Consider the following 57671-nt stretch of genomic DNA (forward strand, 5'->3'; position numbering starts at 1 on the left):
CCGCTCCCACGATACGTGGGAGCGGGCTTGCCCCGCGATGGCATTACTGCGAATAGGTGCGCAGGAAGTTGCCGATGCGGCCAATGGCCTGCTCCAGGTCATCCACCCGTGGCAGGGTGACGACGCGGAAGTGGTCCGGCCACGGCCAGTTGAACGCCGTGCCCTGGACGATCAGCAGCTTCTCCGAGAGCAGCAGGTCGAGGGCGAACTTCTCGTCGTTGAAGATCGGGCACACCTTGGGGTCGATGCGCGGGAACGCATACAGCGCGCCCATGGGCTTGACGCAGCTCACGCCGGGGATCTCGTTGAGCAGTTCATAGGTGCGGTTGCGCTGCTCCAGCAGGCGGCCAGGCGGCAGTACCAGGTCGTTGATGCTCTGGTAGCCGCCCAGGGCGGTCTGGATGGCGTGCTGGGCCGGCACGTTGGCGCACAGGCGCATGTTGGCCAGCATGTCGATGCCTTCGATATAGCTCTGGGCATGTTGCTTGGGGCCCGAGATGATCAGCCAGCCGGAACGGAAGCCTGCCACGCGGTACGACTTGGACAGGCCGTTGAAGGTCAGGCACAGCAGGTCCGGGGCCAGCGATGCGGTGCTGATGTGCACGGCCTCGTCGTAGAGGATCTTGTCGTAGATCTCGTCGGAGAACACCACCAGGTTGTGCTGGCGCGCCAGCTCCAGCATGCCCAGCAGCAGCTCCTTGGAGTACACGGCGCCGGTGGGGTTGTTCGGGTTGATGATCACCAGGGCCTTGGTGTTCGGGGTGATCTTGGCCTTGATGTCTTCGAGGTCAGGGAACCAGTCGGCCTGCTCGTCGCACAGGTAATGCACCGGCTTGCCGCCGGCCAGGCTCACCGCGGCAGTCCACAGCGGGTAGTCGGGGGCCGGGATCAGCACTTCGTCGCCGTTGTTGAGCAGTGCCTGCATCGACATCACGATCAGCTCGGATACGCCGTTGCCGAGGTAGATGTCCTCGATGCCGACGCCTTCGATCTGCTTCTGCTGGCAGTACTGCATCACCGCCTTGCGCGCGCTGAACAGGCCTTTGGAGTCGCTGTAGCCCTGGGCGGTGGGCAAATTGCGGATCACGTCCTGGAGGATTTCGTCCGGCGCCTCGAAGCCAAACGGCGCCGGGTTGCCGATGTTCAGCTTGAGGATGCGGTGGCCTTCCTCTTCCAGGCGTTTGGCGTGCTTGAGCACCGGGCCGCGAATGTCGTAGCAGACATTGGCGAGCTTGTTCGATTTGCTGAACTGCATGATGGGATCCTGATTGGACAAGGCGCGGCGCGCCGCCGGTGAAAGGTTTGAAAAGGGCGAGGCGCATGCCAGACTGGCTGGCTTGGAAAGCCAACTAATATACGTTCCACCCGCGCCATAAATAAAGACGGTGCGAGGTGAAATTCAGCCTGCCGAGGTCCCTTCATGCAAAAGATCGACAAGACACTGGACGAGTGGCGCGCCATGCTCGACCCCGCCCAGTACCAGGTGTGCCGCCTCAAAGGCACCGAGCGGCCGTTCAGCGGCAAGTACAACAGCGAGCGGCGCGACGGCATCTACCACTGCATCTGCTGCGACCTGGCGCTGTTCGACGCCAAGGCCAAGTTCGACTCCGGCTGCGGCTGGCCGAGCTTTTACCAGCCAATCGAAGAGGCCGCGATGATCGAGATCCGCGACACCTCCCACGGCATGATCCGCACCGAAGTCACCTGTGCGCAATGCGACGCCCACTTGGGCCACGTGTTCCCCGACGGCCCGCCACCGACTGGCCTGCGTTACTGCATCAACTCGGTGTGCCTGGACCTCAAACCCCGCGATTGAAGGAGCAAACGCATGGCCGATGCACTGCTGGACATCCCCTGCGTCACCCTCGGTGGCGAGCAGAAAGTGCTGGGCGATTTCGCCGGCAAAGCGCTGCTGGTGGTCAACACCGCCAGCCAGTGCGGTTTCACCCCGCAATACAAGGGCCTGGAGCGCCTGTGGCAGGACTACCGCGAGCAAGGCCTGGTGGTGCTGGGCTTCCCCTGCAACCAGTTCGGCAAGCAGGAACCGGGTGATGCCCGCGAGATCGCGCAGTTCTGCGAGGTCAATTTCGGTGTGAGCTTCCCGCTGTTTCGCAAGGTCGAGGTCAACGGCCCCGGCGCCCACCCGCTGTTCGCCGCGCTCAAGCAGCGTGCCCCGGGCCTGTTGGGCTCGCAGAAGATCAAGTGGAATTTCACCAAGTTTCTGCTCGACCCGGCCACCGGCAAGGTCACTCGCTACGCGCCGACCACCAAGCCCCAGGCCCTGGAGGCCGACATCGAGCGTTTGCTCAAGCGCTGATCGGCACCCAGTGATCGATCAGCGCCAGTAACTCTTCGCGGCGGAACGGCTTGGCCAGGTAGTCGTTCATGCCGGCGGCGCGGCAGCGCTCGCGCTCCTCGGGCATGGCATTGGCGGTCAGGGCGACGATGGGCAGTTCCGGCCAGCGTCCGCTCTGGCGTATGCGCCGGCTGGCTTCGTAGCCGTCCATCACCGGCATGTTGCAGTCCATCAGCACCAGGTCGAAGGTTTCCTGCTCGAGGAACTCCAGGGCTTCGGCGCCCTGGGCGGCGACTTGCACCTGGCAGCCGAGCTTGCCCAGCATGCCTTTGGCCACCAGCTGGTTCACCGGGTTGTCCTCGACCAGCAGGATGCGCGCCCGCCGCTCCTGTGCCATCGACACCTCATGGGGCAAGGGCGCGTTGGCCTCGCCCTGCAGGGTGCGGCGCAGGGTGTGGTAGAGGGCGTTGCGCGCCAGGGGACGGGCCAGTTGTTGCAGGGGTGCCAGTTGCGTGGCCTGCTCGCTGGGCAGGAAGCTGCCGTAGGCGGTCACCAGCAGGATCGGCGCCTGGATGCTTGGACGCAGCGCCAGTACCGGGTCCAGGTCATCGGTGATCAGCAGGTCGACGGCCCCGCTCAGCTCACTGGCCGCGTCGATCCGCGCATAGTCCAGCCCCCAGCCCGGCAGCAGCCCCTGCAGCAGCTCGGCCAGACCGCTGCCGGCATGGGTCAGGGCCACCACACGCCCGGCCAGTGGCAGCGGCGGGATCGCCTCGGTGTGGGCGGGTAGCGGCAGGTCGGCGCTGAAGCGGCTGCCAAAGCCGGTTTCGGACTGGATGTGCAGGCGGCCTTGCATGGCCTTGCACAGGTTGTGGGTCAGGGTCAGGCCCAGGCCGGTGCCGCCGTACTGGCGGGTGATGCCCGCGCCAGCCTGGGTGAAGGGCTGGAAGATACGTGCCTGGGCCTCCTCGGGGATGCCGATGCCGGTGTCGCTGACCTCCAGGCGCACGCCGCCGACGATGCTCGACAGGCGCAGGTCGACGCGCCCGAAGCGGGTGAACTTGAGCGCGTTGGACAGCAGGTTGCTGACGATCTGCCTGACCCGGGTGGGGTCGCCGAGCACGCTGCTGGGGAAGTTTGCGCTGATCAGGCACGTCAGCTCGACGCTGGCCGCGGCGTTCTGCGACAGCAGGTTGGCGGTGTCTTCGAGCATGGCCCCAAGGTCGAAGGGGATGCGTTCGAGCTCAAGCTGGCCGGCGTCGAACTTGGACAGATCGAGTATGTCGTTGAGCAGTTCCACCAGCACCTTGCCCGAGTCGTGGGCGATCGACAGCTGCTGGCGTTGCTCGCCGGCCAGCGGGCTGTCCAGGGCCAGGGCGATCATGCCGAGCATGCCGTTGAGCGGTGTGCGGATCTCGTGGCTCATGTTGGCCAGGAAGGCCGCGCGCGCCTGGGCCATGCCCAGGGCACGCTGACGTGCTTCGTCGAGCTCCTGGTTGGACTGGCTCAGGCGGTTGTTGCTGGCCTTGAGCTCGTTGGTGCGGGCCGAGACGATGTCTTCCAGTTCGTTGAGGTACTGCGTCAGGCGGTTCTCGGCGTTGCGCCGCTGCTGGATCTCTGTGGCCATGCTGACGAACTGCTGGTTGGCGACCTTGACCAGCACGCCGATCTCGTCGTTTTCATGGCCCTTGGGGCAGTCCACCCGGGTTTGCCGCGGCGTGCGCGCATCGCCGCCGCTCAGGGCGCTGATCACCGTGACCAGCGGTTTGGTCAGCATCAGGTAGAACAGCGCCAGGAGGATGCCGGTGAGCACCAGACTGCGGGCGAAACCGTTGAGCAGGGTAACCCCGGCGCGGTCGAGGAAGCGCCCGCCGAAGGCAAAGGTGTCGACGTCCAGGTACAGGGTACCCAGGTACTCGCCGGGCATGTGGGCCAGGTACAGGCGGTCCTGGAACTGGCGCTGCTCGCCGAACAGGAAGTCCGACAGCGGTCGGTAGCGGCTTTCCAGCCTGGGGCGCTCGGTATCGGCCAGTACCGTGTCGTTGTTGTCGATCAGGCGGGCGCGTAGCAGCGCCGGGGATTTGAGCAGGCCGCCAGTGAGTTCCTGGGCCAGTTCGGTGTCGATGTTGTAGGCAATCCGTGAGGCGGTGTCGTGGCTGATCTTCAGCAGCGCCTGAATTTCACGGTTGATGGACGCGTCTTCGCTGGCATAATCGATGCCGATCTGGATGAGACTGAGCAATGTTCCCAGGATGAAGCCGACCAGGACTGTCAACCGGGCTTGCTTGTATGACAGGCGATTGGTGAACTTGATATCCATGGGTCCCAAGCCGGTGATGTGCTCCGTGCGCTGCGCAAGCATAGCCGATCAGCCCTGGCTGCTGGCGGGTCTGTCAAACATTCAGCCTTGACCGCCATCGCGGGGCAAGCCCGCTCCCACGTGCTCGAGAGCGCCTGCTCAATCACGGCGTGGGAGCGGGGTTGCCCCGCGATGGCGGTCCGACGCTCTCATTGCCTGCTTTCAGGAGCCATCATGGACGCCCGCCTTACCGCTTTTCTCGACCGCGCCGAATCCGTCCTCGCGCGCCTCGAACCCTTGCTGCCCGCCCCACGCCCGGACATCGACTGGTCGCAAACCCTCGCCGCCCGCTGGCAGCGCGATGGCCGCAGCGGCTACCTGATGCCGCTTGAGGTCAGCCTCGACATCCGCCTGTCCGACCTGATCGGCGTCGATCAGCAGCGCGACCAGTTGGGCCGCAACACCCACCAGTTCATCAACGGCATGCCGGCCAACCACGCCTTGCTGTGGGGCTCGCGCGGCACCGGCAAGTCGTCGCTGGTGCGTGCGCTTTTGGCCGAACACGCAGGCCATGGCCTGCGCCTGATCGAAATCGAGCGCGACCACCTGGCCGACCTGCCGCGGGTGGTGGAGCAACTGCAAAAGCTCGAACAGCGCTTCATCCTGTTCTGCGACGACCTCTCGTTCGAAGCCGGGGAGGGCGACTACCGGGTGCTCAAGAGCGTGCTCGACGGCTCGCTGGAGCAGGCCCCGGACAACGTGCTGCTGTACGCCACCTCCAACCGCCGCCACCTGGTGCCGGAAAAACAGAGCGACAACGAAAACTGGAAGATGGTCGACGGCGAGTTGCACCCCAACGAAGCGGTGGAAGACAAGATTGCCTTGTCCGACCGTTTCGGCCTGTGGCTGTCGTTCTACCCGTTCAGCCAGGAGCACTTCCTCGATGTGGTCGAACACTGGATCGGCCAGTTGGCGCGCCCGGCCGGGCTGCGCTGGGAACGTACCGAAGCACTGGATATTCTCGCCGTGCGCTGGGCCACCGGCCGCGGCAATCGTAATGGCCGTTGTGCCTATCAGTTCGCCCGCTACTGGGTCGGGCTGCAATTGCTGGAGCAGAAATAAATGATCGACCTCAACGCCAGTGGCCAAGGCCTCGACGGCTACGCCCTGCTGGCCGCGCAAGTGCAGGCGCTGTTCGCCGACGAGCGTGACTTCATCGCCAACGCCGCGCAGTTCTCGGCCTTCCTGTACAACCAGGTGGATGACCTGAACTGGGCCGGTTTTTACCTCAACCGCAACGAGCAGTTGGTGCTCGGGCCGTTCCAGGGCCAGGTGGCGTGCGTGCGTATTGCGTTCGGCAAGGGCGTGTGTGGCGCGGCGGCGGCCACCCGGCAGACCCAGCGGGTCGAGGATGTGCATGCCTTCCCCGGGCATATCGCCTGCGACAGCGCGTCGAACAGCGAGCTGGTGATCCCGTTGCTCAAGGACGGGCGATTGATCGGGGTGCTTGACCTGGACAGCCCTAAGCTTGGGCGTTTCAGCGAGGCCGACCAGGCCGGGCTGGAGCGCCTGGCGGCGATCTTCCTGGAATTGACCGATTGCTGAAATGAACAAAGGGGCCTGCGAGGGCCCCTTTGTCTTTGTGCTGTCCCCCTTGCAGGGTTGGATCAGTCGTAGATGACCCGCTTCTTCCAGGTCTCGTCCTCGTCGGTCTTCAGGCCTTCGGTCAGTGCGTTCTGGTCGTCCGCTGCCGGCTCCATCTGGTCCAGTACCTGGGCGTTCGCCCGGTTCAGCAGCTTCTCCATATAGGTGAGCTGCTCTTCATACTGTTTAGGTTCGGGCTGCTTGCGCAGGTACTGCACGCCACGCTCGAAGGCCAGCCGCGCCTGGCCCGGCTGGTTCTGCTGCAGCGCCTGCTGGCCCAGGTTGTTGAAGAACTCGATATGCAGCAGCACCAGGATGTGGCGGATCTCCTTGACCCAGTACTTGCCTTCGTTGGTGGCCAGGAAGCCTTCCTGGGTAGCGCGCACGATCTGGTTGTGCAGCAGCTCCAGCAAAAAGCGCACGTCCTTGGCCTTGACCTCGGTGTGGATAGGCGAGGGCGGGTTGCCGACCGGGATCTTGTCGCCCTGGGCGATCAGGCCTTCAAGTTCGGCGATGCGCGCCTTGAGCTCGGCGCTGTGCTTGTCCAGGGCCAGTTGGCGCTGGTTGAGGTTGAGTTCCAGGCGGGTCAGAAGCAGCTTGAGCGCCGGGGTCATGAACTGGCCGGGGAAAGTTTCGGTGATTTCACCGCAGCGGCGCAGGCGGTCGGCCAGTTCCACCTTGAGCCGAGCACGTTCGAGCTTGTTGTTCTCGACCACGTTGTTGAGGTAGCCGATCACGATCAGCAATGCGATACCCGCAACGATAAGCAGGGTGATCAGAAGTGGTGTCACCGTAAACGCCTCATGAAGAAGTTTTGCATCTGTCGAGAGTGTAGTGAGTTCGCTGAAAAGCGAACAGTGCAGCCTGGCGGACAGCGTTGGGTCGTGCCGTTCGCCGTCGACCGCAGCTACTGCTATATGTCGGCCGCAGTCTGGATTTCTCCAGATGCTGGCGCATTGCCATGAGCTTGCCGGGCTACCGTCAGAAAATCAACGCCAATCCCTGGGCGCACCTGTCAGCACCTTATAGGAAAGCGGGAAGTCATTGATTTAAATAAATTTCTACAAAGGGGTTGACGGCTTTCCATGGCATCCATAGAATGCGCGCCACTTGCAGCGTAAAGCACGCAGCGGAACGCGGCAGGGAGTGAAGATGTAGCTGTGTCCCCTTCGTCTAGTGGCCTAGGACACCGCCCTTTCACGGCGGTAACAGGGGTTCGAGTCCCCTAGGGGACGCCAATGCGGGAATAGCTCAGTTGGTAGAGCACGACCTTGCCAAGGTCGGGGTCGCGAGTTCGAGTCTCGTTTCCCGCTCCAGTTTCTCCGGCACTGTTTAGGCAGGGCAGGAAAAGAAAATCCAGGCGCAGTCGCGAGGTTGCTGTTCTGGTGCGCTGCAAAGCGTCGGCTTAGTCCCCTTCGTCTAGTGGCCTAGGACACCGCCCTTTCACGGCGGTAACAGGGGTTCGAGTCCCCTAGGGGACGCCATATTGCGGGAATAGCTCAGTTGGTAGAGCACGACCTTGCCAAGGTCGGGGTCGCGAGTTCGAGTCTCGTTTCCCGCTCCAGTTTCAACGGCGTCGTCTTGTACGGTGCAGGTGGTGAAGGTCTTCATAGCGCTTCACGCCAAATGCGGTATAGCTTCACTTTGCGGGAATAGCTCAGTTGGTAGAGCACGACCTTGCCAAGGTCGGGGTCGCGAGTTCGAGTCTCGTTTCCCGCTCCAAACATGAAAAACGCCACTCTTCGGAGTGGCGTTTTTTTTTGCTTGTATCAAGGCGCACGGTCCACCAGCACGGCCTCGATGCTCGGGAACTTCAACCAACTGGCCTTGTTGTCGAACGACACTTCCACCGACACTCGGAACTGATAGTTGAGCGCCAGTTTCTGCAGCTCTGCGGGGGTGACAGAACCCAGCTGCATCCTGCCTGCTTCAGTGGTCACCGGCACCTGGTCGGCGATGCTCAAGCGTATCGAATTGGACACATCGGCCCTCTCGATACCGTCGATCCAGGCGTTGACGTACTGCGAGGTGTCACGAAACGGCCAGTCGTCGAGGGTGAACATGGCGTTCCCTGTCAGGTTTCGCAGGTTCAACTCGGCGGATTGGATATTGACGCATTGCACGTACGGAAGGCCTTCGATCACCCTCACTGTCACGTAGTGCTTGCCTGACTCGTCCACTTTTTGCCCGTTTCTGATGATCTCGTAATACACCGGAACTTGCTGGCGCATGTAGGGCGCGATGCTCCTTTTGGGAATCGGGTATTCGCGTGAGCCGGGCTCCACCGGGGTGCTGGTGTCGAACGCGCCTGGGGTTGCGGGTGTACCCCAGTAGACATGAAAGTGCTCGTCCGGCCGGATGACTGCGCTGTCGGGAATCACCAGTGTCACCCCGCCGGTCGCATCGCGTGGCAGCAACGTACTGAAGTGCTCGCTGCCCTGTGCCTGCTTGATGCGTGGAGGGGCGAACGCACGTGCCTCTGGCGACGGGTCCGACATCAGTGTGCGTGCCAGCGAGCGTTGCACGGTCGTGCCTGCCCGGTCTTGCACTTCATAACGGGAGAAGCGGCTGCCCTTGCCCAATCGGCGTATGGCGCTACCCGGAAACTCAAGCTCAATGGGTTTGCTGATGCTGTGAAACTGCATGTCCTTGACCTTGACGTGTCGGCGTGCGATCTGTCGCATGCGCTTTGCATCCAGCAGTTCGACATCATCTTTGCCCAGCACCTTGATCCCGACGATGTCCTGCCCGGCCGGGTCATCGCTCCAGAACCACTTGAGGGTATCGCCCGGCTCGGCGCCGAGATAGGGCGGGACGGTGCCCATGAGTTTGTCGTTGTTGTACTCCAGGTACATTTCGGTGACACCGTCACGAATGACTTCGTCGGGGAATTGCAGTCGATCGTCATCCAGGTTGAGCAAAGGAGGCGTCTTGTCGACATACAAGGTCAGCGGGAGTGAAGGTGCCTCGGTATCGTTGAATGCCCTGACTACGTAGTGCAACTCGTGATACCCCTCGTACAGGTAATGAGGGGGGATCAGGACGAACAGTTCGTCGGGCTTGACGGGTTGGGTCCAGACCTTCTGCGCAAGCAGTTCCTGCTTGCGGTAGAGGAAGACATATTCGGGGGTGTCCTCGCTGGGCATAGAGAATGGCCACATCGCAAACTCGACGCGTAGCGGCAGGAAAGTTGCTCGGAACGACACCACATTAGGTATCTGGCCCTCTATGTCTGGCACCAGGTCCGGGATGCTGGGGGGGACCAGGCCTATCGGGCTGTCCATATGCCTGTTCGGGCGTTCGCGCTGTGTTCGGGTTGTACGTTGTTTGCTCGCCATGAGCGTTCTCCGGGGGCTGAACTGACAAAAAAAAGGAAGGCCGCTCGGCCTTCCTTTGGTTGAAATCACCAGTTGTAACGCACCCCGAAGTTGACGCCCCAGGGCTGTTCTATCTTGCGGCCGTTGCTGTAGTCGAAATCGGCATGGGCCTGCCACTTCTCGGCCCAGGCAACCGCCACGCCGACCCCGACTTCGCCGCGCGAGCCTGACAAGTCATTGTTGAAGCGGTTCGAGTTGACCTTGACCTGATTGTCATTGACGAATTCATGCACGGCCGCCACTCGCAGGTAGGGTTGAATGCTGTGGTTTTCACCGGCCTTGATGGTGCGCCCGACGGTGGCGCCAGCCTTGGCAAGCAGCGAGCGGGTGGCCTCGCTTTCGGCGCGCATGCCGTTGTCCAGCGTGTAGGCCTTGCCCTCGACCACAAGGCCCGAGAGCTGAGCGAAGGGTTCGAGGAACCAGTCGTCGGCCAGTGCCAATTGCCGGCCGATTTCCACGGATACCCCGGCACCCAGGTTGGCGTAGTCGCCCTTGGCCTTGCGGCCGTCACTCAGGTGTACGTCGGCCTTGTGCCGGAAGCGATTGAACCGTGCGACTGCATCGAGGTAGTAGCCGCTGTCGGGGTCGAGCCAGGTGGCGTAGGCGCCGGCGTGATAGCTGTCGACCGTGGCCGACGAGCCGCGTACCAGGCTCAGGTCGGAGGTGCTGTATCCCGCCGTGACGCCCATCAGCCAGTTGCCATCGCCGATGGCCAAGGGCGTATCGGCACCGATCGACAGGCCATGCTGCTGTTGCTGGTACGCAGCGCCGGTGGTGGCCGAGATATCGTGGCGGTTGGCGTAGGTGCGTACCCAGCCGCCGCTCTGCTGGGGGTTGCGGCGTACTTCGCCCATGCGGCTGCGCAGGGTGGCCAGCTCGCCGTACCAGATGGTAGGTGTCACGTTGCCGAGCGCCATCACTGTCTGCGTGCCGGAACTGAGGGTGCGGGTGCTGGCGTCCAGGAACCAGTCGTTGGGCCCGCGTTGTACCAGGTCATAGGCGTAGGCGCCCAGGTCCACCGGGCCGCCGACCAGCGAGAACTGCGCATCGCCTGCGGCGGCATGAACCACATGCAGGCTGGTGTCATTCAGTGGATCGCTGCCGCTGCTGCTGATCAGCAGGCCGTGGCTACCGGTGGCCGTGCCGGTGATTTCGAGGTGGTCCGCCTGCCCGGCAGCGAAATTGGCCTCCATGATGAAGGTGCCGTTGCCTGCGAGGTTGTCCACCGACAGGGTGAAGAACTCACCAGGCCCGCCGAAGCGCACCGCACCGTCGTTCAGGGTCAGGTCGCCGACCTGGCTGTCTTCGACCATGGTCCATTCGGCGCCGCTGTCGAGCCCGAGGCTGGCAACGTTCTTCAGGCGCCCTTTGAGCGTGGCGCCATTTTCCAGCAGCACGTTGGCCGTACCGCCGGCTGCGGCGACGATATCGCCCACCAGTTGGCTGTCGTTGACCCGCAGGTCGGCCGAGCTGTTGCCGCTGACCTCCAGCAATACGCCATTGCCCCCGCTCAGGGTTGAGCCATTGAGCACTTCGATACTGGCTGACGCCGGCGTACCCAGCCCACCCACCAGGATGGCCGAACCGCTGCGCCCCTCTACCAGGCTGTTGTCGATGACCAGCCGGGAGCCGTCGGGGCCTTGGTTTTCACGAACGCGTACACCGTTGGCGCCACCACTGATGACGCTTCCCTGGGTGGCGACCAGGGTGCCGCTGAACAGCTGCGCTCCTGCGCTGTTGGCCTTGGTGCCACGCAATTCGCTGCCTTGCAGCGTGGCTTGGCTTGCGTTGATCAGGGCACCCTGATCGCCGCCCTCGATGGTGCTGTCGATGATCAGGGCGCTGGCGCCCGAGTTCAGGCCCAGGCCGCGTGCATCACTGGTGACGCTGGTGCGCTGCAGGATGGCGCTGGCGCCGATCAAGGACAAGCCGGTGGCATTGGGTTGTGCGTTGACCTGGCTGTCGGACAGGACCACGCTCGAGCCTGCTTCCGCCGAAATCTGCAGGGTGGCGGCGCCGTTGCCGGTCAGGGTGGCGGGGCCGACGACACGGTAGCTGTCCAGTGCCGTGCTGGCGTCAATCAGGGTGTCGACGATGATGTTGGTCTGGGCCCAGGCCGAGGTGGCGAACAGCAGGGGGCTGAGCAGGGCGAGCCGGTTCAGGCGGGGTAGGGCGAGGGAGTGGCGCACGTTGCTTGGCATGGTGTTTCTCATCGAAATTACTGTGTCTGTAGGACCCTTCTCTTCTTTGCGAGCTACGGATCAGTGAGCGCCGTAGGGTAAATATCGAAATGAGCTTTTGGTGTAGGAATTACCTTATTCGTGCTAGTGCTAAGTCTTACGTTGCGCAGTAGGCAGCGACGGCCCTCGAGCTGACCGCCGCTGCATTGCGTTCATTTTCTGATGAGCGCCAGGCAATGGCCGCCCGTTTCATTGTTGGAAAGGCTGAGCCTGTTGCGTGCCCAGGGCGACGGGTCCTGGAGCAAGGCTATCGAGTAGCGCACCTCGCCCCGCGCAGCCAGGGGGGCAACGTCGAAGATCGGCTTGATGCGGGTCGCATAGGGCTCAATGCGCCAGGTGAACCCCTCGTTGATCATGGTTTCGTCCAGGGTGATGGTTTCCGGGTCTCCCAGATTGGGAATCGGATTGCCAGCCACGATGGCATCGAAGGCTACCCATTCCAGCGTGATCTGCGCGCCAGGCTGCACTTTGAGGTGGCTGCAAGCAGGGATCTTGACCCTGAACGCCGGCTGGTCGTTGTCGGGCTCCCACAGTGAGTTGCAGTTCAGCCACCCGTTCTCGCTGAGCCCCTCGAATGTCGGGATGCCAGGGGTCATGTCGATGGCTTCGACGATGACCAGGCGCGGGTTCGATTGCTGCTCGTTGAGTGCATCCTCGGCGGCGCGTACGGTGTAATAGACCTCCAGGCCAGGGGCTGCGTGGTTGCCTGCGGCTTCGATATCTGCCCACGGGATGGACACCGTCCTGCTCGCACCTGGAGTACCCATGTCGATGGTGTGCCGAGCGCTCTCCACCAGCCTGCGGCCCCAGTAGAAATCCACTACTTGCCCAGTCTGCGCACCTGTGTAGAGTTCGAACGTCAGTTGCGCAGGTTGGCCGTTGTCGGCTCTGACCAGATGGTTGTCCAGCCCCGAAGCGCTGCGCACGCTGGGGCTCAACAAAGCCGGGTTGATCGGATTTGGCCAGTCCGGGTCCGGGTCGGGGCGAGGTGGGCCGGCAATGGTGAAGTCAACGTCGATAATGATCTCCTGCGGTCCGTAGGCCGTCTGGCCGCGCATCACGCTGTATTCGACTTTGGTAGATACAGGTACGGGGGAGTTGCCGAACGCTGCATGCAGAACGTCCTTGTCCACCTTCATGACAAGCGGAAATGGCTGCGTGCCCACCGGTACATTAGGCAGGGTCTGGCTGCCCCATTTGGCCCGTATCAAATCCGTGCTCTTGTGGTGCTGGTACTCGGGGATCTCCAGGTAAACCCCCTGTTGCGCATCCTTGAAGTCGATGATGTTGTCGTCCCTTGCCAGGGGGACTTCTGGAGGCAGCAGGGCTGCGGGCTCTTCGCCAAGTACCACGTCAAGGTAGGCCGGCAGGGAGATTCGGCTACGGTTGCCGGCCTTGTCGTACAACAGATAGACCACCAGGTGATGGCCATCGCCGAGGCGGCGGATCAGTTCTGTCGGGATGCTGGTCTTGCGGTCGGGAGCGATGGCTCCGGAGGCGGCGGACTGGCCGAAATCACCCAGGTCTTCGGGCAGTTTCTCCAGGTAGTAGAGCTGGAAGAAATCGCCCCCTTGCGGGGCCGGGTAGATGGGCAGGGTCACTTCGACGCCATCGGGATGCTGCCCCAGGTAGGTTTCGTTGATGGGGTCAGGTGGCAATTCGGCCAGAGGGGGTTCGCTGCTGCCCCAAGGGGGCGTGCTGTCGCAGATCAGCGCGATGCTGCTGGAGGTGCTCGGCTGGTCGGCGTAGTTCACGTGGCGGTAGCGGATCCACAGCCTGCCGTCGCGAGGCAGTTGTGCCTGAGGGAATGCCATATAGTGAGGAAACTGCTCGGGCAGTATCGGGGCATCCAGGCGTTCCAGCGGGCCGATATCCACGAAACTCGGCTCAACACCGGTCAATGAATATTGCAGCTGCAGTGTTTCGAAACCGTAGGCCGGATTATCGGGCAGGAATGTCCAGGGCGGAATCATGATCAGCAGGTCGTTGTCCAGGGCCTGGTGAGGCAAGGTGCCGTCGCTCTGGTCGATGATGACGGGTACTTCGGGGGCGCCGACGGACATGCGGATGCCGAGTTGTCGGATGAACTTCAGTTTGTTGATTTGTTGGCGGACTTGTTCGGCGCGGTTGCGTTTCTTGGAAGTAGCACTTGATTTGCTCATGGGTTTCTCCAGGTGAACAGTTAACTACATCGTGTTGAACAAGTTGCTCCGGTAATGATGTGGTTGGTTATCGATCTCTTGGCGGTGTTAAATTTCCGATGGTATCTGTAATTGGTTGTTTCAGGTTGGTGATGAACTGGCTTGGGTGTTTAGGTTGTGAATTTCAATATTTCACGATCGTAGATCTATTGCTGCGCCAGTCCGCACTCTGGTGGCTTGACGTGATAAAGCTTTAGGCATGCGGAAGCTGCTATTCATGGAAATGTCATTCTGTATGGCATAGGCTTTGTCGAGCAGTGATGCAGATGATCCAGATCTAGTGACGAGCGGGGTGAATGCTTTTGCAGAAGTTGCAGGGGTAATTGCTTTTACTGAAGTTAAGGGGGATATGACCATTGCGGGCAGGGCTAAGATTAGTGCCGTGTAGTTGAGGTATTCCGCGACTTTCATTCTATCCTCACTGCCTGACAACTGGGCCTCAACGGACATGGTCGAGCTCGCAATCCCCACCACGGTAGAGCTTATAAGGCTGGCTAAGACTATCTTCTTGAGGGTCGCTGCCGTGGCTGCCGACACGGCTACGCCTGCAATAGTCGTAGTGGTGGATGCTGCAGTTGCGGTTGAACCTGCTGAAATTACACCCGCCATCGCAGGCCCAGTCGCCGGCGCAGCCGTTCCCGCAGTAAGCACTGTAATGGCGATAAGCGCGAGGGTAATCACCGTAGTCACAATAGGCACGATTATGGATGCGAGACTGACCTGCGGTCCCGCCCATGAACTCGTCCGCTCCAACTCCTCCCGTGTCTGGCTGGTCCCGCTAAAACCAACGCTGTAATGCCCGGTCGGGTCGCGGAAGGTCACCGGGTTGCCCTGGCAATACCCGTAGTAGTTCAGCCCACCCGCGCCGAACGGGCTGAGCGCATCCGGGCTGTGGAAGCGCATCAACACCGGGTTGTAGGCGCGGTAGCCATTGCCCAGCAGGTACCAGCCGCTGTCCGGGTCGAGGGCCTCGCCGTTGTAGCCCAGCGCGCAATCCACGGGTTGTTCGCTGTGGTGCTCGCCATAGGCGCTGTAGCGGCTGCTGCGCAGCGCCGTGCCCAGGCTCTCGGCGACCACGCTGTGGCTGGCGCTGGTGTGCAGCAGTAGCGGCGGCTGCGCGCCAGGGCCGCTTTGCTGCTGCCCCAGGGGCTGCTCGCCATGGTGGCAGTACAGCGTTTGCAGGCCGTTGCTTACCGCCATGCGCAGTTGCGCTCCGTCATACAGGCGCAGGTTTTGCGCGCCTGTGCCGCTGGCGCTGGCGACCAGCAGGCCGCCGGCGTCGTAGCGGTAGCTGTTGCTGGCCTGGTCGATACCCAGCAGGCGGTTCTGGCTGTCGTAGTGCAACTGACGGCCGCGCTCGTCGCGGGTCAGGTTGCCGTTGGCGTCGTAGCTGAACCGGGGGTTCGGTTCGTTGCGCGGTGGGGAGTAGTCGATACCGATCAGCTGGCAGGGGTCGCTTTCGGCATAGCTGAACAGCGCCAGCTCGCGGCTTGGCTCTGCGGCGAAAGTAGTGAAGGTCATGTTGATGTTGTCGTAGGCATCAAAGCCGAATACCTGGCTGGTCATTTGCCGACCTTGTGCATCCACAGGCAGCTCCGGGCCATTGCACTCATGCTTGATCAGGCGGGCGCGGCCGTCGTATTCGAAGCTTTCCTCCAGCAGCGAAACACCCGCCTGGCGCAGGTGCCGGCCTTGCAGCAGGTTGTCGTGCGCCCAGCTTTGCTCGAGCGTGCGTTCGGCCTGGCCGGCCTGGCGCCAGGTGCGCATTGTTTCGCGGTCCTGGTCGTCGTATTCGATATGGGTTTCAAGGCTGCTGGCGCTGGCCAGGTCCGTGCTGGTCAGCAGTTTCAGCCGGCCAAGCTCGTCATATGCGAATTGCACCTGCACGTCCCCCTGGTGCTTGACCTGCAAGCGACCATACGAGTCGTGTGTGTATTGGGTGGCGACGCCATTGGCTTCGTAAGTGTTGATGAGCCGGTCGCTCACCGAAATCTCGTGGGTCGTACTCCAGCGTTTGCCGCCGGGTTCATCCCAGTGCTCGGCGACCAGCTGGTTGGCCAGGTTGTAGTCGAAGCTGCGTGTGCCTTGCGGGTTCTTGCTGGTTTGCAGGCGGGCGCTGACCTTGTCGTAGGTGAAACTGGCCGGATCGTCCGGGGCGCTGTAGCTGATCGGCTCATTGGTCAGCTGCAGGTTGTAATCCAGTTCGATGCGTTTGCCTGCCGGGGTGATGTGCCAGCGAGGCTGGCTTTCGCCTTCGCGGAACTGGAAGTACTCGACGCGTTTGCCACTGCTGACGCCAATCAGCCGGTCGAGGCCGTCGTGGTACTGCTCACCGATCTGGCGGGCTGGCAGGTTGACGTTGGCCGGGGTCACCACCAGGCTGGCGGGCAGGTCTTCGCTGCTGTGTTCGGCGTAGGTTCTGCTCAGGCGCGTGCCCTCCGGCAGCAGGGTGCTGAGCATGCGATCCCAGGGGTCATAGCTGAATGTGGTGGTGTGGCGGCGCTCGTCGGTTTCCTCGAGCGTGCGCCCCAGGCCGTCGTACAGGTAGGTGCGTTCGGCAAGGGGGTCGCCCAGCGCATTCAGGCGCCTGACTTTCACCGGCTTTTCGAACAGGTTGAGCCAGGTTTCGCGGTTGGCGCTCTTTACCCTGGCACGCTGCGTGACTCGCGTGTTGCTGCCGCGCAGGGTGATGGCGCTGGTGCGTACATCGAGCGTGCCGCCTTCGCGCCAGCTACGGCGCACCGGCCCTGCATGGAACGAGCTCCCGATGGGGTCGAGCGCGTCGTGCTCCTCGACCCCATCGGGGCCGATCACGCAGCACTGCTCGCCCCAATCGTCATACCGGTAGCCGGTTGTCAAGGTCAGCAGCCGGGTGCCCTTGAGCCAGTCGGTGTGCGTTTCGCTCACGCGGTTACCCAAGGCGTCGTAGGCTACCGTCAGCAGCTCGAAAAACGTGTCGGGGCGCTGCTCGTGGATGTTGTCCCGGCTCTCTTTGACGATCCGGCCCAGGCCATCCAGCTCGGTCAGGGTGGTGACCCCGCGGGCGTTGCGGACCCACTGCCTGGCAATGTCACCGTGGTTGGCGCAGAGGGTGTAGGTATACAGCTTGCTCGCGGCGTAATCGGTGCCTGGCGACACCCACTCGCGGGTGACCCGGCGCAAGGCGTCATGCTCGCGCTGCAGGTGCACACCGTTCTCGTCGCGTTCGAACACGGTCTCGCCCAGCAGCAGCGAGCGCCGCTGCACGCTGGAGCGCTCGGTGCCGTCGTAGCCGAGCAGCTCGGTGGTGGTCTCCAGCACCGGGTGCCCACTCAATTCGTCGGTCAAGGCCTTGAAATGGTACTGGGTGGTGGTCTGTAGCTTGCCCAGCGTGCGCACCTGTTGGTACAGCCGGCCATGCAGCAGGCTGCTGCCGGGGGCATCGACGTAACGGTTGAGGGTATGTTGCAGGGTTTGCCCCTGGTGCGACAGGGTCTGGCTGTGTTCGGCGAGCCAAGGCTCCAGCTGGGTGGTGTGGCCGGCCAGCGCGGGCAATTGGCGGTAGGTATAGGTGTGCACCAGTTCGGGCGCTCCCTGCTCGCCGTCGGGCGATGGGGTGACGGTCTTGCTCTTGAGGTAGCGCTTGAAACCGTAGGGGTCGCCGGGAAAACCGTCTTCTGCCTGCGGTTCGAACCAGATGCTGCGCTCGATCACGCCGTTGGGCTGTTTACGCCAGACCGTGTTGCCATGGCTATCGTATTGGGTCAATAGGGTTTCCAGGCGGCTGGGCGGCGTGTGGCCGTCCTTGCTCCAGCGGGTCTGCTCCGCGATGGGCAATTGCAGGGTGGCCACCTGCTGCGCGAAAGGCAGGTTGTCTTTCAGGTCGTAGGTGGTCATGAGTTCGTGGATGCTGCCGTTCTGGACCGTGCGGACCGACACCGGCAGGTGGAAGCGGTTGAAGGTGCGGGTGATGCTTTTCAACTCGCGGTTGCTGGCATCGCACAGGCTCTGCACGGTCTGGTACTGGTAGTTCCCGGTGTGCTTGTACAGGTTGTCCAGGCCATCGTCGCTCCAGGGGATCGTCGTGCCATGGCCCAGGAAGTTGCCGCTCGGGTAGCTGTAGTTGGTCTGGAACGCTACCTGGCCCAGGCCCGGTTCGACCGTGTGGCGGGTCACCCGCGGCAGTGGCGGGCGGCTGTTGCCGGGGAACAGGTGGCCGCCATCGGTGTATTGCAGGTATTCACGCGCGCCAGTCGGTGTGGTGACCTGCTCCAGGCAAACATGGCCCAGCACGTCGCGGTAGACAAAGCGCCAGCTGGCCTGTTCGGCGCTTGGCAGGACGATCGAAGTGACTCGCCTGTCCGCTTCCTGCAGGATCATCTTGTAGGTGGCTACCGGTTCGCCTTCGGGGCCCTGGTAGGGGCGCTCGCGAAACTCCACCTGGCCGCTTTCGCGCTCGATTTCCAGCAGGATCTGGTCACTCCCGTCACGCACCGCAGCAAGCATCACATACTCGGGGTTGAACGGGGTGTAGCTCAGCGCCAGCTTGTGCCCCTGGGGCGAATACACCTCCACCGGCAGGGCGATCAACCCCCGCTGGCTGCCCATTACCTCGAGGATTTCCACCAGCCCGGAACGGTGCACCACGCGATAGCGCCGGGCCCCGCCCGGGCCGGCAGGCTCGGTGTACAAATGAAAGTGCGCAAGCTTCTGCTCGGGCATGTGCAAGCGCGTGCCCTCTGCGCCGCTGACCTTGAACGACTCACCGGTAAAGGTGGTGAGCATGCCGTTATGCTCGGTGTATTGCGTCAGTTGCAGGTTCCAACCTCTGCCCCATCCCGAATCGATGGTGTTGAGCGGGTTGAAGTTCAGTGCCAGTTCAAAGTTCGGGCCCTGGAAAAAGTTTGCCCCCAGGTCCGGAAGTTTGATTGAAAGCGTGTATTGCCCGGTGCGGTTGTCTACACCGCTCTCCATGAAACTCATGAAGTTGAAGGCGTTGGAGTGCACGGAAGATTCCGAACTCATGGGAGCCTCTCACTTGCGCAGTGAATGGATATTCAGTGTGTGCGGTGCATGGACCGCCTGTTGGATAAACACTAATCAACTTGACGCGCACTGGCACCTAGCAGTTTTGTCAGGTGTCAGCCTGAACCAACGTCGTTATAACTTCGGTCCATTGAATAACCCATTACCACTTGGGGTGCTACATGGACATGCCGGACGTTGCTCATCTGGACCCGCGAACCAACTCGGTCAGTCTGGCTGCCCTGGGGGGCGGCCCGCTCGAAACCTGGATTACCTACCAAAACATCGCACCGAACGATCTGGTGCTGATCAACTGGCGGGGTCGCGGCGCGAGCGGCGAAGTCAGCGACTTGTTCGGCGAGCGCGATGTGGATGCGCTGGACGGTGCCGGGCGCTGGATGTTCCGCATCCCCAACAGCGTGCTCACGCCGCTCAGCGGGGGGATAGTGTTCTATTCCTTCCAGCGCCTCGACCAGGCTGGGCAGCCTGTAGGGGACGAGTCCCTGCGCCGCTACTTCTTCATCGACCGGCCAGCCTTGCCGATGTGGAAACCGGAAGTTGCGCAGTTGCGCGATGCCCACGACCTGGTCATCGATGTGGATGCGCTGAACCCCGCCGGGGTGCTGGCGGTTACCCCACCCTACGCGGCCATGGCGGTAGGGCAGCGCCTGACCCTGTTCTGGCGTCCCTGGGACGCAAGCGGCTCGGAAGGTAGCGAGGTCAAGCTGGTGCACGTGGTAAGTGCCGCCGAAGTGGGCCAACCGTTGCTTTGGCGCCTGGGCCACGGCGATGTTTACCCGTACATGTTCGGCATTGGTTACCTGCAGTACTGCATCGAGTACGACAACGGCACGCTTACCTATTCGCCCGAACAGCGCTTTTCCATCGTCTTTAGAGATCCACCCGCAGCACCGCTGCTGGCGGCCCCCAGCATTCCAGGGCTTGTGGGCGACCAGCTTGACCCGGATGACAATGCCTACCGAGACGGTGTATGGCTGATCGGCGAAAACTACCCCGAACTCGAACTGGGAGATTCGCTGCTGCTGTACGCCGAGGGGCCCAATCTCGAACTGCGCACCTTCCGTGCTGACGCCAGTTCGGTCGACAGCGGGCGGATCGCGTTCTTCCTGGACCGTGCCTGGCTGCAGAGTGAAGTCAACCGCGGGCAGGAGGTCACCTTCAGCTACGCGTTCGCCCGGCATGGCGCGCAGCGCCATTCGCAGGCGCTGACCGTGGCGTTGCGACGGCCCCTGCACCTGCCCTTGCCGATCATTCGCGATGCCAAACCCGAGGCCGGCGACGAGCTGCACCAGGGCACGGTATACCCACAGAACTTGCAGTCAGGGGCGCAGGTGAGCGTGCCCGATGACGCGGTGATCGATGGCGGTACCCTGCGCGTGCACTGGGAGGGCCACGGCAGTACTGGCAACATGGTCATCGGCACGCCGGATCCCGGCTACACGAAGCGCTTCTCGGTACCCAGGGCGGCCATGGCCGCCAACTTCGGCCGCCGGTTGTGGGTGTATTACACGGTGACCAAGCCCGGCCAGGCAGCCCAGGCCTCGGCCGAGTTCGACTTGCGGGTGGCGGACTACGAAGCGGCCAGCTACCCGTTGGTGCAATTGGACGGGGTCGTGAACCAACGACTGTCGCTGGCCCAGGTACCGGCCGCGGGGTGCCGCTGCCGGCTGGGCTCATGGCCCTTCATGGCCCCAGGGCAATACCTGGGCATGCACGCCGAGGGCGTGCCGCGCAGAGCCAAACGCCGCAAGGGCGTGCCGCACAGCGAGAAAACGGTCCGGTTCGAAATTCGCCCGCAGGGTACCGAAGTGACCGAGGACGAGTACTACGACAGTGAAATCGTGGGTTTCATAAGCAAGGCGTACTTGCAGGGGTTGAAGTTGAACCAGCAGTTCAGGGTATCGGTGCAGGCAAGTTTTGATGACGGCGAAACCTGGCGGGACTTCCGCTCGGTGGATATCACATTGGTCAACTGAAAGAACATGTCCAGCAGAGGTGTATATGACAACTAACTCAAAAGCCGAGTTGTTGAACTGGCTGAAGGAACCTGGCCGCTTGCTGGGTAACGATATGGTGTTTGCCATCGACAAGGCCAAGGCTGATGCCTTGCTGACCCAGGAATATATCCGCCGGTTCAAGACCACTTCCTATTTGCCGCCAGTGAATGGTGAAACGGCGGCGGAAAATGGCTACAAGGTGTACATGCAGAACTTCGTGCTGGACCACCCGCGGCTGTCGTTCGACAACGTCGATATCACCAGTTCCAAGGCCAGCCTGCGCATGAAGATTGTCGGGGGTAACCAGGTCGACTTGAAACAAGCCGGTGCGCATTGGTACCCGCGACGTATCGATTCGCTGGACCCGTTGGTGGGGCCGGAGTTGAGCCTGAAGCTGGAATTGAGCGATGTGCCGGGGTATGTGGATGACGATGGCAGGATCATGCTCGACTTGCGCAACAGCGATAACTTCGTGCTGACGTTTTCCGATTCCAACCGGATGCGGCAATTAGGCGGGGACTTTTTCAAGGAGCTGTTTCGTGCACTGCCCGTAGAAAAGCGGGTGTGGTCGCTTGGGGCCATCGAGCGGGGGCCGGATTGGCTGTTGCAACCGGAGAGCTTCCGCCTTCGTACCCAGCGCAACCCGAGCGCTGCATTCGCTCCGGCGGCCGGCGTCGATCAGCCGGATGTGGACGGGGCTGTGCTGGGGTTGGTGAATATGCTTGGCAACAATGGCCAGCAAACGGTGGTGCCGGGGCCGGGTTATCGGTATTTGATTCCTTCGGACAGTGCACAGTTCACGGCAACTGTGTTGTTTGAAAAAAAGCGAACCATGCTGGCTGCTTTTTTGAGAGCTTTGCCTCGTGGGCAATTAAGAGAAGTAGCCTTTGATGTCAAGTTTTTAGCGAATGGCGATATGCTGGCTACCGCGACGTCCGGGTGGCTGGAGTTGTCATCGGGAACTTGCAGTAGTAGCTATGAGGGGTCTAATTCATGGCCAACTCTGAAGAGCGTATATTGTGAGGTGGATGTCTTTGTCCCGGCTTTCAGGGTTTCTTTGAAAGATAAGCTAATAGTCGTGTTGTCTGATGATCGTATAGATCTGTAAATGGTTACTCAATTCGTGGCTGATACGGAATTTGTTCGTTATGAAGAGAAGCGTTATTCCCCAAGTCGTCACCTTAATCCAGAAGCCTTTGAGGTAGGTTGGGAGGCGGATTTTGTTCTTGAATTTCGTGCGGGCTGGGCGTTGGAAAGTGTCAATGGTGGCACTCTTAAGTTGCAAGGCTTTCATCTTGATTTCGAGGAAATTATAGACAATGAGAATCATCCACGTCGTCGGGAAGCGTTGCCTCCTGGTGTGGAGCCTGGCTATGCGATAGCCATGGATCATGCTTATTTTGTGGAATTCAATCCATGGAATTCCTTCGTCACGATTGTTCGCGAGCAGTCTTTCCCGGTGCTAAGGGCCGCCCTCGCCAAAGACCTGAGCGCTGATATTCATCTGTCCGATGTTGTAGAACAAACGGTAAAGCTCACCTTCGGTGCGGCGCTAGTACCCTCAGAGCAGCACCTGCCCCGCGATGTCGCCACCTTTGGCCACGTCAACCCGAGGTCGACCACCTTCACCATCACCCCCCTCGAAGCAGTCATCACCCACAGCAGCAAGCTGCAATTCACCACCGTCCCTGCCCAAGCAAACGTCACCTGGTCGGCCGAATCGGTCGAAGGCTCCAGCGACGCCCCCGGCAGCTTCGACAAGGCCATGTACCAGGCCCCGCCGGCCAGTGGCATCCAGGGCGCCTTCACCCGCGTGCGCATCACCGCCACCGACCCGTCCACCGGCTACAGCGCCTCGGCGCTGGTCAGCGTGGTGAAGAACGCCCTCAGCCTGAGCCCGCTGGTGGAGGTATGCCAGGTGGGCGATGCCGGTGTCAGCCTCAAGGCCGGGCACGTGGGCCAGGGCGAGCTGCGCTGGAAGGTCCTCGGCGCCGCGCCCCATGGCCGCCTGGCCCATGCCACGGGCCAATCCAACACCTACATCCCAGGCGGCAACCTCACCGGCAAGGCGTTCGTGGTCGAGCAGGTCGAGGTGCGCAACAGCCAGACCAACGAGCAGCGCACGCTGTGCATGATCACCCAGATGACCGAAAAGCGCCCCGTGGACGTGGTGGTAGTCAAGCAGGACCTGCACTCGGGGCAGGTCTGGCTGGCGCTCTCCACAGCTGGCCAGGTGGGCGCCAGCGAGCTTTCGGTGGTGCATGGTCCAGGCACGTCCGGCCAGGACGCTGCCGGCTTCTATTACCAGGCCGACAGCGCCAGTACGGAGCCGTTCTGTGTGGTGCGTGCCTCATGGGCTGCGGGCCCGTTCCTCTTCGAGGGTTTCATCGTACTGCCGCTGCCCCTGGCTGAGCACAGCGCCGCCTACCAGACCCTCGAACAGGCCGGGCAACTGGCGGTACGCAGGTTGACCGGCGCCGCTGAATAGGCGGGCCCCATCATAAGTCAAACAGGAATTAACCATGGCTACCAACGATCTGGCCACTCTTCTGGCCTGGATGAAAGAGCACCCCAGCCACCTGAACTGGGACTACACCCTGGCCATGCACTCGGAGCAAGCCAACAACCTGGTTCAGATGGCGCACTACAGTCGCGAAGGCAGTGCCTTGGGCGATATCGAAGGGGAGATCCCCGTTCCGGGAACGGAGATCACCCACGTGCTCTCGGGTTACCGTATGGGCCCGCCGCAGCTCGACGACCTGAAAGCCGCCTACGAGTCGCCCAAGGTTCGCCAGGCCATCACCCTGGAGGGCGGCACCCAGCTGATCATGGACAAGACCGAGGGCCTGATGGGCCTGGCAGTGCATGATCCGCTGGACCCCTTGTGGGTACGCCAGGAATTGGCGCTGACCGCCAATGCACAAGGCGTGAGCGTCGACCTGCGCGATGGCATCGATACCGAGCTCGACCTCGGCGGCGGCTTGCAGCAGCGCCTGGAAGCGGGGCGCTTCTTCATGGCCTTCGTCAGCGGCCTGGACATTGCCAGGCGCGTCTACCCGCTGGTGGACTTCCAGGCGCTGTCGGGCAACCCGTACCTGGGCATTCGCTACAGTGCGGTACGCACCCACGTCAGCAAGGCCGACGGCAAGGCGGCGTTGGTGGTGTTCGCCGGCGTGAACAACGGGCCAGTAGGTGACTTTCCCACCGAGCAGTCGAACTTCCCGTTCCTGCTGGCCGATGGCCTGCAGCAGCCGGTCAACGCCACACTGCTGCTGTCGTCCCGTTTGCTGCACCGTGCCGCCTATGCCCAGGGCCTGGAGCAGATGCTCGAAGGGGGCACGTTCGAGGCGCAGCATGACCAGGACCAGACCCTGCTGCGCCTGGACGCCAAGGCCGGGCAACTGCGGGTTTACCCCTGTGAATACCAGGGCAGCGCCTATGCGTTTCGCAGCGAGGAGTTTGTCATTCCGGTGAGCGGGGCGCCCGCAGCGGCCGGCATGGCCGAACGAACACTGGGCAGCACCTGCTGTTGCTGCGCCACGGACGACAGCCGCGAGTTGGCATCCCAGCAAGCCTTCGCGGGGCCATTGAGCGTCGAATTCGATGTGGACGAAGTGCGTCAGCGCTGGGCCTCCTACTGCACCTTGTCGTTCAGCTACAAGGCCAACAACGGCGGCTTCTGGCAGAGCGCCACGGCCACCTTCCGTTTTGACCTGCGTACGTTGTTCCACCTGGTCAAGCCCAGCGCCGCAGAAAGCGCCGGCTGCTTGCTGCTGGGGCAAGTGCTGTGGCCCTGGGAGCAAACGGCCGAAGTCACGCCGGTCAGCGGCTTGCCGGGTGGTTTGAGTGATGCGGCGCTGCGTGAGATCAATGCGTTCGTCGCCTTTCTGATCAAGCAGGCGGTGCTCGAGGGCTTGGCGAAAAAGCTCAGTGCGGCGGTGCCCGAGCAGTTGATCGAACACATGCCGTTGGCCGCCGATTACCGCTTCACCCCTTTCCATTTCGAGCTGCCGAACGGCATGGCGTTGTTCGCCAACCAGCACAGCACGGCGTTTTTCCGTGTCGTTGACCCACCCCAACTGTTAGCCCCGGGGCAGCGCCATACCTTCAGCGTCGAACCGGCCCGCGAGGGAGTGATCTGGACGTTGGAAGGGCTGCCCGGCAACGCCGGCGATATTGGCCGCATCGATGCCGAGGGCCAGTACCGCGCCCCGCCGGCCCACGCCATGGGTGGGCAGCTGGCGCGTGTTCGGGTGGTGGCCACCGACCCCTTCAGCGGGCAGCGCAGCACCAGCATGGTGACGGTGGTGCTGGCCGGGTTGACGGTCAACCCGCTGATCCAGGTGTGCTACATCGAAGATCAGCTGACCCTGAGCGCTGGCACCCTGAGCGGCAAGCTGGAGTGGAAGCTTCTCGACCCTGAGGCCGAGGGGCGTGGCTCGTTGCGACCCGATGAGGATGGCAAGCGCTGCACCTACACCGCCGGCAGTCTGGTTGCCGACAAACGGACCTATGTGCTCGATCAGGTCAAGGTGCAGAACGCGCAAACCGGTGAGACGGCCATGGTGCATGTGCTGGTGCGCCAGCGTCGGCCTGAACTGATTGTGGAAAGTGAGCAGTTGTCCGGTGGCAGCTTGCAGTTGCGGGGGCGGATCAACGGCCAGGTCATGACGAACGTCGAGTGGACGCTGCAGACCGCCGAGTCAGGCGACTTGTCGCCTGGGGGGCTGTACACCCCGCCGTCTACAGGCACAGCACGCTTCGCGCTGATCACCGCCAAGTGGGAGTACATGGAGGGGGGGTGGGAGTTTCTCTACGAAGGCCACCTGATCCTGCCGCTCCCGCTGAAGCTGCATTTCGACGCTCTGCACCGTATTCACCAGCCGGCGGGCCTGCGCGCCGGCAAATCACAACGTTCAGGAGAGTGACGCCATGTCCAATTCTATGGCGCAATTGCTGGCGCGCATGCGCCAAGGCCCGATCACCCTGGGCTGGGGCGCGGTCGCCGCCTACAGCCGTTCACGGCTCAACAACCTGCTCGAGCAACAGTACCTGGCCCGCCTGGTGGACAACAGCTACCTGCCGCCATTCACGCAAAAGCTGGCCAGCGACATGCCAGGCGACGGTGTCGAATTGCAACGCCTGGGGTTCGGCGCGCCATTGCTGTCGTTCAGCAATGCTTCGCTCAGTGGCTCGAAGGCCTTGCTCAGGCTGAACCTTGTCAGTGGCGATATCATCACCACCGGGCGGCTGGTCAGCAGTACCGTGGTGACAGAGGCGCAAGGGCTTTGGGTGGAGCTGGAGCTCGACCTGGAAACCATGACCGGTGAGATCGACCGCTATGGCCGGGTGACGCTCAACCTGGCCCACGGTGCGCGCTTTGCCAGCAACCTGTTCGAGCACGACAGCAAGCTCTACCCCCAGCTGATTGCAGCACTGGAAAAGTGGATGCATGGGCTGTCGGCTCGCTATGCGGTGTTCGAACTCGGTACCATTGACTGCAGCCATTACGACGAGCTGGCCCCCATCCGCTTCATCATTCGCACCCAGGCGGCACCCGGTGCCAAGGTGCGCGGCGCGCTCAACCATGGCGATGGCGCGGTGCTGGTATTCATCAAGCTGCGCGGCCTGGCCAGCAGCGGCAACTTGCCGGATGACAGCTTCCCTTACCTGATCCCCGATGGCGATTTTTCCGCCACCCTGGTGCTGCACAAAGACCTGCTCGGCTACGCCTCGGAGCACGGCCTGGAATTGCTGGCCCGCCTGTTGTTCCCGCAGCTCAACGCCTTTGTCAAAAAAGAGGACCACACGCCGCTGGACCGGGCATTGTTCGGCAACATCGACCCGACGCTGAGCCACTTTACCCTGACGCCGGCGCTGGGGGCAGTGATCGCGGCGGGAGGCAGCCAGCAGTTCACCCTGCTTGACGGTAATGGCATCCCGGTCGAGGCGACGTCATGGCACGTCGTCAGCCCGCAGAGCCATACCGCCGCTGGCCACGGCACCATCAGCGGCCAAGGCCTGTACAAGGCACCCCTGGCAGGCGACATGGGCCGCGAAGTGGTGACGGTGATCGTCACTGCCGAGCATGCCAAGCCGAGCATCACTTACCGCGCGGCGGCTCGGCTGCATGTCCTGGCAGAAGCGCTGTTGGTGACCCCCAGTGCAGGGGCCTATCGCCCGCAGCAACAGGATCAAGGGCTGGATGTGTGGAACGCAGGCCCTGGCGCCGCATCCTTCGAGCTGCTGGAGCCCCGTCTCGGCGAGCTGGCGGCCCTGGACGACAAGAGCGCCAGGTTCGTCCCGCACCCGCACACCCGGCACCGTGTGCTGGCGGTGCAACAGGTGCAGGCCAGCGCGGGCGAGCAGCGCGACGCCGCGCTGATCCTGGCCAACGGCCAGCCGCTGGTGGGCCTGGCTCCGTCGTTCGTGCCGAGCATGGCCCATGGCGGCACCACCCAACTGAACGACGTCAACCGCATCATGCCCAACCAGCCCCGGCGTTGGCGGGTACTGGCCGGCCCTGGCAGCGTCAGCCCCTCGGGGCTGTTCCAGGCCTCCACGCAACAGCCGTCGCAAAGCAACGTGGTGGCCTGCGAAGTGGTGCACAACGGCGTGCTGTTCGCCACCGGCTACAGCGTGCTGAAGGAGACCAGCCTGGCAGCAGCGGATACCTGGAGATCGCTGAACCTGTTCACCCTCACCGTCGGCAAGAGCCTCAGCGGCACCCGCGGCAGGGTCGGCTCCAGTGGCTACCAGCAACTGGAAGTGGAGATCACCGTGGAAACCCAGGCGGTGAATGGTCAGGACTACAAGTTGAGCGTCGACGAGATCGCCAGCCTGAGGCTGTTTGACCGTGCCTCCGGGCAGGAAATCGCCACCCTGGCCGAAGGCGAGGACGGGATCTCACCGGATGAAGGCTACGTGTGGCGAACCAGCCGGAAGAGGAACGACTTCGTGCTGGCCAATGAAAGCGACCCGATGCCGGGCGCCGAGCCCATGCCACAGGGCGCCGAGGACCGAACCATCCGCCAGGTCCTCTACCTGCTGCGGCGCGGCTCATCTGGTTCGCAGGTGTTCTACGCAGGCTTCCAGAAGGATACCGGCGAGTGGTTCTACTCCAATGCCACCGCCCATGCCAATGCGACCATCGAGGTGTTTGTGCGCACGCCGGAACCGTTCAAATCCGAGGATTACACCGTGATTCGCCGGCGGGTGGATGGCGGCGGCAGCGGCGACGACGACACACCGCCTTTCGACCCGGAAGACGATGCCTTCGACCTGCACCCGGTGACCGAAGACTACTGGCTGTTCGATTTCCGTGATGGCACGTTCTATACCGCGGAATTTCTCACGCAGCGTGAAAGCTCGGACCCGCAGACGCTGAACACCTCGATGGCGCGCTGGGAGAGCCCTTACGGGAACCAGACGTACCACAGCTACACCGGTTACATCTTCCAGAACCATGGGCAGCCCATGCCTACCAAAGTGAGTTTCGATAGCAAAATGGGGGCTTTGCTGGGGCGTACGGATTTCGAAAGGCCGGTAAGGACCCAGTACGAGGCTAGCCTGCTGGTGATTGTCAACTTCCGCAACACGAACCGGCGGCTGGATGCAGTCTGGGACACCCAGGCTTACACGAACATGTCCCAACCATTGCTCATTCGCCTGCGCGACAACCGGGCCAACGAGCACCTGCTCCAGATCGACTACCTGTCGTCCAGCACCATCGGCGACCGCAATGTGCTGGTGCACAGCGTGCCATCACGTCCGTCCGCGCAGGGTAACGCAACCATTGTCCGAATCAGCGACAGCGAGGAGTGATGTGATGAACACAAAGACAGTTTGCCTGCTGGGTTTGCTGGGCGGGTTGCTGGTGACGATGGCAGTCAGCCCGCTGGCGCTCCCCGCCATGGCGGCGGAGACCATCGAAATGGGGACCATAGAAATGTCGGAAAAATTAGTAAATGAGATGCCCGATGGTAATCATTGTTCCGTGCCAGTGCCGCCAGTTGGAATACCGCAAACAACGGTATATCTGAAAAACACTCAGTGCAAGAACGATCAGGTTCGGTACTTCCGCTTCGTCAATGTGCCTTCGCCCACCACCGTGGCTTTTCAAAACGATGACGATTGCGACGGCACCAGCTGGGAGCTGCGCGTAGAGGCGATAAAGCATCCAATCACATCGCGTTGGAAATCCCTGCAGGATATTCGCACTACAGCAACGGGCAACCTCGTAACGACTGGCGTTCGGAAAGTACATGACAACGAAAATACTGACCAGATTCCAGGCAAGCTTTCGTGCATGCAGATCTGGCCGCCAGAGCCATCGAAAAAGCGTTGATGTTCAATCTTTTCAATTGCGAGTGAGCGCCATGGCTGTTTCTACCTCCGTACATTCCAACGCCTTCAACTTTTCATCCTACGTTGAAAGTGGCGTAGACCCGCGCACCGGTCAGTACACGGTGGCGATCAAACTGCCCGAACTCAAGGGCAACGACCTGCAGGGCCCGGACTTTGAGCTGGCCCTGTTCTACAGCCCCTTGAATACCGTGGATTCCGGTTACGGCAAGGGCTGGAACCTGCAACTGACGCAACTGCGCGAGCGCAACCAGGTGGTGACCTTGAGCAGCGGCGAAAGCTACAAGGTCACCGGCGAGTCGAACGATCGCCTGCTGATGCGCGAGCAGAAGCTCCGGCAATTCGACCTGTACCGTGAGCCACCAGGGCCGGGCGGTGCCAGGCGCTACCGTGTGGTGCACCGCTCGGGCCTTGAAGAGGTGCTGCAGGTGATGGGCGGGCAACAGGCCGAAGTGGCCCTGCCGGTGGAGCTGCATTCACCGCTGGGGCATGTCCTGTACCTGGCCTATCAGCCCTGGCAGATCGAGCACATGCGGCTCAGCACGGTCAGCGACGCCAGCGACCAGTTGCTGGGCATCGAGCGCCAGGGCAGCCTTGTCGAACTGCTCTGCTACCCGTTCGGCGGGAGCGACGGCGGGCCGCTGGCCCGCTATGCGATGACCTTGAGCGGGGCCGACAATCGGGTCAGCAAGATCATCCTGCCCACTGCCAACCAGGCGTGCTGGACCTTCAGCTACCGTGAGGTACGCGGGCTGCTGTGCCTGAGCGAAATCCACACGCCTTACGGCGGCCACGAATCGCTGTTCTACGAGGACCTTGGCCATGAATTCCCGTCAAGTGCCGGGCTGGCCAACTTGCCGCGAGTCACCCGGCACCAGACCGCACCGGGCTTCGGCCAGCCGGCGATGGAGGTGACGTACGAGTACCCCGGCGTCAGCAATTTCCTCGGCGGTGGCAGCAGCGTGCCGTGGAACCCCGACGGGCTCGATAACCTCTATCAGGTGGCCGCCAACTACACCTACGGGTCGATCGAGTCCTGGCTGGTGGACAAGAAGCCTGTGCGGGTAATCACCCGCACGTTCAACCGTTTTCACCTGCTGACCAGCCAACGGACCGTGCAGGGCGACAATGTACGGGAGGACATCACCACGTATGCCCAGAACGGCGGCGGGTTCGACGCCCAGCCGCCCAGCTTCCAGTTGCCGATACTGGAGCTCAAGCGCTGGTCGCTCATGAGCCAACCCACCAAGCTGCGTGAGGAAAGGGTGCACAGCAGCCACGACAACCACGGCAATGTGCTGACGCGGTTGCAGGCCAACGGGGTGCTGGAGACGCAAACCTGGTATCAGGCGCCTGAAGCAGGCTACCCCGGTGACGGCCGTGGCTTCGTGCGCCACCTCAAAACCAGGACGGTCACCCCCGCCGCCAGCGGGCAAGGGGCGGCGGCCACGCTCAAGCAGTACTACCGCTACACGGCATTGACGCCCTTGGGCAATGACCTCGAAGAACCATGGGTGCTGGTCGAAAGCGAGCAATTGCTGGATGCCGACAACTCAGATGCGTTGCTGGAAGAAACCCTCTACAGCTATCACAGGCAACCCAACGTGCCTTACGTACATGGGCGGTTGTCCGGCAAGATTTTGAGCTATCCGGGGGAGGTGGCTGGCACCTTCCTACCCACCAGCAGCAGCTACCAGTACAGCAAACCGGCAGGTACAGGCGCGTTGCAGACCGACGAAAACATCAAGGGCTACGATGGCGAGTTGAAGCACATCCTGTTGCACCACGACCTGCAAACCGGCGAACCGCTGCTCAACCGTGACGACAACGACGTCGAGATCCGCTACCAGTACGATGCCCTGCGCCGGGTAACCCGTGAGACAGTGGCGCCGGGCACTGACTACGAGGCGTTCCGGCACTACAGGTACTTCCTCTGCGCCTATGACAACGAACAGGCCCAGCAGTGGGCCTACGACGTCAAGCAGGTCGAGACCCACACCCTGTTCGACGGCCTCAGCCGGGTGGTTAGCGAAGCGCGCGAAGACATCGACAGCGCCACCTTCGCCGGCGCCTCGCGGCCTATCTACCGAGGCCGCTACGATGAATTGGGGCAACTGGTCGAAGAAACCGAGATCGATTGGCTGGGTGATCAGTTGCTGGAGCTGACCAGCCGCTACGCCTACGACGACTGGGGTGAGCGATACAGCGTCACTGGCCCGGAGGGTGTCACTGCGGTGCAGATGACCGACCAGGTGGCGTCCAGCGCCGGCCCGGTGCGCTTCGAATGGCGCGAGCGTGCAGAGATTCTGGATAAAAAGGGGAATCCGAAGAAGCTCAGCGGTACTGTGCAAACCGATTTGAACCTGTTCGAGCAACCGATCCGGATCGAACGCCTGGACCTGGAAGGCAAGCGCACCATCCTGCAAGTCAACGAGCATGACGGGCTGGGGCGTATCAGCAAGCAAACCCTGGGCACCGGCGCGACGCAGCGGGTCGAGTCGTTCGTCCACGACCCCTTCGATCGCCAGCTGGAGCATCATCTGGCGGACGGCAACAACAAGGTCTATCGCACCTACGCACGCCACAGCCGGGAAGACCTGCCGGTCAGCATCCGCGTTGGCGACAGCTTTGCAAACGCCAGGTTGCTGGGTGAACAGACCTTCGACGGGCTTGGTCGGCGCACCAGTGCAACCACCGGGGGGCGGGTGCAGACATTCAGCTACGCCCCCGGTCAGCGCCAGCCCCACACCGTCACGGCGCCTGACGGGACAGAGGTGGCATACACCTACCTGCCGGTTCTAGGCGAGGAACCGGTGTACCGGTTGCTGGCCGGTACACCGGCGAACTACAGCCATGACAAGCACAATGCCAGGCTGATGCATTGTGAAGAACCTGGGCAGGCGGTAGACCGCACCTATTTCAGCAACGGCGACCTCAAGACCGAGAAGCGCACCCTGGAAGGCCAGGGCGGCGCGTTCGAAATGACCTATGACCACAGCTACCGCAGCCGCCTGCGCGCCTATGTGGATGTGCAGGGCCAGACGCAACTGTATGAATACGACGCCTACGGGCGCCTCGAGCAGACCACCTTGTACGCAGCGCCCGCGTCTGCGCAGCGGCAGCGACTGCAGCGCACGACAGCTCGGCAGAGCCAGCCACTGCTGTCGGCCACCTTCACCTATGACCTGCTGAGCCGCCTGCAAAGCACCACCACCGTGGACCTTGAAAGTGGCCGGCAGTTGGTCACTACGCTCGTGTACGACGCGTTCGATCGGGAGGTACTGCGCACCTTCGACTTCGGCGACACCGTGCAGACGCTCGAGCAGGGCTATGAGCAGTTCGATTGCCTGGAGTGCCGCACCCTCACTGAGCTTCCCAAGGGGGCTGCCGCAGGCGAGGCTACCGAGTTGCGCCATGAAACCTACCAATACGATAAGCGCGGGCGTTTGACGATCTATACCTGTACGGGCCCGCTGGCACCGGTGGATCCGTCCGGCATGGTCATCGCCCAGCAGACCTTCGTTTTCGACGGGCTGGACAACATCACTATGGTGATTACCCTTGATCCCGACAGCAAGTTCCAGCGCACGGTGTACGAGTTCAAAAACACCGATCCGGTGCAGTTGAGCAAGATAGTCAACAGCCGCAATGTCCCACCTGGCCCCGACATCGAACTGCACTACGACCCCAACGGTAACCTGATCAGCGACGAGCAAGGGCGCGAGCTGTACTACGACGGGCTCAACCGCCTGCTCAGCGTCGACACCCCCGACGGCCAGCACTGCAGTTATCACTACGACCCCGAAAACATCCTGTCGGGCACGACGCAAGCGACGAAGAAGCCTGCGAAAAAGGCTGCGAGCAAGCCTGCGAAAAAGCCTGCGCGCAAGCCTCCCAAGAAGGCCGCTAGCGGTAGCGCAGGGTGAAGTTCAGCGCGCCCCTGGCGACACCGGCGCGCACTCGATCGCTCGGTTCGATCTGATAGAAACGGGCCTGGAAGTCAAGCTGCATGTTGCCGTCCTGCAGTGCGATCAGGTCCTCCTCCTTGTCAAGCTGCAGCGGTATGCCGTTGTGCAGCATCTGGATACCCACGCCACTGGCATCGGAGTCGTGGGTCAGGCTGAACACGTCGCCGTTCGGCCCGATGGGCGCCGAGCCGTCGATGCCGTTGAGCTCCAGGATGGCGTGGGTCAGGTTGCCTGGGTCCGGGTCGACCTGGCAGTCGCTCAGGCGAATGTGGAAGGGGACCGCCGGGGTGGTGAAGCCTGGCCCTTTGAAATCCTCGATGCTCCACTCGCCCAGCTGCACCGGGTTGGCGCTGACCGGGTCGCCGATCAGGCTGCACTGGCTCTGGATCACCGTCGCCCTGAGGGTGAAGTCCAGTACCTGGCCCATGCCGCCCCAGTCCAGGTGCCCTGTGAACAGCGTGCCATCCACCTGGTGCTGGCCCGGTGCCAGGTTACCGGTTTTCACCAGCGTGACCCTGTTACGCAGGCTCAGCAACTGCGGGCCTGAGAGCACGACTTGCTCGTGGTAGGCAGTGAACGGCACGTAGGGTGGGCCAATGGGTATCCACCCGGTCGCAGAGCCTGTGAACGGGATCCCCAGTTGCACCAGTGCACTGATGCCGGGCACGTTGGTCCTGATCATTAAACCGTTCATGGTGCGCCCGTTGACGAGGGGGGGAAGCGGTAACACACCGTGGGTTTCCCTGAAGTCGAAGTTTATCCGCTGGCCGTAGGCTTGGCAGTCCAGGCTCAGGTTGTTCTGGTCCGGAGTGATCTCCATCACGCCCTCAGGGCCAATCACGCTGCCTGCCTTGGCATCGCGTGCAATGTACAGGGTGCCCATTTCGCGCACGTAGACTTTCTGCTGGGCCCCGGTCCGGGGGCCGAGCGTGCACTCGGTGGTGGAAGCCAGCGCCTGGGCAGCCGGCCATGCAAGGCCCGCCATCAGCACGTGGCGCAAGGTGTTCTTGATCGCTTTCATAATGGGGTTCCTGGCGCGGCTGCAAGGCAAGGGCAGGCCGCGCGTATGGTGTTGACTAGAGGCAGGCCTGGTGGTGCAAGCGGTAACCTTCGAGCAAGGCGATGGCCTTGGGCTCCAGGGCCAACCGGCAGCTGCTGTCGGCCTGTTCGCCCCAGCTGACGTGCAACTGCTGGGGCTCATCGTGGGTGGCGAGCAACACCTGGCCGGCTTGGCCTACCATGCCCAGCGCCACGCCTTCGCTGTCGTGCACCTGGGCCCCGAAGGGCAGTGGCTGGCCTTGGGCGTCATGCAGCGTCAGTACCAGGCGCGCGACGCGGCGCGCCTCGAAACGGTGCTTGATCACCGCGCCACGGCGCGGGACCACCTGCGCGGTGCCGTTGTCGATCTGCACTTCCATGCCGACCCGGTCGGTGTTCAGCTCCAGGGCATTGCGCCGGTACGGCTGCAGCGACGGGACGATGGCGAAGCCACGCGCGTTGGTGCGCGTGCCGGCGGCATTGAGCAGGCCCACGCCGGCGACGTCGGGCACTTCGATCAGCCCGGCGGTATCGCCCATGTAGGGGCCGAAGGTCATGCCCTGGCCATGTACCAGCAGCGCGCCGGTGGCATTGAGCGACAGGTTGCGGTAGTCGTGCGCTTCGGTTAAGCCTGCGCCCAGCGAGGCATGCGAGCCCCGGTAGCCGAACGCCAGGCTGGCGGCTTTGTTGTGCTGCGGGTCTTGGCTGAAGCTGGCGTTGTAGCTGGTCGACTCGCTGCTGCTGCCGCTGAGGGAGGCCCGCTGGCTGTAGCCCTGGCCGCTGTTGCGCAGGTCGAAGCTGGCGCGCGAGGAGTGGCCGATGTCCAGCGGCAGCGACAGGCTGAGACCGAACTGCCGGTCGCTGCCGCGCCGGTCGGTCAGCGATTGCGAGGCGAACAGGTTGTAGGTCACGCCGCGGTGCTGGGTGCTGAAGTTGAGCTGGTACTGGCGCTGTGGTTCCATGCGCTGCCAGTAGTCCTGTTGCGACAGGGTCAGGGTCAGCGAACTGCTCTGGTACAGGCGCTGGTGCAGTGAGGCTTCCAGGCGGCTGCGGCGACTGCCCTGGAAGCGGCCGCTCATCTCGCGCTGGCGCACGGCTTCGTCGAAGTCCCGATAGCCGGGCGTCGAGTAGCGATAGCCGGCGAAGCGCAGGCTGGTCTGGGTATTGAAGGTCTTGCCGTAACGCAGTGCGTAGCTCATGCCCTGTACGTCGCCGTCGTGGTCGAACTCGGCGAGTGAGCGGGTGACATCGAAAGCCAGGGCGCCGATGCTGCCCAGGTCTTTGCTGATGCCCAACGCGGCGGCCCGGTAATATTCGCTGGCCATGACCCCGCCATACAGCGTGGCATTCCAGTGCGTGCCCATGGCCAGGGTGCCTTGCCACAGCAGTGGCGTCTCCTGGCTGCTGGCCGGATTGTAGCGCCCCAGCGTGGCGCTGTAGCGCCAGACGCCCTGGCGCAGTTGGTTGGCGAGGGTGGCGTAGGGCTGGGTGTAACGCTGCACCTGGCCGTCTTCCTCGGTGAGCACCACCTCCAGTTCACCGCTGCCAGCGGTGCTCAGGTCGTCGATGGCGTAGGGGCCCTGGCTGACATAGGTGGAGTAGATCGGGTATCCGTTCTGCCAGATTTCCAGCTTCGAACGGCTGCGCGCCACGCCGCGGATGATCGGCGCGTATCCCTGCTGTGCGTCCGGCAGCATCGACAGGTCCGAGGCGATGCGCAGGCCGGTGATGGGTACCCCACGAAACACGTCGCTGTCGGTGAAGGTCTCGCCCAGGGTCAGGTTGGCATGAGTGCCCGGCAGGTCGCGCTGGGCGTAGGTCTGGCCGCGGGTCCAGGCCGTGTCGCCCTGGTCGTCACGGCGCCACGACTGGGTGCTGCGCAGGCGCCACGGCCCCAGGTTGAGGCCGCTGTTGAGGTACAGGTCGTGGCTGGCGTAGTGCCCACGGTAGCGGCTCTGGCCTTGTTGGGTGGAGGCCTGGTAGTTGATGAAGGCGGCGTTGATGCCGCTGTCCCAGTGCTCGGGGGCAACATGGCCGGCCACTTCGCGGCGCAGGGCGATCTGCGGGATGGAGATCGCCAGTTGCAGTTGGCTGGGGGTGAAAGTCACCTGTGCCCCCGGCACCGTTCGGGTCAGGTCGAGGCAGGCGGTTTGCGCGGCGTCGAGGTCTTCCAGCGCCTCGAGCCGCAGGCCCCAGTCGGCAAGTTGAGCCGCGGGAAGGCACGGTTGCAGCCCTCCGTCGTCGGCGGGTGTGAATTCGAGGGTGTACCGCCCGACGGGCAGCAGGTTGACCAGCACCTGCACTTGATAAGGGCCAGGCACCAGCGGTCGATCCTCGGCGAGTGCGTCGAGGGCCCAGGCACCGATGTGCTCGGCCTGCCCAGGCATCTGGCGGAGAAAGCCGCTTTGGAACTCGGCTTCGGCGCGCCCGACCGGGATGTCCATCAGTGCCGCCGTGATGCCGGCGAACAGGCACGGAAGTACGGGGCGTTGGCTGCATTCGACACGCCAACGCCGCAAAGAGATTTGCATGTGCGGGAATCCTTGCTGAACGTGCGTAGCTGCCCTAGCGCGCCAGGCTGATCGGCTGGGTCACGGGTTCGCTGTAGCCGCCGAAGTCGTTGATGATCGAAAAACGCACCTGCAGCCCTGCGCCAGGTTTGATGCCGGGTGCCGGATAGGTTTGTTGGGCGAAGGGCGCAACCATGTCGATCGCCTTCACGGCCTTCTGTTGGCCTTTGTCGCTGATTTCCAGGCGGCTGAAGGTGAAATGGAAGGGCGTCGGGTTGTTGACCTGAAGGTGTGGCTGACCATCTTTGTCATGCAGGGAGAATTCGAGTTGCTTGAGATGCCCTGATGGCGAGCCTTTTATCTGCTGCGGGCGGTAGAACAACTTGATACGGGTGCGCAAGGCAATGTTCAGGACGTTGCCGGCCTCTTTGTTGGCCTGGGGGATTTCCTGGGCATTGAAGAAGAACAGCGACTCACGGTCGTTGGGCAAGTGGTTGGGCAATCTGTTTATCTGTACCTGTTGTGCCTGGCCAGGGCTCAGGCGAAACAATTGCGGTACCACCAGAAAGGGCACGGCGACCGTGGCGTTGTCGTCAACGGTATTGACCCAGGTTTGTACCGCGTAAGGTTGTTTGCTGGGGTTGCGAATAATGATCGACGTGCTGCTCTTGTCACTGTCGAAGACGATCCGGGTGCTGCTCAAGGTCAAGGCTGCGTGGCTGGCGGTGAAGGGCAGGGCAAGCAGCAGCAAGGCCACGCTGTGCCTGAATGACGCGCGCAGGCAGGCCGCCGGTAGATAGTTGCCGGGCATGAAGTGGGGCTCCGAGATCCAGGCGCGAGTGCGCGCCTGGAGGCTTCAAGGGGTCATTGCACCGGGCCAGGCATGTCCCGGCCCGAGAGGATCAATTGATGGCCACGGTGAAGGCGACATCGGCGTTGGCGGCACCGGCAGTGACTGCTGCGACTGTCGATCGATAGGTCGCCGAGAAGCGCAGGCGAGTTTCAGCACCGACGTTGAGGTCGAACTCATCGGACTCGGCACCTGGTTTAATCAATTTGCCCTTAACGTCGCGCATGGCAATGACCACGCCGCGGGCGCCATCGCTGGTATTCGTGACCGCGAAGTAGTCGCCCGCTGTATCGGCGTCGCCGCTGAAGGTCACTTTTGCTTTGTTAGTGGTGGCCATACAGTTGGCGTCATCCGGTACGACCAGTTCGAAGTTGGTCCTGTTGTATTCCTGGCCGGCGGCGCTGAAGGCGGAGGCTGCCACTTCACCCATCGGTACGGCATTGCCGACGCCACCGCCAGGCGGGCTGACTTCGATCGGGCAGGTGGCGGCGGTAATCTTGCCCTGGAACATAATGTTGGTGGCAAAGGCGGAAGTGCCAGCAACGCTGAAAACAAGACCGGCGGAAAGGGCAAGCAACGACTTCTTCATGAAGATGTCCTTTATCTGAGTAAATTGATAATTGATTGCGAGGCAAGAAAGTAGTCGAAGAGTTAGTGGATCTCTGCGAGTGTTCGTTGTCTCGGCGGGCATCTTATAGAGGACGTTTTTTGTTTCGCAATGGGTCTTGGTGTGCTGGGCTTTATATATTTTTATGCGAGAGGCTAAGTTGTATTGCTGGTAGGTTAATTCTGATTTTGTTATGTGATTCTTGGTGCGTGGTTGTGGGAGGCAGTATAAATAAATAAGGATTTTCTGGTGAATTTGTAAGTAAGGGAGCTCGAAGTTTAGGCAGAAAATATACAGCTGTATTAGGAAAGAACGCCCCACGCGGTAGGGTGGGGCGTTTTGCGAATCAGTGCGTGTTGCCCTGGCCGTTGTGACTCAACAGTTGTTTTTCCTGGTGCCAGTCGAACGGTTCGTCGTTCTGTTCGGCTTCGTAACGGCGCTCCTCCAACTGCTGATACAGCGCCAGCTCTTCATCCGGCATGAAGTGCAGGCAGTCACCGCCGAAGAACCACAGCAGGTCGCGGGGCACCAGGTGGGCGATCTGCGGGTAGCGCTGAATCACCTGGCACAGCAGGTCCTGGCCCAGGTACTGGCTTTCGAGCGGGTCTTGCGGGAGCAGGGTCAGCAGTTCGTCGTAGCGTTCGAGGAACAGGGCGTGGCTCTCCTCGGGCACCTGCTCGGCCTCGCCCAGCGCGGCCAGGATGGTGCGCAGGTGGTGCAGCAGTTGCAGGTGGTAGTCCAGTTGGGGGTTGGCCATGGGGTGGTCCTCGGTGGTTCTAAACAGGGGCGCAGTATACGCCAATCGCGGGGCAAGCCCGCTCCCACAAGTGGCTGTGGGAGCGGGCTTGCCCCGCGATGGGGTCAGCGAACTCTACCCGGTACGGATAGCAGCTGATCCTTTTCGAACGCATCCACATCGATCACCGCCCGCCTGGCCTGCTCGGCGGCCTGCAGGCGTTGCCCGTCGGCCGCTTGCAACACACCGGCCTGCACCGCCGCATCGATCACCGACTGGCCCGGTTGAGGTTGCACCGTGCCCGCCTTGAGTGCTTTGTGCAGCACCGCCTGCAAGGGGGCCACCTCAGCCAGCAGATCGCAGGCCCGTTGCAGCGCCGCCACCGGGTCACCCTCGGCCTGTGGCCGGAAGCAGCCGGCCAGCACTTGTTCCAGTGCCTCATCGCCTTTGCCGCGGCCGATCAGTGCGGCCACTTCGGCATCCAGTTCGTCACTGGGCCCGCTGTGGCGGCGGCCGAACGGGAACACCAGCAGGCGCAGGGCGCAGCCGACGAAACGGTTGGGGAAGTTGTCCAGCAGCGCGTCCAGGGCCTGCTCGGCCTTGCCCAGGCTTTCCTCCAGCGCCCAGCGCAGCAGCGGCTGCAGGTGCTCGGGCGCGCCCAGGTCGTGGTAGCGCTTGAGCGCGGCGCTGGCCAGGTACAGGTAACTGAGCACATCGCCCAGCCGGGCGCTGAGCCGTTCGCGGCGTTTGAGCGCGCCGCCGAGCAGCATCATCGACAGGTCGGCCAGCAGGGCGAAGGCCGCGGCCTGGCGGTTGAGGGCGCGGAAATAGCCCTGGCTCAGGGCGTCGCCCGGCACCTTCTCGAAATGCCCCAGGCCAAGGCCCAGCACCAGGGTGCTGGCGGCGTTGCCGGCGGCGAACAGGATGTGCTGCAGCAGCAGGTCGTCGAACTCCTTCAGCGCGTGGTCGTGGTCTTCGCGCCCGACCAGGGCCATTTCCCTGAGCACGAACGGGTGGCAGCGGATGGCGCCCTGGCCGAAGATCATCAGGTTGCGCGAGAGGATATTGGCGCCCTCGACGGTGATGAAGATCGGCGCGCCCTGCCAGTTGCGCCCCAGGTAGTTGTTCGGGCCCATGATGATGCCCTTGCCGCCGTGCACGTCCATGGCGTGCTGGATGCACTCGCGGCCGCGCTCGGTGAGGTGGTACTTGAGGATCGCCGACAGCACCGAGGGCTTTTCGCCCAGGTCCACCGCCTTGGCGGTGAGCAGGCGGGCGCTGTCCATCAGCCAGGCATTGCCGCCGATGCGCGCCAGGGATTCCTGGATGCCCTCGAAGGCGTTCAGCGGCACGTTGAACTGCTCGCGCACGCGCGCGTACTGGCCGGTGACCAGGCTGGTGTACTTGGCCGCGCCGGTGCCGACAGCGGGCAGCGAGATGGAGCGGCCTACCGACAGGCAGTTCATCAGCATCATCCAGCCCTTGCCGAGCATCTGCTGGCCACCGATAAGCTGCTCCAGCGGCACGAACACATCCTTGCCACTGTTGGGGCCGTTCATGAAAGCGGCGCCCAGCGGCAGGTGGCGCTTGCCGATCTCCACCCCGGGGAGGTCGGTGGGGATCAGCGCCAGGCTGATGCCCAGTTCTTCCTGGTCACCCAGCAGGTGGTCCGGGTCGTAGGCCTTGAACGCCAGGCCCAGCAAGGTGGCGACCGGGCCCAGGGTGATGTAGCGCTTTTCCCAGTTCAGGCGCAGGCCAATGACTTCTTCGCCATGCCATTGGCCCTTGCAAACGATACCCGTGTCGGGCATGGCGCCGGCGTCGGAGCCGGCCAGCGGGCCGGTGAGGGCGAAGCAGGGGATCTCGTCGCCACGGGCCAGGCGCGGCAGGTAGTGGTTGCGTTGTGCGTCGGTGCCGTAGTGCAGCAGCAGTTCGGCGGGGCCCAGGGAGTTGGGCACCATCACCGTCGAGGCCAGGTCGCCGCTGCGGGTGGCCAGTTTCATTGCCACCTGCGAGTGGGCGTAGGCGGAGAAGCCCTTGCCGCCGTATTCCTTGGGGATGATCAGGGCGAAGAAGCCATGCTGTTTGATGTGCGCCCAGGCTTCGGGAGGCAGGTCGAGGTCCTGGCCGATCTGCCAGTCGCTGACCATGGCGCAGAGGGCCTCGGTGGGGCCGTCGATAAAGGCCTGTTCTTCCTCGGTGAGCGCGGGCGCGGGGTAGGCGAGCAGGGTGTGCCAGTCTGGGCGGCCACTGAACAGGTGGCCGTCCCACCACACGGTGCCGGCGTCGATGGCTTCGCGTTCGGTTTGCGACATGGGCGGCAGGGTGCGCTGGAACCACTTGAACACGGGCGCGGTGAACAGCTTGCGGCGCATTTCGGGCAGGGCGATGAAGGCGACCTTGATGGCGATCACTGCCCAGATCAGCGTCAGCAGCCAGCCGGGGGCATGGCTGAACAGGCCCATCAGCAAGGTGTAGGCGGCCATCGCCGCGAGGATCTGCAAAGGGGGCAAGCGACGGTGCGTGAGGTACGCAGCGCCCAGTACCAGTACCAGCAACCACAACAGCAACATGATCCTTCCTCCTTGGAACCAGGGGGCAGTGAGCCGACCCACAGAGCTTAGACGGGCTCAAAGGCTTGCAAGGAGACTGACACGGGCAGACGGCGAGAGTTCGTTTGGCCATCGCGGGGCAAGCCCGCTCCCACAACTTCCGTGGGAGCGGGCTTGCCCCGCGATGGGGTCCTGCTCAGAGCGGCGGCAACGCCCAGTTGATCGGCGCCATCCCGCGCTGCTCGAGGAAGCCGTTGGCCCGGCTGAAATGCCCGCAGCCGAAGAACCCGCGATAGGCCGACAACGGCGACGGGTGCACCGACTTGAGTACCAGGTGCTTGCTGGCGTCGATCAGCTTCTGCTTGCTCTGGGCATGCGCGCCCCACAGCAGGAACACCACGTTCGGGCACTGCTCGCTGACCACCTGGATGATCCGATCGGTGAAGAACTCCCAGCCCTTCTTGGCATGCGAGGCGGCATTGGCCCGCTCCACGGTCATGGTGGTGTTGAGCAGCAGCACCCCCTGCTCGGCCCAGCTCTGCAAGTAGCCGTGGTTGGGGATCGGCAGGTTGAGGTCGCGTTGCAGCTCCTTGTAGATGTTGACCAGCGACGGCGGCGTCGGCACGCCCGGCTGCACCGAGAAGCACAGGCCATGGGCCTGGCCTGGGCCGTGGTACGGGTCCTGGCCGAGGATCACCACTTTCACTTGCTCCAGCGGCGTTGAGTTCAACGCATTGAAGATCAGCGGCCCCGGCGGGTAGATCTCCTTGCCGGCGGCGTATTCACCCTGCAGGAACTCACGCAGCTGATGCATGTAGGGCTGGTCGAACTCGGCGCGCAACGCGGCCTTCCAGCTGGGTTCGAGTTTGATGCGGTCGTCGTCGGTCATGGGGCCATCCAGAAGCAAAGTGGCGCGACACTAGGAAAGCCGCGCCGGCTTGTCAATCGATCCGACCGACGACCGGCAGCTTCAGCAGCTCGGGCCATACTGGTGGGATGACTTGCGCGAGGTAGTCCATGTCCATTCAATGCGAGGTACTCACCGGCGCCGATGGCGCCCGCATCGGCATCGCCAGCCTGGATGCACCCAAGGCGCTCAATGCGCTGACCCTGCCGATGATCGAGGTGCTCGACGAGCGCCTGCACGCCTGGGCCCAGGACCCCGGCATCGTCTGCGTACTGCTGCGCGGCAATGGGCCCAAAGCCTTCTGCGCCGGGGGCGACGTACGTGCACTGGTACAAGCTTGCCGCGAGCATCCCGGCAGCATACCGCCGCTGGCCGCCACCTTCTTCGCCAGCGAATACCGCCTCGACCACCGCCTGCACACCTACCCCAAGCCCTTGCTGTGCTGGGGCCATGGCCATGTGCTCGGGGGTGGCATGGGGCTGCTGCAGGGCGCGGCGGTGCGTATCGTCACCCCCAGCAGCCGCCTGGCCATGCCCGAGATCAGCATCGGCCTGTATCCGGACGTTGGCGCCAGCTGGTTCCTTTCCCGCCTGCCCGGCAAGCTCGGCCTGTTCCTCGGCCTCACCGGCGCGCCGATCAATGCCCGTGACGCCCTGGACCTGGGCCTGGCCGACCGTTTTCTTGGCGAACATCAACAAGAAGCACTGGTGGAGGAGCTGCTGCAACTGAACTGGCAGGAACAGACCGACCTGCAGCTCAACAGCCTGCTCAAGGCCGAACAGCACCGGGCGTGCGCCGAACTGCCCGAGGGCCAGTGGCTGGCACGCCGGGCAGTGATCGACGAAGTACTCGATGTGGCCGACCCGGTAGCGGCCTGGCGTGCGCTGGCCGGCCTGGTCCGGCATGGCGACCCTCTGCTGGCCGCGGCAGGCCAGCGCCTGCACGAGGGCTGCCCGCTGACCGCGCACCTGGTGTGGGAGCAGATCCGCCGGGCCCGTCACCTGTCGCTGGCGCAGGTGTTCCAGATGGAATACACCCTGAGCCTGAACTGCTGCCGTCACCCCGAGTTCAGCGAAGGGGTACGGGCCAGATTGCTGGACAAGGACAACACGCCGCACTGGCACTGGCCGGACGTGGCGCAGGTGCCCGCAGCGGTGGTGGCGGCGCATTTCAGCAAGGCCTGGGAGGGGCGCCACCCGCTGGCTGATCTGGCGTAGAAGCAGCACAGGGCAAGTCGGTACGGCACGCCGACTTGCCCTGTGAATGCCCATTGGTCCTCAACGCTGCCAGTTGCGATCCCCACCCCGCCCGCCGTCCGGGCCACGATCTCGGTTGCCTTGCCCATTGGAATGCCAGCGATCCCCTCGCCCGCCACGGTTGTCGTTGCGGTTGTCGTTGCGGTAGTCCTGCCGATCCCGGTCCCGCCCATAGTCATAACGCTGGCGGTTGCCATAGTCGTTGCGCGGGTTGCCGTGCCAACTGGGCTGCATGCCGGGTGCCGGATAAGGCCGGTACTGCGGCACCGGTGCCGGCCGGTAGTAGCGCGGTGCCGGCTGGTAGTAACGCGGCGCGCCCTGGTAGTAGTAGCGCGGTTGCGGAGCTACATAGTAGCGGTCCTGGCGGTAATAGCCGGGGTATACATAGCGATCGCTGGTGTAGTAGTCACTGCGGTAATAGCCGTCGCTCTCGTAGTAGGGGGCGCAGGCAGAAGTCAGCAGTCCGAGCAGGACAATGATCAGAATTCGTGGGTACATGGCGGCCTCCTGGACCGCAGGGGTGCCCGACACAGCGGCGCTGGCGAGCGTCGACGACGATGCGTTGATCGACACTGCATAAGACAGTCCGGCCGTGGTTCAGTGCCATTTCTGCAACAAATTGAAACATCCCGTATAACCCTGAAAAACATGCAGTCATTTTTCGGTCATCTCACTAGAATGTCGCCACCGGCACACATCATGGGACGATCATGCCCTCGCCTTCCGCCCTGTTCTCGCAACGCTCGCTGATCTTCACCCTGCTGCTGTTGCTGGGCTGCGGCTTCCTCTCCACCTCACTGCTGAGCTACTACGCCTCACGCGGGGCAATCCGCGACGGCATCGTCAACACCGAACTGCCGCTGACCTCCGACACCGTCTATTCGGAAATCCAGAAAGACCTGATCCGCCCGGTGCTGATCTCGTCGATGATGGCGCAGGACACCTTCGTGCGGGACTGGCTGCTGGGCGGCGAACAGGACCCCACCCGCATCACCCGCTACCTGGGCGAGGTGATGGGCAGCCAGGGCACCTTCACCAGTTTCCTGGTCGCCGAACGCAGCCGCACCTATTACCAGGCCAAAGGTGTACTCAAACAGGTCAAGGCCGACGCCTGGCGCGACGCCTGGTACTTCCGCCTGCGCCAGGCCAGCGTGCCCTACGAGATCAACGTCGACGTGGATATGGCCAACCAGGACAAGCTCACGGTATTCATCAACTACCGCGTGCTCGACTACCAGCAGCGCTTCATCGGTGCCGTGGGCGTGGGGTTGAGCGTCGAGTCGGTGGTGCGCCTGATCGATGACTACCAGCGCCGCTACCATCGCTCGGTGCTGTTCACCGATGCCCAGGGCAAAGTACTGCTGACCGGTTCCGACGGCGGCCCCCACGGCCTTCGCGCAGGGCAGCAACTGAGTGACAGCAGCCAGTGGCAGGACCTGCTGGCGCGCATGCCGACCCCTGCCGCCGGCAGCCACGAGTATTACGACAACGACGGCCACAGCCACTTCCTGAACGTGCGCCCGCTGCCAGAACTGGACTGGTACCTGCTGGTGGACAAGCGCGAGACCAGTGCCCTGGACCGCATCCGCCAGTCGCTGTACCTGAACCTGGCGATCTGCGCCATGATCACCCTGGTGGTGCTGTCGCTGCTCAATGCCATGATCAAGCGCCATCAGGAAAACGCCGAGGCCCTGGCCACTCTCGACAGCCTCACCGGCCTGCCCAACCGGCGCAGCTTCGACCTGCTGGCCGGCCAGGCGCTGGTCGAGGCGCAGCGCATCAGTGCACCACTGGTCGCCCTGTTGATCGACCTCGACCACTTCAAGGCACTCAACGACACCCACGGCCACTTGGCCGGCGACGAAGTGCTGCGCCAGTTCGCCAACGTGCTGCAGGGCAGCTTGCGCCAGTCCGATATACTCTGCCGCTGGGGCGGCGAAGAGTTCATCGTGCTGCTGCGCGAAACCGAAGGGCGCCAGGCCGTCGAAGTGGCCGAGAAGATCCGCCGGCGCACCGAGCAACTGATCTTCAGCTATGCCGACCAACCGCTGCGCCTGACCGTCAGCATCGGCCTCGCCGGCCTGCAGCACGACGACACCCTGCACAGCCTGCTGAGCCGCGCCGACCACGCGCTTTATCGTGCCAAACAAGGCGGACGCAACCGCGTCTGCAGCCAGATGCCCGGACCCGACCATGACCTTGACCCGTGACCATCACTGCCCTGCCTGCGGCGCCGCCAACCAGTGCGGCCTGGCCAACCCGGCCAGCGCCACCCAAGGTTGCTGGTGCTTCGCGGTGAGCATCGACCCGGCCATCATCCAGGCCCTGCCTGCCGAACTGCGCAACCAGGCCTGCCTGTGCCCGCAGTGCGCGAAAGTGGACAAGCAACTCAAGGCGGCGCAATCGACCGCGATCCGCTAGACTGCGTGCCGTTCTGCCGCGACCTGCCGCCATGCGCCTCGACCGTTTCCTTGCCAACCTGCCCTGCTTCAACCGCCAGCAAGTACGCCTGCTGCTGGTGCAGCGGCGTGTGCGTGTAGATGGCGTGATCACCGCAGACCCGCTGCACGAGGTACGCGAGTTCAGCCGTGTCGAATTGGACGAGCAATTGCTGCAGGCCGGCCGCCCGGCGCGCTACCTGATGCTGCACAAGCCCATGGGCTGTGTCAGTGCCACCAGCGACCCGCAGCACCGCACCGTGCTCGACCTGCTGCCGCCCGCATGGCGCGACGACCTGCACATTGCCGGGCGCCTGGACTACAACACCACCGGCCTGCTGATCCTGACCAACGACGGCCAGTGGTCGCGCCGCCTGACCCAGCCACAAACCAAGCTGCCCAAGGTTTACCACGTACGGACCGAGGACGAGATCGGCGCCCACTACGTCGAGAAGTTTCGCCAAGGCTTCTATTTCGCCTTCGAAGACCTCACCACCGCGCCTGCGCAGCTGGATATTCTCGGCCCCCGCGAAGCGCGGCTGGCAATCGTCGAAGGCCGCTACCACCAGGTCAAGCGCATGTTCGGCCACTTCCAGAACAAAGTGCTGGGGCTGCACCGGGAAAGCATGGGGATGATCGAGCTGGATCCGGCCTTGGCGCCGGGCCAGTACAGGGATCTTTCGACCGCAGAAATCGCCTGCTTCTGAGAGGCTGCGAAGGCTCTGCGCAGGCATTTTTCGCGCAAACGATTGGGTAGCCCTGGCACTTTTCCACTACACCGACCGCCCAGCGGTTTCTTGCAAAATATCCCCCGAAACGCACTTGCGCGATCAGTAGTCCGCTGCTTGACTGCCAACTTGTCGGTCCGCCTGTGACTTACCGGTCACAAACGCAGTCCAAGACACCTTTTTGCCGGCCACCCAGGGTCTCGACACCTTGGGGCACGGTAAATCGCCCGCTACAACAATACCGTCGACACACGCGTCAGGGATCGACACAAGGGCCTACCGGTTTTCTTCCAGGCAAATGCCTACCTGTCATAAAGCACGTGCACCCTAACGGCCTGCGCGGTTGATTCGAACGCGAGTTCACGAACCAGCCACACAGACCAACAGGTGACGCGATACCCTTTTTTGCGCCAGGAGTCGATGACATGAGGCCAGAAATTGCTGTACTTGATATCCAAGGTCAGTACCGGGTTTACACGGAGTTCCATCGCGCAGAAGGCGCCGAAAAGACCATCATCCTGATCAATGGCTCATTGGCCACGACGGCGTCCTTTGCCCAGACAGTGCGCAACCTGCACCCGCAATTCAACGTGGTGCTGTACGACCAGCCGTATGCCGGCAAGTCCAAGCCCCACAACCGCCAGGAGCGGCTGATCACCAAGGAGACCGAGGCGCATATCCTCCTTGAGCTGATCGAGCACTTCCGTGCCGACCACGTGATGTCGTTCTCCTGGGGCGGTGCCTGCGCCCTGCTGGCGCTGGCGCACCAGCCGCGGTTGGTGAAGAAGGCCATCGTCAGTTCGTTCTCGCCGGTGATCAACGAACCGATGCGCGACTACCTGGAGCGCGGTTGCCAGTTCCTGGCCGCCTGCGACCGCTACCAGGTGGGCAACCTGGTCAACGACACCATCGGCAAATACCTGCCGTCGCTGTTCAAGCGCTTCAACTACCGGCATGTCAGCAGCCTGGACAGCCACGAGTACGCGCAGATGCATTTCCACATCAACCAGGTGCTCGATCACGACCTGGAGCGGGCGCTGAAGGCCGCGCGCAACATCGACATCCCGGTGCTGTTCATCAACGGCGACCGTGACGAGTACACCACCGTCGAAGATGCGCGGCAGTTCAGCAAACATGTGGGGCAAAGCCACTTCAGCGTGATCCGCGAAGCCGGCCACTTCCTCGACATGGAGCACAAGAGCGCCTGCGAGGACACCCGCTCGGTCATGCTCGGTTTCCTCAAGCCGACCGTGCGTGAGTCCCGTCAACGCTACACCCACACGCAGGGGCAGCATGCACTGGCCATCTAAGCGCAACGGCACCTGCTTGCCTGGCCCATCCGCAGGCAGCAGGCTGCCGACAGCCTTTTATGACATTGGGCTATTAATTGGCAGGGGGTTATGGTAAAAAGTCGGGCGCCGACGCGGGTATAGTTTAGTGGCAAAACGAAAGCTTCCCAAGCTTTAGTTGAGGGTTCGATTCCCTCTACCCGCTCCACATCGCATTCTCCGCATGACGTTCCAATGACGTCATCGCTGTCAAAAGGAGCCTTGGCTCCTTTTTTCGTTTCTGCCGCCTTCATTTGCGCACCATTCCTTGATCTGGCCCATGGCCATCCCGTGCCCGATTGGCTTCAATGCCCGGTGCTTCCCAGCACGCAAAAGCACCTAAGCTCTCTGAAACATTTCCAAAGGATTGCGCATGTTTCTCTCCCGCTGGCTACCGGGCCTGGCCAACCTGCTGCACTACCGCCGCGAGTGGTTCCACGCCGACCTGCAGGCGGGCCTGTCGGTGGCCGCGATCCAGATCCCCATCGCCATCGCTTATGCCCAGATCGTTGGCTTGCCGCCCCAGTACGGCTTGTACGCCTGCGTGTTGCCGATGATGGTCTACGCCCTGATCGGCAGTTCGCGGCAACTGATGGTCGGGCCCGATGCCGCCACTTGCGCGATGATCGGCGGCGCTGTGGCGCCACTGGCCATGGGCGACCCGCAGCGCATCGCCGAGCTGTCAGTGATCGTCACCGTGCTGGTGGGCGTGATGCTGATAGGCGCCGGAGTGGCGCGCGCCGGCTTCATCGCCAGTTTTTTCTCGCGGCCGATCCTGATCGGCTACCTGAACGGCATCGGCCTCAGCCTGCTCGCCGGGCAACTGTCCAAAGTCGTGGGCTTCAAGATCGAGGGCGACGGGTTCATCCTCAGCCTGATCAACTTCGTTCAGCGCCTGGGAGAAATTCACTGGTTGACCCTGGCGATCGGCCTGGCCGGGCTGGCATTGCTGATCTGGCTGCCCCGCCGCTACCCGCGCCTGCCGGCGGCGCTGGTGACTGTGGTCGTGTTCACCGCCCTGGCCGGGCTGCTCGGCCTGGACCATTACGGGGTGGCGATTCTTGGCCCAGTACCGGCGGGCATCCCGGAACTGGCCTGGCCACAAAGCAACCTCGCAGAAACCAAGAGCCTGCTGCGCGACGCCTTGGGTATCGCCACCATCAGCTTCTGCAGCGCCATGCTCACCGCCCGCAGTTTTGCCGCCCGACATGGCTATGCAATCAACGCCAACCATGAATTCGTCGCCCTCGGGGTGAGCAACCTGGCCGCCGGTATTTCCCAGGGCTTCGCGATCAGCGGCGCCGACTCGCGCACCGCGGTCAACGACATGGTCGGCGGCAAGAGCCAGCTGGTGGGCATCATCGCCGCCCTGGTGATCGCCCTGATCCTGCTGTTCTTCACCGCGCCCATGGCGTGGATCCCGCAGGCGGCGTTGGGCGCGGTGCTGTTGATGGCCGGCTGGGGGCTGATCGACATCAAGTCGCTGAAGACCATCCGCAAGCTCAGCCGCTTCGAATTCTGGCTGTGCCTGCTGACCACGGTCGGCGTGCTGGGGCTGGGCGTGCTGCCGGGCATCGTGTTTGCCGTGACCCTGGCCATCCTGCGCCTGCTCTACAGCATCTACCAGCCGACCGACGCGGTCCTCGGCTGGCTGCCGGGTGTCGAGGGGCAGGTGGACGTGCGCCAGCACAAGGACGCCCGCACCGTGCCGGGCCTGGTGGTGTATCGCTTCGACGACGCGATCCTGTTCTTCAACGCCGACTACTTCAAGATGCGCCTGCTGGAAGCCGTGCAGGGCGTGGACAAACCCCAGGCGGTGCTGTTCGACGCAGAAGCCGTGACCAGTATCGACGTCAGTGGCATCGCCGCCCTGCGCGAGGTGCGCGACACCCTCACCGCCCAGGGCATCCACTTCGCCATCGCCCGCGCACGCGGCACCTTCCTGCGCATGCTGGTGCGCTCGGGGATGGCGCGGGAAATGGAGGACAAATTGCTGTTTGGCTCGGTGCGAGCAGGGATCAGGGCTTATCGGGTATGGCGCAACAGGAATCGGCAAGCGCCAGCGGACCGTTAAGAGACATGGGCTACAGCATTGCACGACGCGGATGCTGTAGCCCCAAGCAAGCCCCTCGGTCCCGGAAAACCTGGGCCTGCTATTGCACAGCGGCCTCAGGCCTGCGGATAGCTGCAACCGACGTAAAGATCACGCGTCTTGTCTTCGGTCGAAACCACCCGCAAAGTGCCCTTGCTGTCGAGCACTCGCTGATAGTCGACGTAGCCGTCGGTATCGAGCGTCTTCTTCAGTTTCAGGGCGCTGGCGAGCTTGGCCGCATCGGCCAGCGGCGCGCTGCTGCTGGTCTGCAGGTAGAAGCTGTAGCGGTCGGTCATCACCAGGGTGGCGGACGACACGCCATTGATGCTCAACGCCGGCGTGACCTGCCAGGCAGCACCACCCCACGGGCTGTGGGCTTCGTCCTTGGTGAAGGTCAATTGGCCGCTATCCGCCAGCTGATTGAACGCCTCCACCTGTTGCGCATTGGCCTGGCACTGCGCCAGCGCCGTGAACAAGGCAACCTGGGCCGAATCGGCGGCCATGGCGTTGAACGCAGTCAGGCTGCCGACCAGCGTGATGAAGCGAAGCGATCCTTTCATGAAACCATCCTTGTTTAGTTGAACGTGCATTGCTCGAACGCCATGAAGTCACTGCCAGAGGTGAACTGCAACACGCACTGCGCGTCGAATTTCTGGCCAGGGCGCATCGCCTTCATCAACGCCTGCTGAGCCTCATCGGCACCGTTGAGGCGGGCCAGTTCGTAGCCCTCATCGTCACCGGCAGCAAGGATCGGCGCGCCCTTGAGGTTGGTCGAGACACCCAGTGCCACCGCAGTGATCTGCACAGACTGGTTCAGCTCCTCCATGCTCAGCGTGGAATAGCCCTTCTGCTCATAAACCTGATACAGCGTGGAAATGTCCTGGGCATGGGCACCCGAGGCCAGGAAGAGACTGCCGGCAAACACGGCCAGATTGCTGAATTTCACACTAGTTCCTTGTGTTGGGTCGCCTGCGCGGGCGCGCAGGGGCCAGGCACTCTGCCATCAACGGTTGCTGTACGCCATCGGGGCCTCCCTGAGCGGCGAGCGTCGCACAGTTGGCCCGACATGCTAAAGTCGCCGCGTTTTGAGCCACGCCCAACGGACCGCCCATGCCCGCACTCGACGCCCACTTGCCCGCCTGGGCCGACCTCAACCAGCGCCACCCTTGCACCGCCCTGTTGCTGGGCAACGGTGCCAGCCGGGCGTTGTGGAAACCGTTCGGCTACTTCTCGTTGTACGAAGAGGCCCAGCGCGCCGGCCGCAAGAAAGGCCTGGCGGTCAGTGACCAGGCGCTGTTCAAGTCGCTCGGCACAGAGCTGTTCGAACCGCTGCTGAGCACCCTCAACCACACCGTCCGCGCCAACGCCGCGCTGGCCATCAACTCCACCGCGCCGCTGAACCGCTACTACTCGATCAAGGAAGCGCTGATTCACGCTGTGCGCACTGTACACCTGCCGTGGGCACTGATGCCGGCGGCTACCCTGGCCTCGATCAACCAGGCCTTGCGTGGCTTTCGCAGCGTCTACACCAGCAACTACGACCTGGTCCTGCCGTGGGCCGTGCAGCATGCTCCACAGGGATTTGCCACGCTGTTCGACGAGCAGGGCTTCTTCGACGTGCGCCGCACCCGCAGCGAAGGCACCCGAGTGATGCACCTGCATGGCGGCCTGCACCTGCTCAAACTGCCGGACGGCTCCAGCCGCCAGCGCAGTGCCGAATGCGCCGAGTTGCTGGACGGTTTTGCCGTGAACATTCCCGGCGAGGTGCCGTTGTTCGTCAACGAGTACCGTAGCGAGGAGAAACTGCGCGCGATCCGCAACTCGGATTACCTGTCATGGTGTCTGGGCCAACTGGCAAATGAGCACGAAGGGCTATGCCTGTTCGGCCAGCATCTGGACAGCAGCGACCAACACCTGCTCGACGCCATTCGCCAGGCGCGGCCGGTGCATCTTTTGATTGCCATCCGGCCATTGAGCGAGGCGTCGGTGCTCAATCAGAAGCAGCACTTCATCGAGAGATTCGGTGATCTGGCGGGGACTGCGCTGCATTTCTTCGATGCGAGTACGCATCCCCTGGGGCTGGGAGAGTTGGCGATCGAGGTGCCGACAGGACGCCGCTGAGGGTGCCGCCAACGGCATGCCTTCATTAAGCCAAAGCCATCGAACCCTTGAAGATCCGTGCATGAGCGCTTGATACATTGACGGTCATCGCGACCCGAGCCAGGTCCAGCGTCTGCTGGCCTATGTCGTAGCTGCCCCTCGCCTGCAGCCAGGCCAGCACATCGGCGAGATGCCAGAGCGACGTACTGCCTTCATGCATGGGCGTTGGGAAGCTGTGCATATGCGCCAGCATCAACTTGCGCATGTTCTGGCGCGACACGCCGACGATCTCTGCCACATCGGTAAGCCCGACAAGGTCGGGCGTCGCCTCTATCAGTCGTGCACCAGGCACTGCGCTGCGAACATCCCTGAGCGCGCTCTCGATTGCCTCCTCTGCACTGGGCGACTCCCGTACAAACTCCAGCGACAGGCGACCGGGCAAGCCAATGCCGACCAAGGCGTCGTCGCAACCAGCTTCGGCCAGGCGCTCGAGGAGCGCGTCCATATCTTCGTCTTCGACCAGTTGGTACTTGAGGGTGAACTCGAATTCCATAGTCACTGCTCCTCACCCGCCTTCACTGCGGTATCGGTATTACGGGCTCCAGTGCAATTGTCCACCACGCGCCTTAGCTGACGCGCGAAATTGCCTGGGTTCTTCGGGGTGCTCCAGATGCTGGTGACGCAAAGCTCGCCGCATCGACAATCAGCATCGTTGAAGGGGCAATACATCTTTCCCTAACAGTGCCCTCCACCCGCAACGACTCTCCATCCATGGTACTCAGCGTGCCTCAAGGCCTGCTCGACCTCTTTCTTGGCGTGACTGGGGCGCGGCATCGAATGTTCTCCAGTGTGGGCACTCAATCATTGGTTGTCAAATGACAACCAATGAGCATGAATGACCACCACACTACAGACCTCACGACACCAATATCGGCCGCCAAACGCGCTTGGGAGGCGTCTTACATACTTTGGGGAATGGCGCTCAACACGTTGTGCTTACCTGGCGATCAACCCATCCCCACGCAACAACGTCTCCAGGCAATGCTCCTGCACCCCATAGAACGCCTTGAGCTGCGCAATCTTCTCCAGCAGCGCCCCCGCCTCTACGGGCTGTTTGCGCTTCACCGCAAGAATCATCTTGTTCTTGTTGGTGTGCTCCAGCGAGATGAACTCGAAGACCTTGGTCTCGTAGCCGCAGGCCTCGAGGTACAGCGCACGCAGGCTATCGGTGAGCATCTCGGCCTGCTGCCCAAGGTGCAGGCCGTACTGCAGCATCGGCTGCAGCAGCCCTGGGCTGTGCAGTTGCGGGCGGATCTGCTTGTGGCAGCACGGCGAGCACATGATGATCGCCGCGTTGCAGCGGATGCCGGTGTGGATGGCGTAGTCGGTGGCGATGTCGCAGGCATGCAGGGCAATCATCACCTCGATGGCCTCCGGCACCACGCTGCGCACGTCACCGCACTCGAACACCAACCCCGGGTGCTCAAGGCGCGCGGCAGCGGCGTTGCACAGCTCGACCATATCCGGGCGCAGCTCGACGCCAGTGACCTGTGCCTCACGCCCGAGGGTGTTGCGCAGGTAGTCGTGCATGGCGAACGTCAGGTAGCCCTTGCCCGAGCCGAAGTCGGCCACCCGCAAGGCCTGATCGGCCGCCACCGGCGCGCTGGCCAGGGCGTGGTCGAAGACCTCGATGAACTTGTTGATCTGCTTCCACTTGCGCGACATCGACGGGATCAACGCGCCTTGCGCGTCGGTCACCCCAAGATCGCGCAGGAAGGGGCGCGACAGTTCCAGATAACGCTTCTTCTCACGGTCATGCCCACCTGCCGCCGCTTCACGGGGTGCCTGCTGGGCCAGGTGGCGGCGCAGCATCGGCTTGCCCTTCTTGCTGAACTCCAGTTGCACTTCACCCGCACCGGTGAACAGGTGAGCGTTGCGAAAGCTCTCCGGCAGCAGTTCGGCCACCAGTGCCTGCGCCTGGCCCAATGGCAGGTTGCGGGTAATGTCGCGGGTCTGGTGGCGGTAGACCAGTTGCAGGCAGGCCTCACCCTTGAGCTGCACCGGTTTGGCGATGATCCGCTGCAGGGTCTGGTCGGCCCCCACGTGGCGGGCCAGCACCAGTTTGGCCAGGCTGCCATCGGCCAGGGCGTCGGCCAGCAGGCTCAGGAACTGGGCGCGCGCATCCGGCGCGATGGGGGCGGAAGTAGTCGACGACATGGGGAGCGGGTGCCTCGGAATGCGGGGAGCGCGTTGCGCAATGCCGCGCATTCTACGTCGCTGGCCGCCCATCGCGAAGGTTTTCGCGATGGGCGCGGCTCAATCGAGGATCACCAGGCGATTGGGCAACTCGTTGCGCGCGTGGGTAGGCGGTACATGCTCGCTGAGCAGTTCGCCGCACGCCTCGATGCATTCCACGAAACCTTGCAAGGTACGGCCCTGGCAGACCTGCTCGGTGAACCGCGCGACGATCGCTTCGCGGGCCTGAGGCGGCAGGTGCCGGGCGATCCCTTCATCGACCAGGATCTCGACATGCCGCTCGGCCTCGCTGACAAAAATCAGCACCCCGGTAGCCCCGGCGGTGCGCTGCAGGTTGAGTTCGAGAAACTGCTGCCGGGCAAGCCCGGAAGCCCGTCGCCGACGCAGTATCGCCGGCACCACCCAGGCGGCCAGGCGTGGATGGCGCAGCAACAGACACAAGGCAACAAAGGTGAGCATCTGCGCCAGCAACAGGCCGTTGAGGCCGATCCCGCCCTGCCAGCGGTGCAGCAGCAACGGTATGACCAGCGCCAGCAGCGCTGCCCAGAGCAGGGGTAGATAGGGGTAGTCGTCGGCGCGGCGCGCCAGCACGGTCACCAGCTCCGCGTCGGTGCGCCGCTCGACGCGTGCGATCGCCTCGGCGATCTGGCGCTGTTCGTATTCGGTCATGCCATCGTCTCTTGAGCGTTCTTATCATTGTTATCCCGGCATCGGGGTGGCGAGAGTGTATCTCAACAAGCGCTCCATATAAGGCATAATCCGCGGCTGCGTCGGATCATGGACGAATGATCCATAAAATCGCCAGCGGACCGCATAACAACAGGCGTACGAAACCTCTCGGCCAACCGCCCTACTCAACAACGGAATTGATGATGAAACTGTCTTTGCTGGGCCTGGCCATGGGCCTTGCCAGTCAGGCGGCCCTTGCCGCCCCCTCCGCCCCGCCCCTGCAAGACAAGCAGGCATTCATCGACCATCTGGTCAGCCAGATGACCGAGGCCGAAAAGATCGGCCAGCTGCGCCTGATCAGCATTGGCCCCGAAATGCCCCACGAGAAGATCCGCGAAGAGATTGCCGCCGGGCGCATCGGCGGCACCTTCAACTCGCGCACCGCCCCCGAGAACCGGCCGATGCAGGACGCCGCCATGCGCAGCCGCCTGAAGATCCCGATGTTCTTCGCCTACGACACCATCCATGGCGAGCGCACCATCTTCCCGATCGGCCTGGGACTGGCCGCGACCTGGGACATGGATGCCATCGCCAAGGTCGGCCGTACCTCGGCCATCGAGGCCGCCGCCGACTCGCTGGACATGACCTTCGCGCCGATGGTCGACATCGCCCGCGACCCGCGCTGGGGCCGCACCAGTGAAGGCTTCGGCGAAGACACCTACCTCACCTCGCGGATCGGCCAGGTGATGGTCAAGTCGTTCCAGGGCAAGAGCCCGGCCGAACCCGACAGCATCATGGCCATCGTCAAGCACTTCGCCCTGTACGGCGCGGTGGAAGGCGGGCGCGACTACAACACAGTCGATATGAGCCTGCCGAAGATGTACAACGAATACCTGCCGCCCTACCGCGCCGCGCTGGACGCTGGCGCGGGTGGCGTCATGGTGGCGCTGAACTCGATCAACGGCGTGCCGGCCACCTCCAACACCTGGCTGATGAACGACCTGCTGCGCAAGGAGTGGGGCTTCAAGGGCGTGACCATCAGCGACCATGGCGCCATCCAGGAGCTGATCCGCCATGGCGTGGCCCGCGACGGTCGCGAAGCGGCCAAGCTGGCGATCAAGGCCGGCATCGACATGAGCATGAACGACACCCTGTACGGCGAAGAACTGCCAGGCCTGCTCAAGTCCGGCGAAGTGACCCAGGGCGAACTGAACCAGGCGGTGCGCGAAGTGCTGGGCGCCAAATACGACATGGGCCTGTTCAAGGACCCGTACGTGCGCATGGGCAAACCTGAAACCGACCTTGCCGACTACTACGCCGAGAACCGCCTGCACCGCGACGCCGCCCGCGACGTGGCACGCCGCAGCCTGGTGCTGCTGGAGAACCGCGAGCAGACCCTGCCGCTGAAGAAGGCCGGCACCATCGCCCTGGTCGGCCCACTGGCCGACGCCCCCATCGACATGATGGGCAGCTGGGCCGCCGACGGTAAGCCACAGCACTCGGTCACCGTGCGCGAAGGCCTGCGCCGCGCCGTCGAGGGCAAGGCCAAGCTGGTCTACGCCAAAGGCTCGAACGTGACCGGCGACAAGGCCATGTTCGACTATCTCAACTTCCTCAACTTCGATGCCCCGGAAATCGTCAACGACCTGCGCCCAGCCGCCGTGCTGATCGACGAAGCGGTCAAGGCCGCCCAGCAGGCCGACGTGGTGGTGGCCGTGGTCGGTGAGTCCCGTGGCATGTCCCACGAATCGTCGAGCCGCACCACCCTGGAAATCCCGGCGGTGCAGCGCGACCTGATCAAGGCCCTCAAGGCCACCGGCAAACCACTGGTGCTGGTGCTGATGAACGGCCGCCCACTGTCGATCGCCTGGGAACGTGAACAGGCCGATGCCCTGCTGGAAACCTGGTTCAGCGGTACCGAAGGCGGCAACGCCATCGCCGACGTGCTGTTCGGCGACTACAACCCGTCGGGCCGCCTGGCCATCACCTTCCCGCGCTCGGTCGGGCAGATCCCGATGTACTACAACCACCTGCGCATCGGCCGTCCGTTCACTCCTGGCAAGCCGGGCAACTACACCTCGCAGTACTTCGAGGAGCCCAACGGCCCGCTGTACCCGTTCGGCTACGGCCTGAGCTACACCAGCTTCGACCTGACGGACCTGACCCTCTCACGCACCGAACTCAAGCGCGGCG

General features: G+C 63.0%; 39 protein-coding genes, 6 tRNA genes and 1 pseudogene (1 of these 46 running past the window's edge). 25 read left to right on the forward strand and 21 right to left on the reverse strand.

The genetic code is table 11. From position 1 onward, the window contains the following. Nucleotides 1–43: 43 nt before the first annotated feature. Nucleotides 44–1255 (reverse strand): pyridoxal phosphate-dependent aminotransferase, encoded by a 1212-nt coding sequence (locus RTH46_RS23785; protein ID WP_153786876.1) that lies wholly within the window; start codon nt 1253–1255, stop codon nt 44–46. Between the two features lie 165 nt (nt 1256–1420). On the opposite strand from RTH46_RS23785, the gene msrB reads away from it, so the two are divergent. Further along, nucleotides 1421–1816, forward strand: a complete 396-nt coding sequence (gene msrB / locus RTH46_RS23790; RefSeq protein ID WP_110996440.1) for a peptide-methionine (R)-S-oxide reductase MsrB — start codon at nt 1421–1423, stop codon at nt 1814–1816. A gap of 12 nt (nt 1817–1828) precedes the next feature. Then, the gene (locus tag RTH46_RS23795) at nt 1829–2317 is read left to right on the forward strand and encodes a glutathione peroxidase (RefSeq protein ID WP_279846094.1); all 489 of its coding nucleotides are present in this window, start codon (nt 1829–1831) and stop codon (nt 2315–2317) included. On the opposite strand, the gene RTH46_RS23800 is transcribed toward RTH46_RS23795, so the two are convergent. Next, nucleotides 2307–4658, reverse strand: coding sequence for a response regulator (locus tag RTH46_RS23800; RefSeq protein WP_316906789.1), 2352 nt, complete (start codon nt 4656–4658; stop codon nt 2307–2309). The two genes, RTH46_RS23795 and RTH46_RS23800, sit on opposite strands and share 11 nt — an antisense overlap. Before the next feature lie 171 nt (nt 4659–4829). Between RTH46_RS23800 and RTH46_RS23805 the strand changes: the two genes are divergently transcribed. Both RTH46_RS23805 and RTH46_RS23810 read left to right on the forward strand, forming a co-directional pair. Then, complete coding sequence (locus RTH46_RS23805) at nt 4830–5717, forward strand: ATP-binding protein (protein WP_316906790.1); 888 nt, start codon at nt 4830–4832, stop codon at nt 5715–5717. Beyond that, a complete protein-coding gene (locus RTH46_RS23810) occupies nt 5718–6200 on the forward strand; it encodes a GAF domain-containing protein (RefSeq protein WP_279846097.1) in 483 nt (160 codons plus the stop codon). A gap of 62 nt (nt 6201–6262) precedes the next feature. Here the strand turns inward: RTH46_RS23810 and RTH46_RS23815 are convergent, their stop codons facing one another. Further along, complete coding sequence (locus tag RTH46_RS23815) at nt 6263–7030, reverse strand: hypothetical protein (RefSeq protein ID WP_153786871.1); 768 nt, start codon at nt 7028–7030, stop codon at nt 6263–6265. Between the two features lie 371 nt (nt 7031–7401). Here RTH46_RS23815 and RTH46_RS23820 point away from each other — a divergent pair. The 5 genes from RTH46_RS23820 (at nt 7402) to RTH46_RS23840 (ending at nt 7961) form a co-directional block, all read left to right on the forward strand. Beyond that, a tRNA-Glu gene (locus RTH46_RS23820) sits at nt 7402–7477 on the forward strand. Between the two features lie 2 nt (nt 7478–7479). After that, nucleotides 7480–7555, forward strand: a tRNA-Gly gene (locus RTH46_RS23825). A 92-nt stretch (nt 7556–7647) separates the two neighbouring features. Continuing rightward, nucleotides 7648–7723: transfer RNA gene (locus RTH46_RS23830), tRNA-Glu, on the forward strand. Between the two features lie 4 nt (nt 7724–7727). After that, nucleotides 7728–7803 (forward strand) — tRNA-Gly (locus RTH46_RS23835). An 82-nt stretch (nt 7804–7885) separates the two neighbouring features. Next, a tRNA-Gly gene (locus RTH46_RS23840) sits at nt 7886–7961 on the forward strand. A gap of 47 nt (nt 7962–8008) precedes the next feature. On the opposite strand, the gene RTH46_RS23845 is transcribed toward RTH46_RS23840, so the two are convergent. The 4 genes from RTH46_RS23845 to RTH46_RS23860 all read right to left on the reverse strand — a co-directional run bounded on the left by RTH46_RS23845 (nt 8009) and on the right by RTH46_RS23860 (nt 19061). Then, the gene (locus tag RTH46_RS23845; protein ID WP_316906791.1) at nt 8009–9577 is read right to left on the reverse strand and encodes a hypothetical protein; all 1569 of its coding nucleotides are present in this window, start codon (nt 9575–9577) and stop codon (nt 8009–8011) included. A 65-nt stretch (nt 9578–9642) separates the two neighbouring features. Then, nucleotides 9643–11817, reverse strand: coding sequence for an autotransporter outer membrane beta-barrel domain-containing protein (locus tag RTH46_RS23850; protein WP_316906792.1), 2175 nt, complete (start codon nt 11815–11817; stop codon nt 9643–9645). Between the two features lie 191 nt (nt 11818–12008). Beyond that, nucleotides 12009–14018 carry a hypothetical protein gene (locus RTH46_RS23855; protein ID WP_316906793.1) on the reverse strand — a complete coding sequence of 670 codons (2010 nt, stop codon included), beginning with the start codon at nt 14016–14018 and terminating at the stop codon, nt 12009–12011. A gap of 171 nt (nt 14019–14189) precedes the next feature. Then, on the reverse strand, nt 14190–19061 hold the full coding sequence (locus tag RTH46_RS23860) for an RHS repeat-associated core domain-containing protein (RefSeq protein ID WP_316906794.1): 4872 nt from the start codon (nt 19059–19061) through the stop codon (nt 14190–14192). A 182-nt stretch (nt 19062–19243) separates the two neighbouring features. Here RTH46_RS23860 and RTH46_RS23865 point away from each other — a divergent pair, with 182 nt between their 5' ends. From RTH46_RS23865 to RTH46_RS23895, 7 genes are all read left to right on the forward strand, one after another. Next, a complete protein-coding gene (locus tag RTH46_RS23865; protein ID WP_316906795.1) occupies nt 19244–21058 on the forward strand; it encodes a hypothetical protein in 1815 nt (604 codons plus the stop codon). Between the two features lie 25 nt (nt 21059–21083). Continuing rightward, on the forward strand, nt 21084–22187 hold the full coding sequence (locus RTH46_RS23870) for a hypothetical protein (RefSeq protein WP_316906796.1): 1104 nt from the start codon (nt 21084–21086) through the stop codon (nt 22185–22187). Between the two features lie 351 nt (nt 22188–22538). Then, nucleotides 22539–23567, forward strand: a complete 1029-nt coding sequence (locus tag RTH46_RS23875) for a hypothetical protein (protein ID WP_316906797.1) — start codon at nt 22539–22541, stop codon at nt 23565–23567. 34 nt (nt 23568–23601) lie between these two features. Beyond that, entirely contained in the window at nt 23602–26007 is a 2406-nt protein-coding gene (locus RTH46_RS23880) for a hypothetical protein (protein ID WP_316906798.1), read from the forward strand. Nucleotides 26008–26011: 4 nt separating this feature from the next. Next, complete coding sequence (locus RTH46_RS23885) at nt 26012–28903, forward strand: hypothetical protein (protein ID WP_316906799.1); 2892 nt, start codon at nt 26012–26014, stop codon at nt 28901–28903. A gap of 4 nt (nt 28904–28907) precedes the next feature. Beyond that, a complete protein-coding gene (locus tag RTH46_RS23890; protein WP_316906800.1) occupies nt 28908–29426 on the forward strand; it encodes a hypothetical protein in 519 nt (172 codons plus the stop codon). Nucleotides 29427–29457: 31 nt separating this feature from the next. After that, nucleotides 29458–33369 (forward strand): hypothetical protein, encoded by a 3912-nt coding sequence (locus RTH46_RS23895; protein WP_316906801.1) that lies wholly within the window; start codon nt 29458–29460, stop codon nt 33367–33369. Here RTH46_RS23895 and RTH46_RS23900 read toward each other — a convergent pair. The 7 genes from RTH46_RS23900 to ung form a co-directional block, all read right to left on the reverse strand. Further along, nucleotides 33350–34432, reverse strand: coding sequence for a fimbrial protein (locus RTH46_RS23900; RefSeq protein ID WP_316906802.1), 1083 nt, complete (start codon nt 34430–34432; stop codon nt 33350–33352). The two genes, RTH46_RS23895 and RTH46_RS23900, sit on opposite strands and share 20 nt — an antisense overlap. A 55-nt stretch (nt 34433–34487) precedes the next feature. After that, complete coding sequence (locus RTH46_RS23905) at nt 34488–36980, reverse strand: fimbria/pilus outer membrane usher protein (protein ID WP_316906803.1); 2493 nt, start codon at nt 36978–36980, stop codon at nt 34488–34490. 34 nt (nt 36981–37014) lie between these two features. After that, nucleotides 37015–37770, reverse strand: coding sequence for a molecular chaperone (locus RTH46_RS23910; protein WP_153784835.1), 756 nt, complete (start codon nt 37768–37770; stop codon nt 37015–37017). A gap of 91 nt (nt 37771–37861) precedes the next feature. Beyond that, a complete protein-coding gene (locus RTH46_RS23915) occupies nt 37862–38398 on the reverse strand; it encodes a fimbrial protein (RefSeq protein WP_153784836.1) in 537 nt (178 codons plus the stop codon). A gap of 364 nt (nt 38399–38762) precedes the next feature. Then, nucleotides 38763–39173: a PA2817 family protein gene (locus tag RTH46_RS23920; RefSeq protein ID WP_153784837.1), complete on the reverse strand. Its 411-nt coding sequence runs from the start codon at nt 39171–39173 to the stop codon at nt 38763–38765. A gap of 104 nt (nt 39174–39277) precedes the next feature. Continuing rightward, nucleotides 39278–41725: an acyl-CoA dehydrogenase gene (locus tag RTH46_RS23925; RefSeq protein WP_316906804.1), complete on the reverse strand. Its 2448-nt coding sequence runs from the start codon at nt 41723–41725 to the stop codon at nt 39278–39280. Nucleotides 41726–41900: 175 nt separating this feature from the next. After that, nucleotides 41901–42593, reverse strand: coding sequence for a uracil-DNA glycosylase (gene ung / locus RTH46_RS23930; protein ID WP_153788770.1), 693 nt, complete (start codon nt 42591–42593; stop codon nt 41901–41903). A 128-nt stretch (nt 42594–42721) separates the two neighbouring features. Here ung and RTH46_RS23935 point away from each other — a divergent pair, with 128 nt between their 5' ends. Next, complete coding sequence (locus RTH46_RS23935) at nt 42722–43828, forward strand: enoyl-CoA hydratase/isomerase family protein (RefSeq protein ID WP_316906805.1); 1107 nt, start codon at nt 42722–42724, stop codon at nt 43826–43828. A gap of 60 nt (nt 43829–43888) precedes the next feature. Here RTH46_RS23935 and RTH46_RS23940 read toward each other — a convergent pair whose 3' ends face one another. Beyond that, nucleotides 43889–44365: a hypothetical protein gene (locus RTH46_RS23940; protein WP_279848806.1), complete on the reverse strand. Its 477-nt coding sequence runs from the start codon at nt 44363–44365 to the stop codon at nt 43889–43891. A 212-nt stretch (nt 44366–44577) separates the two neighbouring features. Between RTH46_RS23940 and RTH46_RS23945 the strand changes: the two genes are divergently transcribed. The 6 genes from RTH46_RS23945 to RTH46_RS23970 all read left to right on the forward strand — a co-directional run bounded on the left by RTH46_RS23945 (nt 44578) and on the right by RTH46_RS23970 (nt 50435). After that, complete coding sequence (locus RTH46_RS23945; RefSeq protein WP_316906806.1) at nt 44578–46077, forward strand: diguanylate cyclase; 1500 nt, start codon at nt 44578–44580, stop codon at nt 46075–46077. Next, complete coding sequence (locus RTH46_RS23950; protein WP_316906807.1) at nt 46061–46288, forward strand: cysteine-rich CWC family protein; 228 nt, start codon at nt 46061–46063, stop codon at nt 46286–46288. Before RTH46_RS23945 ends, RTH46_RS23950 begins: the two co-directional genes overlap by 17 nt. Before the next feature lie 31 nt (nt 46289–46319). Beyond that, nucleotides 46320–47012, forward strand: a complete 693-nt coding sequence (locus RTH46_RS23955; RefSeq protein ID WP_316906808.1) for a 16S rRNA pseudouridine(516) synthase — start codon at nt 46320–46322, stop codon at nt 47010–47012. A 446-nt stretch (nt 47013–47458) separates the two neighbouring features. After that, nucleotides 47459–48343: an alpha/beta fold hydrolase gene (locus RTH46_RS23960; RefSeq protein WP_153788776.1), complete on the forward strand. Its 885-nt coding sequence runs from the start codon at nt 47459–47461 to the stop codon at nt 48341–48343. A 113-nt stretch (nt 48344–48456) separates the two neighbouring features. Further along, a tRNA-Gly gene (locus RTH46_RS23965) sits at nt 48457–48530 on the forward strand. Nucleotides 48531–48734: 204 nt separating this feature from the next. Beyond that, nucleotides 48735–50435: a SulP family inorganic anion transporter gene (locus RTH46_RS23970; RefSeq protein ID WP_279848815.1), complete on the forward strand. Its 1701-nt coding sequence runs from the start codon at nt 48735–48737 to the stop codon at nt 50433–50435. 95 nt (nt 50436–50530) lie between these two features. Here the strand turns inward: RTH46_RS23970 and RTH46_RS23975 are convergent, their stop codons facing one another. Further along, the gene (locus RTH46_RS23975) at nt 50531–51013 is read right to left on the reverse strand and encodes a hypothetical protein (protein ID WP_279848816.1); all 483 of its coding nucleotides are present in this window, start codon (nt 51011–51013) and stop codon (nt 50531–50533) included. A gap of 14 nt (nt 51014–51027) precedes the next feature. After that, a complete protein-coding gene (locus RTH46_RS23980) occupies nt 51028–51399 on the reverse strand; it encodes a hypothetical protein (RefSeq protein ID WP_279848818.1) in 372 nt (123 codons plus the stop codon). 164 nt (nt 51400–51563) lie between these two features. Here RTH46_RS23980 and RTH46_RS23985 point away from each other — a divergent pair, with 164 nt between their 5' ends. Beyond that, entirely contained in the window at nt 51564–52574 is a 1011-nt protein-coding gene (locus RTH46_RS23985; protein WP_316906809.1) for a DUF4917 family protein, read from the forward strand. Nucleotides 52575–52599: 25 nt separating this feature from the next. On the opposite strand, the gene RTH46_RS23990 is transcribed toward RTH46_RS23985, so the two are convergent. From RTH46_RS23990 to RTH46_RS24005, 4 genes and pseudogenes are all read right to left on the reverse strand, one after another. Next, entirely contained in the window at nt 52600–53106 is a 507-nt protein-coding gene (locus RTH46_RS23990) for a helix-turn-helix transcriptional regulator (RefSeq protein WP_279848822.1), read from the reverse strand. 2 nt (nt 53107–53108) lie between these two features. Continuing rightward, a pseudogene (locus RTH46_RS23995) lies at nt 53109–53387 on the reverse strand (hypothetical protein). A 162-nt stretch (nt 53388–53549) separates the two neighbouring features. Next, nucleotides 53550–54770 (reverse strand): class I SAM-dependent methyltransferase, encoded by a 1221-nt coding sequence (locus RTH46_RS24000; protein WP_153788785.1) that lies wholly within the window; start codon nt 54768–54770, stop codon nt 53550–53552. Between the two features lie 99 nt (nt 54771–54869). Continuing rightward, the gene (locus RTH46_RS24005) at nt 54870–55478 is read right to left on the reverse strand and encodes a TPM domain-containing protein (RefSeq protein ID WP_153788786.1); all 609 of its coding nucleotides are present in this window, start codon (nt 55476–55478) and stop codon (nt 54870–54872) included. Nucleotides 55479–55678: 200 nt separating this feature from the next. Between RTH46_RS24005 and bglX the strand changes: the two genes are divergently transcribed. Further along, nucleotides 55679–57671: the 5' portion of a beta-glucosidase BglX gene (gene bglX / locus RTH46_RS24010; protein WP_153788787.1), read on the forward strand. It continues 299 nt past the right edge of the window; only the first 1993 of its 2292 coding nucleotides appear in the window; it begins with the start codon at nt 55679–55681; its stop codon lies beyond the right edge, outside the window.

Origin of the sequence: Pseudomonas sp. zfem004, assembly GCF_032621715.1 — a bacterium.
GTDB lineage: Bacteria > Pseudomonadota > Gammaproteobacteria > Pseudomonadales > Pseudomonadaceae > Aquipseudomonas > Aquipseudomonas sichuanensis.

Coding starts and splice junctions, on each gene's coding strand:
- RTH46_RS23785 (WP_153786876.1), bottom strand. CDS start 1,255: ATGCAGTTCAGCAAATCGAACAAGCTCGCCAATGTCTGCTACGACATT.
- msrB (WP_110996440.1), top strand. CDS start 1,421: ATGCAAAAGATCGACAAGACACTGGACGAGTGGCGCGCCATGCTCGAC.
- RTH46_RS23795 (WP_279846094.1), top strand. CDS start 1,829: ATGGCCGATGCACTGCTGGACATCCCCTGCGTCACCCTCGGTGGCGAG.
- RTH46_RS23800 (WP_316906789.1), bottom strand. CDS start 4,658: ATGCTTGCGCAGCGCACGGAGCACATCACCGGCTTGGGACCCATGGAT.
- RTH46_RS23805 (WP_316906790.1), top strand. CDS start 4,830: ATGGACGCCCGCCTTACCGCTTTTCTCGACCGCGCCGAATCCGTCCTC.
- RTH46_RS23810 (WP_279846097.1), top strand. CDS start 5,718: ATGATCGACCTCAACGCCAGTGGCCAAGGCCTCGACGGCTACGCCCTG.
- RTH46_RS23845 (WP_316906791.1), bottom strand. CDS start 9,577: ATGGCGAGCAAACAACGTACAACCCGAACACAGCGCGAACGCCCGAAC.
- RTH46_RS23850 (WP_316906792.1), bottom strand. CDS start 11,817: ATGCCAAGCAACGTGCGCCACTCCCTCGCCCTACCCCGCCTGAACCGG.
- RTH46_RS23855 (WP_316906793.1), bottom strand. CDS start 14,018: ATGAGCAAATCAAGTGCTACTTCCAAGAAACGCAACCGCGCCGAACAA.
- RTH46_RS23860 (WP_316906794.1), bottom strand. CDS start 19,061: ATGAGTTCGGAATCTTCCGTGCACTCCAACGCCTTCAACTTCATGAGT.
- RTH46_RS23865 (WP_316906795.1), top strand. CDS start 19,244: ATGGACATGCCGGACGTTGCTCATCTGGACCCGCGAACCAACTCGGTC.
- RTH46_RS23870 (WP_316906796.1), top strand. CDS start 21,084: ATGACAACTAACTCAAAAGCCGAGTTGTTGAACTGGCTGAAGGAACCT.
- RTH46_RS23880 (WP_316906798.1), top strand. CDS start 23,602: ATGGCTACCAACGATCTGGCCACTCTTCTGGCCTGGATGAAAGAGCAC.
- RTH46_RS23885 (WP_316906799.1), top strand. CDS start 26,012: ATGTCCAATTCTATGGCGCAATTGCTGGCGCGCATGCGCCAAGGCCCG.
- RTH46_RS23890 (WP_316906800.1), top strand. CDS start 28,908: ATGAACACAAAGACAGTTTGCCTGCTGGGTTTGCTGGGCGGGTTGCTG.
- RTH46_RS23895 (WP_316906801.1), top strand. CDS start 29,458: ATGGCTGTTTCTACCTCCGTACATTCCAACGCCTTCAACTTTTCATCC.
- RTH46_RS23900 (WP_316906802.1), bottom strand. CDS start 34,432: ATGAAAGCGATCAAGAACACCTTGCGCCACGTGCTGATGGCGGGCCTT.
- RTH46_RS23905 (WP_316906803.1), bottom strand. CDS start 36,980: ATGCAAATCTCTTTGCGGCGTTGGCGTGTCGAATGCAGCCAACGCCCC.
- RTH46_RS23910 (WP_153784835.1), bottom strand. CDS start 37,770: ATGCCCGGCAACTATCTACCGGCGGCCTGCCTGCGCGCGTCATTCAGG.
- RTH46_RS23915 (WP_153784836.1), bottom strand. CDS start 38,398: ATGAAGAAGTCGTTGCTTGCCCTTTCCGCCGGTCTTGTTTTCAGCGTT.
- RTH46_RS23920 (WP_153784837.1), bottom strand. CDS start 39,173: ATGGCCAACCCCCAACTGGACTACCACCTGCAACTGCTGCACCACCTG.
- RTH46_RS23925 (WP_316906804.1), bottom strand. CDS start 41,725: ATGTTGCTGTTGTGGTTGCTGGTACTGGTACTGGGCGCTGCGTACCTC.
- ung (WP_153788770.1), bottom strand. CDS start 42,593: ATGACCGACGACGACCGCATCAAACTCGAACCCAGCTGGAAGGCCGCG.
- RTH46_RS23935 (WP_316906805.1), top strand. CDS start 42,722: ATGTCCATTCAATGCGAGGTACTCACCGGCGCCGATGGCGCCCGCATC.
- RTH46_RS23940 (WP_279848806.1), bottom strand. CDS start 44,365: ATGTACCCACGAATTCTGATCATTGTCCTGCTCGGACTGCTGACTTCT.
- RTH46_RS23945 (WP_316906806.1), top strand. CDS start 44,578: ATGCCCTCGCCTTCCGCCCTGTTCTCGCAACGCTCGCTGATCTTCACC.
- RTH46_RS23950 (WP_316906807.1), top strand. CDS start 46,061: ATGACCTTGACCCGTGACCATCACTGCCCTGCCTGCGGCGCCGCCAAC.
- RTH46_RS23955 (WP_316906808.1), top strand. CDS start 46,320: ATGCGCCTCGACCGTTTCCTTGCCAACCTGCCCTGCTTCAACCGCCAG.
- RTH46_RS23960 (WP_153788776.1), top strand. CDS start 47,459: ATGAGGCCAGAAATTGCTGTACTTGATATCCAAGGTCAGTACCGGGTT.
- RTH46_RS23970 (WP_279848815.1), top strand. CDS start 48,735: ATGTTTCTCTCCCGCTGGCTACCGGGCCTGGCCAACCTGCTGCACTAC.
- RTH46_RS23975 (WP_279848816.1), bottom strand. CDS start 51,013: ATGAAAGGATCGCTTCGCTTCATCACGCTGGTCGGCAGCCTGACTGCG.
- RTH46_RS23985 (WP_316906809.1), top strand. CDS start 51,564: ATGCCCGCACTCGACGCCCACTTGCCCGCCTGGGCCGACCTCAACCAG.
- RTH46_RS23990 (WP_279848822.1), bottom strand. CDS start 53,106: ATGGAATTCGAGTTCACCCTCAAGTACCAACTGGTCGAAGACGAAGAT.
- RTH46_RS24000 (WP_153788785.1), bottom strand. CDS start 54,770: ATGTCGTCGACTACTTCCGCCCCCATCGCGCCGGATGCGCGCGCCCAG.
- RTH46_RS24005 (WP_153788786.1), bottom strand. CDS start 55,478: ATGACCGAATACGAACAGCGCCAGATCGCCGAGGCGATCGCACGCGTC.